The 57671-nt window shown below is 64.9% G+C and carries 55 protein-coding genes (1 of these 55 running past the window's edge); 24 read left to right on the top strand and 31 right to left on the bottom strand.

Going from position 1 to position 57671, the window contains the following annotated elements:
- Both ON44_RS47190 and ON44_RS32870 read right to left on the bottom strand, forming a co-directional pair.
- The coding region annotated (locus ON44_RS47190) for a type I polyketide synthase (RefSeq protein ID WP_157187376.1) crosses the window boundary (this coding region is incomplete at its 3' end): on the bottom strand, positions 1-1519 show 1519 of its 3293 nt. 1774 nt of the annotated region lie to the left of the window's left edge.
- Entirely contained in the window at positions 1516-1833 is a 318-nt protein-coding gene (locus ON44_RS32870) for an acyl carrier protein (RefSeq protein WP_083898270.1), read from the bottom strand. The genes ON44_RS32870 and ON44_RS47190, both read right to left, overlap by 4 nt.
- Positions 1834-2001: 168 nt before the next feature.
- Between ON44_RS32870 and ON44_RS32865 the strand changes: the two genes are divergently transcribed.
- The gene (locus ON44_RS32865) at positions 2002-2961 is read left to right on the top strand and encodes an MBL fold metallo-hydrolase (protein WP_245567432.1); all 960 of its coding nucleotides are present in this window, start codon (positions 2002-2004) and stop codon (positions 2959-2961) included.
- Between the two features lie 21 nt (positions 2962-2982).
- Here the strand turns inward: ON44_RS32865 and ON44_RS47185 are convergent, their stop codons facing one another.
- Together ON44_RS47185 and ON44_RS32855 are read right to left on the bottom strand one after the other, a co-directional pair.
- Positions 2983-3621: a Uma2 family endonuclease gene (locus ON44_RS47185; protein WP_157187375.1), complete on the bottom strand. Its 639-nt coding sequence runs from the start codon at positions 3619-3621 to the stop codon at positions 2983-2985.
- 153 nt (positions 3622-3774) lie between these two features.
- Entirely contained in the window at positions 3775-4749 is a 975-nt protein-coding gene (locus tag ON44_RS32855; RefSeq protein ID WP_040697548.1) for an NAD(P)H-dependent flavin oxidoreductase, read from the bottom strand.
- A gap of 336 nt (positions 4750-5085) precedes the next feature.
- On the opposite strand from ON44_RS32855, the gene fadD5 reads away from it, so the two are divergent.
- Together fadD5 and ON44_RS32845 are read left to right on the top strand one after the other, a co-directional pair.
- Complete coding sequence (gene fadD5 / locus ON44_RS32850) at positions 5086-6657, top strand: fatty-acid--CoA ligase FadD5 (protein ID WP_040697545.1); 1572 nt, start codon at positions 5086-5088, stop codon at positions 6655-6657.
- A gap of 50 nt (positions 6658-6707) precedes the next feature.
- Positions 6708-7316, top strand: a complete 609-nt coding sequence (locus ON44_RS32845) for a cysteine hydrolase family protein (protein WP_040697590.1) — start codon at positions 6708-6710, stop codon at positions 7314-7316.
- A gap of 37 nt (positions 7317-7353) precedes the next feature.
- Here the strand turns inward: ON44_RS32845 and ON44_RS47180 are convergent, their stop codons facing one another.
- Positions 7354-7962, bottom strand: a complete 609-nt coding sequence (locus tag ON44_RS47180) for a TetR/AcrR family transcriptional regulator (RefSeq protein ID WP_051182701.1) — start codon at positions 7960-7962, stop codon at positions 7354-7356.
- 120 nt (positions 7963-8082) lie between these two features.
- Between ON44_RS47180 and ON44_RS47175 the strand changes: the two genes are divergently transcribed.
- Positions 8083-8826, top strand: a complete 744-nt coding sequence (locus ON44_RS47175; RefSeq protein WP_063721661.1) for a methyltransferase domain-containing protein — start codon at positions 8083-8085, stop codon at positions 8824-8826.
- On the opposite strand, the gene ON44_RS32830 is transcribed toward ON44_RS47175, so the two are convergent.
- Positions 8789-11161, bottom strand: coding sequence for a lysylphosphatidylglycerol synthase transmembrane domain-containing protein (locus ON44_RS32830; RefSeq protein ID WP_040697543.1), 2373 nt, complete (start codon positions 11159-11161; stop codon positions 8789-8791). The two genes, ON44_RS47175 and ON44_RS32830, sit on opposite strands and share 38 nt — an antisense overlap.
- Positions 11162-11426: 265 nt before the next feature.
- Here ON44_RS32830 and ON44_RS32825 point away from each other — a divergent pair, with 265 nt between their 5' ends.
- Positions 11427-12263 (top strand): SDR family NAD(P)-dependent oxidoreductase, encoded by an 837-nt coding sequence (locus tag ON44_RS32825; RefSeq protein ID WP_040697539.1) that lies wholly within the window; start codon positions 11427-11429, stop codon positions 12261-12263.
- A gap of 1 nt (position 12264) precedes the next feature.
- Here the strand turns inward: ON44_RS32825 and ON44_RS32820 are convergent, their stop codons facing one another.
- Positions 12265-13032, bottom strand: a complete 768-nt coding sequence (locus ON44_RS32820; RefSeq protein ID WP_245567431.1) for an SDR family NAD(P)-dependent oxidoreductase — start codon at positions 13030-13032, stop codon at positions 12265-12267.
- Positions 13016-13795 carry a 2OG-Fe(II) oxygenase gene (locus tag ON44_RS32815; RefSeq protein WP_051182700.1) on the bottom strand — a complete coding sequence of 260 codons (780 nt, stop codon included), beginning with the start codon at positions 13793-13795 and terminating at the stop codon, positions 13016-13018. Before ON44_RS32815 ends, ON44_RS32820 begins: the two co-directional genes overlap by 17 nt.
- Before the next feature lie 107 nt (positions 13796-13902).
- On the opposite strand from ON44_RS32815, the gene ON44_RS32810 reads away from it, so the two are divergent.
- Positions 13903-14520, top strand: coding sequence for a GDSL-type esterase/lipase family protein (locus ON44_RS32810; protein ID WP_040697536.1), 618 nt, complete (start codon positions 13903-13905; stop codon positions 14518-14520).
- A gap of 58 nt (positions 14521-14578) precedes the next feature.
- Here ON44_RS32810 and ON44_RS32805 read toward each other — a convergent pair whose 3' ends face one another.
- Complete coding sequence (locus ON44_RS32805; RefSeq protein ID WP_083898269.1) at positions 14579-15994, bottom strand: ABC1 kinase family protein; 1416 nt, start codon at positions 15992-15994, stop codon at positions 14579-14581.
- Between the two features lie 178 nt (positions 15995-16172).
- On the opposite strand from ON44_RS32805, the gene ON44_RS32800 reads away from it, so the two are divergent.
- Both ON44_RS32800 and ON44_RS32795 read left to right on the top strand, forming a co-directional pair.
- Positions 16173-16952: a GntR family transcriptional regulator gene (locus ON44_RS32800; protein ID WP_040697534.1), complete on the top strand. Its 780-nt coding sequence runs from the start codon at positions 16173-16175 to the stop codon at positions 16950-16952.
- A gap of 401 nt (positions 16953-17353) precedes the next feature.
- Complete coding sequence (locus ON44_RS32795; RefSeq protein WP_245567430.1) at positions 17354-18310, top strand: oxidoreductase; 957 nt, start codon at positions 17354-17356, stop codon at positions 18308-18310.
- 15 nt (positions 18311-18325) lie between these two features.
- On the opposite strand, the gene ON44_RS50665 is transcribed toward ON44_RS32795, so the two are convergent.
- The 6 genes from ON44_RS50665 to ON44_RS32770 all read right to left on the bottom strand — a co-directional run bounded on the left by ON44_RS50665 (position 18326) and on the right by ON44_RS32770 (position 24061).
- Entirely contained in the window at positions 18326-18499 is a 174-nt protein-coding gene (locus tag ON44_RS50665) for a hypothetical protein (protein WP_157187374.1), read from the bottom strand.
- A 147-nt stretch (positions 18500-18646) separates the two neighbouring features.
- The gene (locus ON44_RS32790) at positions 18647-19771 is read right to left on the bottom strand and encodes an NAD(P)H-dependent flavin oxidoreductase (RefSeq protein WP_040697533.1); all 1125 of its coding nucleotides are present in this window, start codon (positions 19769-19771) and stop codon (positions 18647-18649) included.
- A gap of 181 nt (positions 19772-19952) precedes the next feature.
- A complete protein-coding gene (locus ON44_RS32785) occupies positions 19953-20729 on the bottom strand; it encodes a class I SAM-dependent methyltransferase (RefSeq protein ID WP_040697575.1) in 777 nt (258 codons plus the stop codon).
- 67 nt (positions 20730-20796) lie between these two features.
- Positions 20797-22152: a WS/DGAT/MGAT family O-acyltransferase gene (locus ON44_RS32780; protein ID WP_040697530.1), complete on the bottom strand. Its 1356-nt coding sequence runs from the start codon at positions 22150-22152 to the stop codon at positions 20797-20799.
- 144 nt (positions 22153-22296) lie between these two features.
- A complete protein-coding gene (locus ON44_RS32775) occupies positions 22297-22944 on the bottom strand; it encodes a class I SAM-dependent DNA methyltransferase (RefSeq protein WP_040697528.1) in 648 nt (215 codons plus the stop codon).
- A 187-nt stretch (positions 22945-23131) separates the two neighbouring features.
- Positions 23132-24061 carry a DMT family transporter gene (locus ON44_RS32770; RefSeq protein ID WP_040697526.1) on the bottom strand — a complete coding sequence of 310 codons (930 nt, stop codon included), beginning with the start codon at positions 24059-24061 and terminating at the stop codon, positions 23132-23134.
- A gap of 193 nt (positions 24062-24254) precedes the next feature.
- On the opposite strand from ON44_RS32770, the gene ON44_RS51705 reads away from it, so the two are divergent.
- The gene (locus ON44_RS51705) at positions 24255-24425 is read left to right on the top strand and encodes a hypothetical protein (protein ID WP_174415200.1); all 171 of its coding nucleotides are present in this window, start codon (positions 24255-24257) and stop codon (positions 24423-24425) included.
- A gap of 61 nt (positions 24426-24486) precedes the next feature.
- Here ON44_RS51705 and ON44_RS32765 read toward each other — a convergent pair whose 3' ends face one another.
- A complete protein-coding gene (locus tag ON44_RS32765) occupies positions 24487-26139 on the bottom strand; it encodes a cutinase family protein (RefSeq protein WP_040697524.1) in 1653 nt (550 codons plus the stop codon).
- A gap of 250 nt (positions 26140-26389) precedes the next feature.
- Between ON44_RS32765 and ON44_RS32760 the strand changes: the two genes are divergently transcribed.
- Genes ON44_RS32760 through ON44_RS32750 form a run of 3 tightly spaced genes read left to right on the top strand, consistent with a single transcriptional unit; the run spans position 26390 to position 29939 of the window.
- The gene (locus ON44_RS32760; protein WP_040697523.1) at positions 26390-27433 is read left to right on the top strand and encodes a GNAT family N-acetyltransferase; all 1044 of its coding nucleotides are present in this window, start codon (positions 26390-26392) and stop codon (positions 27431-27433) included.
- Positions 27421-28671, top strand: coding sequence for an MFS transporter (locus tag ON44_RS32755; protein WP_040697521.1), 1251 nt, complete (start codon positions 27421-27423; stop codon positions 28669-28671). Before ON44_RS32760 ends, ON44_RS32755 begins: the two co-directional genes overlap by 13 nt.
- Positions 28668-29939: a KamA family radical SAM protein gene (locus ON44_RS32750; RefSeq protein ID WP_051182693.1), complete on the top strand. Its 1272-nt coding sequence runs from the start codon at positions 28668-28670 to the stop codon at positions 29937-29939. The genes ON44_RS32755 and ON44_RS32750 overlap by 4 nt, the downstream gene beginning before the upstream one ends.
- Before the next feature lie 13 nt (positions 29940-29952).
- Here the strand turns inward: ON44_RS32750 and ON44_RS32745 are convergent, their stop codons facing one another.
- From ON44_RS32745 to ON44_RS32735, 3 genes are all read right to left on the bottom strand, one after another.
- Complete coding sequence (locus tag ON44_RS32745; RefSeq protein WP_040697519.1) at positions 29953-31764, bottom strand: alpha/beta fold hydrolase; 1812 nt, start codon at positions 31762-31764, stop codon at positions 29953-29955.
- Positions 31764-32354 carry a TetR/AcrR family transcriptional regulator gene (locus tag ON44_RS32740; RefSeq protein ID WP_040697518.1) on the bottom strand — a complete coding sequence of 197 codons (591 nt, stop codon included), beginning with the start codon at positions 32352-32354 and terminating at the stop codon, positions 31764-31766. Before ON44_RS32740 ends, ON44_RS32745 begins: the two co-directional genes overlap by 1 nt.
- A gap of 120 nt (positions 32355-32474) precedes the next feature.
- Positions 32475-33740 carry an MFS transporter gene (locus ON44_RS32735; protein ID WP_040697571.1) on the bottom strand — a complete coding sequence of 422 codons (1266 nt, stop codon included), beginning with the start codon at positions 33738-33740 and terminating at the stop codon, positions 32475-32477.
- Positions 33741-33852: 112 nt separating this feature from the next.
- Here ON44_RS32735 and ON44_RS32730 point away from each other — a divergent pair, with 112 nt between their 5' ends.
- Positions 33853-34800 carry a LysR family transcriptional regulator gene (locus tag ON44_RS32730; RefSeq protein ID WP_040697516.1) on the top strand — a complete coding sequence of 316 codons (948 nt, stop codon included), beginning with the start codon at positions 33853-33855 and terminating at the stop codon, positions 34798-34800.
- On the opposite strand, the gene ON44_RS32725 is transcribed toward ON44_RS32730, so the two are convergent.
- Positions 34776-35660, bottom strand: a complete 885-nt coding sequence (locus ON44_RS32725; RefSeq protein ID WP_040697514.1) for an alpha/beta fold hydrolase — start codon at positions 35658-35660, stop codon at positions 34776-34778. The two genes, ON44_RS32730 and ON44_RS32725, sit on opposite strands and share 25 nt — an antisense overlap.
- Before the next feature lie 59 nt (positions 35661-35719).
- On the opposite strand from ON44_RS32725, the gene ON44_RS32720 reads away from it, so the two are divergent.
- Complete coding sequence (locus ON44_RS32720) at positions 35720-36286, top strand: CGNR zinc finger domain-containing protein (protein ID WP_245567429.1); 567 nt, start codon at positions 35720-35722, stop codon at positions 36284-36286.
- Between the two features lie 272 nt (positions 36287-36558).
- Here ON44_RS32720 and ON44_RS32715 read toward each other — a convergent pair whose 3' ends face one another.
- From ON44_RS32715 to rpsF, 5 genes are all read right to left on the bottom strand, one after another.
- A complete protein-coding gene (locus ON44_RS32715) occupies positions 36559-39654 on the bottom strand; it encodes a replicative DNA helicase (RefSeq protein ID WP_040697510.1) in 3096 nt (1031 codons plus the stop codon).
- A 707-nt stretch (positions 39655-40361) separates the two neighbouring features.
- Complete coding sequence (gene rplI, locus ON44_RS32710; protein WP_040697508.1) at positions 40362-40814, bottom strand: 50S ribosomal protein L9; 453 nt, start codon at positions 40812-40814, stop codon at positions 40362-40364.
- A gap of 16 nt (positions 40815-40830) precedes the next feature.
- The gene (gene rpsR / locus ON44_RS32705; protein WP_040697505.1) at positions 40831-41082 is read right to left on the bottom strand and encodes a 30S ribosomal protein S18; all 252 of its coding nucleotides are present in this window, start codon (positions 41080-41082) and stop codon (positions 40831-40833) included.
- An 89-nt stretch (positions 41083-41171) separates the two neighbouring features.
- A complete protein-coding gene (locus ON44_RS32700) occupies positions 41172-41708 on the bottom strand; it encodes a single-stranded DNA-binding protein (RefSeq protein WP_040697503.1) in 537 nt (178 codons plus the stop codon).
- 83 nt (positions 41709-41791) lie between these two features.
- The gene (gene rpsF / locus ON44_RS32695; RefSeq protein ID WP_040697500.1) at positions 41792-42079 is read right to left on the bottom strand and encodes a 30S ribosomal protein S6; all 288 of its coding nucleotides are present in this window, start codon (positions 42077-42079) and stop codon (positions 41792-41794) included.
- Positions 42080-42272: 193 nt separating this feature from the next.
- On the opposite strand from rpsF, the gene ON44_RS32690 reads away from it, so the two are divergent.
- A complete protein-coding gene (locus tag ON44_RS32690; RefSeq protein ID WP_051182692.1) occupies positions 42273-43664 on the top strand; it encodes a glycosyltransferase family protein in 1392 nt (463 codons plus the stop codon).
- Between the two features lie 12 nt (positions 43665-43676).
- Here the strand turns inward: ON44_RS32690 and ON44_RS32685 are convergent, their stop codons facing one another.
- On the bottom strand, positions 43677-44213 hold the full coding sequence (locus tag ON44_RS32685) for a CGNR zinc finger domain-containing protein (RefSeq protein ID WP_040697499.1): 537 nt from the start codon (positions 44211-44213) through the stop codon (positions 43677-43679).
- Between the two features lie 101 nt (positions 44214-44314).
- Between ON44_RS32685 and ON44_RS32680 the strand changes: the two genes are divergently transcribed.
- Positions 44315-45244, top strand: a complete 930-nt coding sequence (locus ON44_RS32680; RefSeq protein WP_245567428.1) for a DMT family transporter — start codon at positions 44315-44317, stop codon at positions 45242-45244.
- Positions 45245-45308: 64 nt separating this feature from the next.
- Here ON44_RS32680 and ON44_RS32675 read toward each other — a convergent pair whose 3' ends face one another.
- Positions 45309-46418, bottom strand: a complete 1110-nt coding sequence (locus tag ON44_RS32675) for a DUF475 domain-containing protein (protein WP_040697496.1) — start codon at positions 46416-46418, stop codon at positions 45309-45311.
- Positions 46419-46664: 246 nt separating this feature from the next.
- Complete coding sequence (locus ON44_RS32670; RefSeq protein ID WP_040697492.1) at positions 46665-47240, bottom strand: TerD family protein; 576 nt, start codon at positions 47238-47240, stop codon at positions 46665-46667.
- Positions 47241-47419: 179 nt separating this feature from the next.
- Here ON44_RS32670 and ON44_RS32665 point away from each other — a divergent pair, with 179 nt between their 5' ends.
- The 7 genes from ON44_RS32665 to ON44_RS32635 all read left to right on the top strand — a co-directional run bounded on the left by ON44_RS32665 (position 47420) and on the right by ON44_RS32635 (position 54573).
- Positions 47420-48637 (top strand): hypothetical protein, encoded by a 1218-nt coding sequence (locus ON44_RS32665; protein WP_040697487.1) that lies wholly within the window; start codon positions 47420-47422, stop codon positions 48635-48637.
- Positions 48638-48686: 49 nt separating this feature from the next.
- Positions 48687-49898, top strand: a complete 1212-nt coding sequence (locus ON44_RS32660; protein ID WP_083898266.1) for an HpcH/HpaI aldolase/citrate lyase family protein — start codon at positions 48687-48689, stop codon at positions 49896-49898.
- On the top strand, positions 49895-51289 hold the full coding sequence (locus tag ON44_RS32655) for a phosphoribosyltransferase family protein (RefSeq protein WP_083898265.1): 1395 nt from the start codon (positions 49895-49897) through the stop codon (positions 51287-51289). The genes ON44_RS32660 and ON44_RS32655 overlap by 4 nt, the downstream gene beginning before the upstream one ends.
- Positions 51286-52449, top strand: coding sequence for a cysteine protease StiP family protein (locus ON44_RS32650; RefSeq protein ID WP_051182690.1), 1164 nt, complete (start codon positions 51286-51288; stop codon positions 52447-52449). The genes ON44_RS32655 and ON44_RS32650 overlap by 4 nt, the downstream gene beginning before the upstream one ends.
- Before the next feature lie 56 nt (positions 52450-52505).
- Complete coding sequence (locus ON44_RS32645) at positions 52506-53291, top strand: HAD family hydrolase (protein WP_245567427.1); 786 nt, start codon at positions 52506-52508, stop codon at positions 53289-53291.
- Positions 53292-53356: 65 nt separating this feature from the next.
- Positions 53357-53713 (top strand): MerR family transcriptional regulator, encoded by a 357-nt coding sequence (locus ON44_RS32640; protein WP_040697481.1) that lies wholly within the window; start codon positions 53357-53359, stop codon positions 53711-53713.
- Entirely contained in the window at positions 53710-54573 is an 864-nt protein-coding gene (locus ON44_RS32635; protein ID WP_040697478.1) for an LLM class F420-dependent oxidoreductase, read from the top strand. Before ON44_RS32640 ends, ON44_RS32635 begins: the two co-directional genes overlap by 4 nt.
- Before the next feature lie 192 nt (positions 54574-54765).
- On the opposite strand, the gene ON44_RS32630 is transcribed toward ON44_RS32635, so the two are convergent.
- The 3 genes from ON44_RS32630 to ON44_RS32620 are packed head-to-tail and all read right to left on the bottom strand — an operon-like array spanning position 54766 to position 56870.
- Positions 54766-55533 carry an AIM24 family protein gene (locus ON44_RS32630; protein ID WP_040697475.1) on the bottom strand — a complete coding sequence of 256 codons (768 nt, stop codon included), beginning with the start codon at positions 55531-55533 and terminating at the stop codon, positions 54766-54768.
- Between the two features lie 3 nt (positions 55534-55536).
- Positions 55537-56235, bottom strand: a complete 699-nt coding sequence (locus ON44_RS32625; RefSeq protein WP_040697472.1) for an AIM24 family protein — start codon at positions 56233-56235, stop codon at positions 55537-55539.
- Positions 56236-56246: 11 nt separating this feature from the next.
- Positions 56247-56870: an AIM24 family protein gene (locus ON44_RS32620; protein WP_040697553.1), complete on the bottom strand. Its 624-nt coding sequence runs from the start codon at positions 56868-56870 to the stop codon at positions 56247-56249.
- A gap of 182 nt (positions 56871-57052) precedes the next feature.
- Here ON44_RS32620 and ON44_RS32615 point away from each other — a divergent pair.
- Positions 57053-57671 (top strand): TerD family protein (locus ON44_RS32615; protein ID WP_040697469.1); only part of this gene is annotated, 619 nt, incomplete at its 3' end.

The following is a 57671-nucleotide window of genomic DNA, read 5'->3' as shown; positions in this document are numbered from 1 at the left end:
GACCACCACTTACGCCCTCGCGCGGACCGCCACTAGCGCCCTCGCGCGGACCACCGCTTGTCCCCTCGCGTGAATCGTCGCTTGCGCCGTCGCCGGAACCGCCGCGCGTACCCTCGCGCGATCCGCTCGCGCCGACCCCTTCGAGAAACTCGGCCCACCGCAACGCGTGCGACCGCAGCTCCGCAATGTCGCGACCGGTGACCGGAAGCAGTACGGGCGGTTCAAAACTCCGGTGGCGCGCGGCCTCGAGACCGCGGAGCACCACGTGCGCATTCGTCCCGCCGAATCCGAATGAGCTGACTCCGGCACGTCGTGCACCCACTGGTGTATCGGTCCAGTCAATGGGCTCGGTCGGTACCCGCAGTCCGTGTTCGGTGAGCTTCAGCAGCGGGTTCTCGGTGTGGAAATTGATGGTCGGCGGGATTACACCGTGTCGAATGGACAGCGCCGCCTTGACCATTCCGGTGATTCCGGCGGCCGCCTCCAGATGTCCGATATTGGATTTGAGGGAGCCGATCCATGTTGGTTCGGCATCGCTTCCGACTACCGCCGCGAGCGCACCAACCTCCACCGCATCACCCAATGACGTTCCGGTGCCGTGGCATTCGACGTACCCGACATCATGTGGATCGAGTCCGGCCCGTACCCAGGCAGTACGAATAACCTCCTGCTGGGCCCGGCCGTTCGGTGCGTACAGCCCATTGGACCGCCCGTCCGAACCGACTGCCGTGCCGAGGATTTCCGCGTACACCCGATGCCCGTCGCGCAGCGCATCGGTGCTGCGCCGCAGCACTACCACGGTGCATCCGTCACCGCGGGCATATCCGTCGGCAGCGGCATCGAACGGTTTGCACCGCCCGTCGGGCGCGAGGAAACCTCCCTCGGCCAGGTACTCCGAGGTACGGGGCAGCAGCGTGAGATTCACCCCGCCGACGATCGCGAACGGCACCGCCTCATCGGCCAGCAGGCGCACCGCGAGATCCACCGCGGCCAGCGAGGACGAGCAGGCGCTGTCCACCACCAGACTCGGTCCGTGCAGGTCGAGGACATAGGACAGCCGGTTGGCGATGATGCTGAGCGCCGATCCGGTGACCGCGTACGGCGCATCGTGCCCGTCGCGGCCCAACACCGCGATGCCGTGATCGTAGGCGCACGCACCGAATACCACCGCCGCCCCGGAACCCCTGGTGCGATAGCCGATTCCGGCATCATCGAGCGCTTCGATCGCGACCTCGAGTGCCAGCCGCTGCTGCGGATCCATCAGCGCGGCCTCGCGACCGGAGATCGCGAACCAGTCGTTGTCGAACGCGTCGACATCAGTGAGATATCCGGCGTGGCGCGTGCCCGGTCGACCAGGCGGCGGTGCACCGGTGGCATCCCGGCCATCGCACAGCATCCGCCAGAACTGGGATACATTCGGCGCGCCGGGTACCCGGCAGCCGATGCCCACGATCGATACCGGCAAATTCGGCCGGACGGAGACGGCGTGGCCTTTTCTCTTGGTGGGCAAGGTGCTCATCGCATCGTGAGATGCTCGACAAGCTGCTCGATGTCCGGATGGTCGTAGAGGGTGGTGAGCGAAACCTCGACTCCCATGGCATCTTCCAGATGCGCCGTCAGCCGCGCCAGTTGCAGCGAGCTGAGGCCGAGATCGCTGAACGGCGCATTGGTCGAAACCTTTGCGGCATCGACATTCAGCAGGTCGGCGATGGCGGCGGTGGCAGCGCTCAGTAGCGCGGCACGTCGCGAACCGGTTCTGTTCGAAACACCGTCGGCGACTGTTCGCAGGTCGCTCGAGACAACACCCTGCCCGTCCGGAAGATCAGGCCCCATCCGTCCTCCTCCCGTCGCCGGAGGGCTGGTGCCCCCACGCCGGTACCCCCTGCGATTATGCCGTAGATATCGGCGCGATCAAGGTGTCCCTGAGGCGGGTGGATTGTCCGGAATTGTCCTGCTTACCCGGCTCTTTCGTCGTTTACCGTGATCGCCTACGGTGGCATCGTGCCCGAATCCGGAACCGAGCGGACGCCCACCCTGCCGACCGTGCTGCGTTGCTGTGCCGCACTGGTTGCTACGCCCGGTCGATTGCTGCGCCCGCGTCGCCCCGATACCGCGTTGCTGGCCGGTCTGGAGCCGGTCCCGCTACCGCAGACCAAGGCGACGGTCGGGCTCACCGTCATGATGCAGGCCCGCATGGCCGCGCCGACCACGATCGTCGCGGAGGGCGTGCGCAGCCTGCGCGAACTGCCGATGACCATGTCGGCCTATCTGATCGAACATCCCAAGGCGCGCTTCCTGGTCGATCCGGCCCTGTGCGCGGGTGCGCACGATCGGGTGCTGCCCGAGCTGCCGTTCCCGATTCCACTCCTGGTCGCGCCGGATAAGCCGGTGCTCGGGCTCTCGGACGCGCTGGCCGCCCGCGATATCGCCGTCGACGCGATCGATTTCGTCCTGCCGACCCACCTGCACTGGGATCACATCTCCGGCCTGCTGGAACTGCCCGACTCCGTGACCGTCCGACTACCCGCCGTCGAACGCGCCTGGGCACTCGACGGCCCGCACGCCCCGGTCGGCGTTGCCCGAGGCCCACTGCGCGGGCGCATCTTCGACACCTTCGAACTCGACGGCCCGCCGGTGCTCACCTTCCCGCGCAGCCTGGACCTGTTCGGTGACGGTTCGGTGTTGCTCGTCGACCTCGCCGGACATACCCCGGGCAGCATCGGCGTCCTGCTCGCGGTCGACGACGGCACCCGGGTACTGCTGGCGGGCGACGCGGTGTGGAACAAACTCCAGGTCGAGCTGATCCGCGAGAAGGCACCCATGCCCGGCCAACTCTTCGATGCCGACCGCGACGCCACCTTCGCCACCATCCACCGCCTACACGCCCTACCCGACGGCATCGAAATCGTCGCCGCCCACGATTACGCGGCCGTCGAGGCGCTGGCAGCGCGGAAGCGGTAACCGGCCGCGTCGAGTCGGAATTCAGTCGATGCCCTCGTCGAGCTGCTGCCACGTGGCGTGCATCTCGAACGGCACCAGCGAATCGATCGCACTGGCAGAACGGTCCGATCGGGTGTGATGCCCCGCCGAGACGTACTCTCCGGCAGAGTTGAGCATCAGCATTTCGATCGAAACCGCAGGACCGTCCTCATTGGCCATCCGGACGATCCAGTAGTGCTGGATCCCGAATCGGGCATACTCGGCACGTTTGTCGACCAGGTCGGCGGTGATCGTGGTCGGCGAGACAACCTCGACCACCAGCACGGTGTCCGCTGCTGTCGGCTTCATTCGCCACTTCGGCCGAGGCTCATCGATGCAGCGGTAGACGATGACGTCCGGCCGCTTGTAGTGGAAGGGGACCTCCGAGACCAACATGTCCACATCCCGGTTGACCCGCAAGCACGGCTCGGCCGAACCGCGTTTGGCATGGCCGTCCAGCAGTGCCCGTTCGATATTTCGGGCTATCGCATTGTGATTCGGCGAGGCCGACTCGCAGTGGATGATCATCCCGTCTTTGATCTCGACATTGCGTGCGATGTCCTCGGGCATGGACAGGTAATCGTCTATATCCACCGGCAGGATGTAAGTCTTCGGCAGAGACCAGTCGAACGCTTCCGACACGATGACCGTCCTCGGTTGGTAGTCGCCGTCATCGTATGTCAGCGTGCCGCAACTCTCGGTCGCAGTCACCCCTCGATGGACGGCGACAACCCTGTCCGAGTACAAGACGAGCGCCGAACGTTCGCAGCCCAGAGCTCGTCACGGGTTGCCGCGCTAGGCGACTACCTTTTCTGCGAGCCGCGCGGTGATGAGCTCCTCCGCCTCGGCGACCATCCGGCCGATCAGTTCGGCGCAGGACGGAATGTCGTGGATGAGACCCTGGGCCAGGCCTGCCGACCAGATGCCCGCGTCGAGATCGCCCTCTTCGAAGACGCGTCGTCCGCGCGCACCCGCGACCAGATCGCGGACATCGTCGAAAGTGCCGCCGGCCTTTTCGATTTCGACGACCTTGCGGCTGATCTCGTTATCCGCGACGCGCGCGGTATTGCGCATGGTCCGGAAGATCAGCTGGGTGTCGAGTTCGGAGTTGGCGACGATCTGTTCCTTGACCTTCTGGTCGATCGCCGACTCCTGCGTGCACAGGAAGCGGGTGCCCATGTTCACACCATCGGCACCGAGTGCGAGCGCGGCCACCAGACCGCGGGCATCGGCGATGCCGCCCGAAGCGACCATCGGAATGTCGAGCACCCGTGCGGCGGCCGGGATCAGGATCAGGCCGGGAATATCGTCCTCACCGGGGTGTCCCGCGCATTCGAATCCGTCGATGCTGACGCCGTCGACGCCGATCCGCTGTGCCTTCAAGGCATGCCGCACGCTGGTGCACTTGTGCAGCACCTTGATACCGGCCTCCCGGTAGTACGGCAGGAAGGGTTCCGGATTGCTGCCCGCGGTCTCGACGATCTTGATGCCGCTGTCGATGATCGCCTGCACGTATTCGGCGTACGGCGGCGGATTGATCGAGGGCAGGATCGTGACGTTCACGCCGAACGGCTTATCGGTCAACTCCCTGGTCCGCGCGATCTCCTTGCGCAGGTCGTCGGGGGTGGGCTGGGTCAGCGCGGTGATGAAGCCGAGCCCGCCCGCGTTGGCGACGGCCGCGACGAGACCGGCGCGGCCGACATGCATCATGCCGCCCTGCACGATCGGGTGTTCGACGCCGAATGTTTCGGTGAACCTGGTACGCAGCATTGCGCTACTCCTATGCGTTGCGGGGCGTGCCAGTGGCGCCCTTATTCAGTGATGGTGACATGGGGGCCGTCCGCTGTTCAACTCGTAAGTGAGCGGTGATTCGCATCGCATTCCCCTATGAACATGCGCCCAGATTCGAAGCAATATCCCAGACATTCAATGAACATGCAGCTAGAAGCCCTTTATTGTCCAAGATTGATTTGGTTAAGCGCTTAACAGCAAACTCCGCATCACGCCCTTGCTGCCGCAAGAAGTTAGTTGTTATTCTGCTCTCAGTTCAGCCCGTCGACGCCGTCGGATACACCGGCGCACGGTTGGCGGTTCGAGAGGAGTGGCATGACCACCGGTGCACAGGCGCTCGACGAGCCGATCAGGTCGCGGCGCAACCACTGGAACAACCAGATCGCATCGCACGCGCAAATGCGCCCGGACGCGGTCGCCGTGCGGTTCCGTGGTGTGGACACCACCTGGCGGCAGTTGCACGAGCGTTCGCTGAAGTTCGCCGACGCGCTCGCCCGCCGCGGCATCGGCTTCGGCGACCGGGTGCTGATCCTGGCGCTGAACTATCCCGAATACCTCGAGGCCGTCTTCGGTATCAACGCACTCGGCGCCATCGCGGTCCCGGTGAACTTCCGGCTCACGCCGCCCGAGGTCGCCTATATCGTCAGCGATTCCGGCGCCAAGGCGATCGTCACCGATGCCATGTTGCAGCCGTTGGCCACCGCCGTACAGGGCCAGGCGCCCGAGTTGGCGACCTGCGTCGTGATCGGCGGCCAGACCACCGATTCGGTACTCGGCTATGACGATGTGCTGGCCGAGGGCGGCGAACCGCATACACCGCTGGACATTCCCGAGGACACCCCCGCGCTGATCATGTACACCTCGGGCACCACCGGCAGCCCGAAGGGCGCGGTGCTTTCCCACGCGAATATGAATGCCCAAGCGGTGACCAGTATTCGGGCCACGGATATCGGTCCCGATTCGGTCGGCTTCTGCACCTCACCGCTGTTCCATATCGCCGGACTCGGCAGTCTCGCACCGTATTTCATGCTCGGCGGCAAGATCGTGCTGCATCCGCTCGGCGCCTTCGATCCCACCGAATTCCTCGATGCCGTCGAGCGCGAGCAGGCCACCACCGCCTTCTGTGTGCCCGCGCAGTGGCAGCTGATCTGCGAGGAGCCGACGGTCAAACAGCGCAAACTCGCGCTGAAGGTGCTCAGCTGGGGTGCGGCTCCGGCCTCCGATTCCGTGCTGCGGGCCATGGCCGACTGCTTCCCGGACGCGGTCAATGTCGCGGTCTTCGGCCAGACCGAGATGTCGCCGATCACCTGTGTGCTCGAGGGTAAGGACGCGATCCGCAAGCTCGGTTCCGTCGGCAAGCCCATCCCGACCATCCAGGCCCGCGTCGTAGACGATGAGATGAACGATGTCGCGCCCGGTGAGATCGGCGAAATCGTCTATCGCGGACCGAATCTCATGCAGGGCTACTGGAACAAACCGGAGGCGACCGCCGACGCCTTCGCCGGTGGCTGGTTCCACTCCGGTGACCTGGTCCGCGCCGACGAGGAGGGCTTCCTCTGGGTGGTCGACCGCAAGAAGGACATGATCATTTCCGGCGGTGAGAACATCTACTGCGCCGAGGTGGAGAATGTGCTCTTCGCACATCCGAAGATCCGCGAGGCCGCGGTGGTCGGCCGGGCGCACGAGAAGTGGGGTGAGGTGCCGGTTGCCGTTGTCGCCCTGGCCGATCCGGACGCCGAGCTCACCCTCGACGAGCTGGCGCCGTTCCTCAACGAGAACCTGGCGCGCTACAAGCACCCCAAGGATCTGGTGATCGTGGCCGAGCTGCCGCGCAATGCCAGCGGCAAGGTCGTGAAAGTGCAGCTGCGCAAGGACTATTCGTCCTGAGCTTTTCCGGAATCGAAGACATCGGCGGCGCGATGCGTCACGATCACCGCATGGCGATCCCACGCATCCGCGCCGCCGTGTTGGCGGTGCACTGGCAGGTGAATGTCATTCGGCCCGAGGGGTTCTTCGGGCCGATGCTGGCCGCTCCGGTCGCGGCGAGCGGGGTGGTGCCGCGGGCCGTGCGCTTTCACGACGCGGTGGCACGATCCGGATTGCCGATTGTCTTCGTGCGGTTCGTCATTCCGGTCGGTGAGGGCGGGTTGGTCGGCAATACCGGATTCATGCGCTCGGTGGCCGCGGCGCAGACCGAATTCCGGCCTGAAGCGCCTGGTTCCAGGCTGATTCCGGAGATGGTCGAACAGCCGACCGTGGTGTTCGACAATCAGAAGCTCTCCGCGCTCGCGGGCTGTGCCTTGTCCGAGTGGTTCGACGGGCAGGGCGTCGATACCTTGTTCATCACCGGTGTCGCGACCAATCTGGCGGTCGAGCAAACCGCCAGGAACGGAACGGATCTCGGCTTCACCGTGTATCCGATCGCGGACTGCGTCACCGCGGCCGACCCGCAAGCCCACGCTGCCTCGCTGGCGAATCTCGAACTGACCACGGCAGGCTGCCGTACCGCCGCGCAGGCACTCGAGCTGATCGGCACGTCGGTGTGAAAGGTGTGCCCGCAGGCCGACCCGATCTCCCGGATGATCATCGGCCTGCGCGGCTGATCCGTTCGGTGTGCGACACCCGGCTCGTCAGACCGGGCCCGACCAGAACTTCGAGCCGACGGTAGGTTTCGGCCGCCGGCAGCGGCGGCTCCGCGTCCGCGATCGAGCCGAGCAGGCCGACGACGCCCCAGGACAGAAACGTCATCGTCACCGCGAATTCGTCGTCGTCCATATCCAGGCGACCCGAAAGTTGTTCGGTGAGAATCTCTTCCACCATGCGCCGGGTCGAGCGCAACAGCACTCCGGTCGCCCTGCGACCCAGCAGCGCCCGGTAGACCTCAGGATTCGCCGATGCCAGCCGGAACAGCGCGTACAGCGGTGCGAGCGGTTCCGAATGTTCCGGTGCATCAGGGTCATTCGCGGCCGATTCGACATCGGCGACGGCCGCGCGCAGGTACTCGGTACTGCTTACCAGTAGCAGATCGTCCTTGTCGCGGAAGTGCGCGTAGAAGGTGGAGCGTCCGACATCGGCGCGATTCAGAATGTCCTGCAATGTGATCCGGTCATAGCCGCATTCGATCATCAGCTCGATCAACGCACGGTGCAGCAGGCTCTTGGTGCGCCGCACCCGGCGATCGGTGCTGGTCATCGACATCCTCCGAACGCGAATACGGCGTTTCCGTACAGATAGTGCGAATCCGTTCGAAATGGCACGATATCCGCACTTTTGCTTCTGGTCGATCCGGTTATCCGGTCCGATTATGAACTCATGACCGATAACGCACAACAGTCCACTAACGCACATGCTGACCGGAACACCGAGATCGGCATTCTCATCACCAAACCGCGCGGCTACCTCGTCGTGAAATCGGCCTTCTTGCTCGGCCGGGTCGGCAGCCTGAACACTCGACTCGTCGAGCTGACCGGCGCGGCTGCGGGCGATCACGTCGTCGATATCGGTTGCGGCCCTGGCCAACTCGTCCGGGCATTCGCCGATCGAGTCGGATCGGCCGGTCGAGTGATCGGTATCGACCCGTCCCGGGCGATGATCGACTACGCGACCGGCCGCGCCGCCACCAACTGCCGTTTCGAAGTCGGCGCCGCCCAGTCGCTGACCCTGCCCGACGCGTCGGTCGATGTGGTCACCTCGACCTTCGTCATGCATCACATTCCGGAGGAACAGCGCACAGCGGCCCTGGGACAAATGTTCCGGGTGCTCCGCCCCGGCGGGAGATTGCTGCTCGCCGATACCCACCCGACCGGAAGGGTTCTACCCGCGGCGGTTCGCATCATGTCCCGGTTCGCCGCGCGCCGCACCGACGACCCGCATTCGCCAGGTCACCACAAGGACCCATTGGCGGCCATCGATATTCGCCGCTATCGAGAAGCGTTGCGGGCAGCGGGATTCGGGACGGTGGACTTCACCACGATCCCTCCGACGACCGGCGTGCTGGTGGCTACCAAGGACGCTCGAGTCAGATCATGTCCTTCGATGTCATCCAGCGCATGGTGAACCAGCCGCAGAACACCGGCAGCCAGCAGGTGAGCACGCGGTAGAGCAGTACCGACGGCACGGCGATGGTCGCGGGCAGGCCGAAGGCGGCGAGACCACCGATCAGCGCGGCCTCGACCGCCCCGACGCCACCGGGTGTCGGCGCGGCCGAGGCCAGCGTGCCGCCGATCATGGTGACGATGGTGACGGTGATGAACGACGCGCCACCGCCGAACGCCTCGACGCTGGCCCACAATGCAAGCGCCTGGCCGATCGTGATGGCGCCACAGCCGAGCACGATCACCAGGAAGCGCTTCGGATCCCGGGCCAGCTCGCCGAGCTCGCCGAGCACCTCCTGCAACTGCGGGCGTACCGAATTGTTCAGCCAGCGACGCAGTTTCGGCACGAACATAAAGGTGCCGATGATGCCGACACCCACACCGGCGGCCAGATAGAGCACGCTGGCGTCGGGTACGAAATGCGAAAGATTCGCCGAGGTGCCCGCCGCCACGCTGAACAGGATCAACAGGCTGATGTGGGTGATCACCTGCACGGCCTGCTGCAATGCGACGGCGGCGGTGGCGCGCACCGCGCCGAGACCGCCCTTCTGCAGGAAGCGCACACTCAAGGCCAGTCCGCCGACCCGTGCCGGGGTGGTCGTGGCGGCGAAGGTATTGGCGATCTGCATGATCACCAGATTGCGGAAGCTGACCAGGCGCGTGGCGCAGGCCCAGAGTGCCGCCGCCGCACCGACATACGTCAGCACCGAGACCGCCAGCCCCAGCAGCGCCCACCACCAGTTGGCGGTCCGCAGCTGTGAGAAGAAGGTCGGCACCGCGCTGATGAACGGATAGGCGACATAGACCAACCCGATCAGCAGCACCAGCTGGATGAGCTGATTGCGGCTGAACCGGGTGATCTGCTCGGCCTCGATCTTGTCCTGTCCGGTCTGCTTGCGCACCTCGTCGCGGGCCGCGGCGACCACCTCGCCCCAGTCCGGAATCGACTTCTTGATGCCGGCGGGCATGGCGGACTTGGTGAGTCGGCTCGCCGCGGTCAGTACCGTCTGCTCGCCGAGCGTTTCGATGGCGGTGCGCACCGCGGCTTCCTTGCCGAAGACCGCGGTGGTCGAGACCAGCAACTGCGCGACATCGGACTGTCGCTGCTTATCGGACGCGCCGAATTCCGCATTGATGAATCCGCTGAACAGCGTGGCGCCGTTCTCGATTCGGATCTCGGCGGGCCGCAGATCACCGTGCGAGATCTGGCCGCAGTGCAGTGCGCCGAGCGATTTCCATACGCCGGCAAGGTCGTCATCGGAGGTTTCGTCGAGCGGCTTACCCCGAGGCATGGTGTGCGCGTACAGCATCCAGCCGCGTTCCAGCGCCGCGACGGCGACCTGCTGCACGGCGGCCAGACCCATTTCGCCGACGGCGATGGCCACCAGCGCTCGGTGCTCGACGGCGCGGTGCATGGAGCCGTGCAGTGCCGCGGTTTCGCTGCTGCGGAAGGTGAGCCAGCGCCACAGCTGGCGCAGTGCACCGAAGCTGCGCTGATTCTTGCCGAACAGCTCGATGGTCAACTCGCGCTCCGGACCGTCGATGGCCGCGGCGAGCACCAGCGGACCGCGTCCGGCGGGATGCACCACGGTGAACGCGGTGACGGTATGTCCGCGCCTGGCCAGCACCCGCACCGCCGCATCCAGCGGCACTTCCAGCGCCGGTGTGCCGACCACCAGCACGATCACCGCGCCGACCAACCAGCCGACCGCGAGCCCGAACATGGCCCGCGCGGGCACCACCGTGCTGACCACCAGGTGGATCGGTGCGAAGGCCAGCAACAGGAACCACAGCCAGCGCCGCGGCCGGGTCGGCAGCCACGGACTGGATACGGTCAGCACCGCAGCCAGCATGGCGATCCAGCGCGGATCATCCAGGAACTGCGACAGGAAGGTATCGAGCCGATCAGGTACCTGCAGATGCCATTGCGGCGCGGACAATCCCGTGCCGGTGATCGATAGCAGCAGGCCCGCGACCAATCCCGCGGCCGCGTAGCCCGCGAGCAGCTTCCACTGCCTGCTGATGATCAATTCGATGAGGATCGCGAACGGCAGTGCCAGAATCGCCATGCCGTAGACCAGGTACACCAGATTGGACTGGTCCGGATTGAGGAAGCCGACGATATTCGAGACCGAACGTTCCAGCGCCAGCCACTCCGGCCGGGTGATCAGCGAGGCGGCGACGACCACGCCGACCCATAGTGCCGCGAGGACGACTCGGATGATGTCACTGGTCCGCCGGATCAGCGGTTGTAGCAGGCTCCCCGTGACCGGGATATCCCGCCCATCAACTCGCATCTCGTGGCCCTCCGCTCCTCCGCCTCCCCGGGCCTTTCGCCGGTCGTAGGTGGTTCCTAACGTACCGTCGCGGGCCGGCGGATCCCGGAGTGGCCGAGTTCTGGGCGTCCCGACGAGTTACCCGTGTTCGTACTAGATCAACTGTTGCGTTGGCAGCACGATACACAGCAGTCGGTTCACGCCGACCTACCGGTCAGTAGGCGGTCTTGCCGAATCTGTCCCGGCCGATGAGGATCAGGACGAATCAGCTGACGGAAGGCAGGACATGGCAGCACAGGATCTAACCGGGAAGACGGTGGTGGTGACCGGCGCCAGCTCCGGCATCGGCGCCGAGGCGGCGGCGAAGCTGGTGGCGCGCGGCGCGAGCGTCGCGGTGGTCGGGCGCTCGCCGGAGCGCACCGCCGAGGTGGCGGCGCGGGTCGGCGCGGAGCCGTTCATCGCCGATTTCGCCCGCTTCGACGAGGTGCGCAAACTCGCCGATCAGCTCCTCGATCGCTATCCGCGCATCGATGTGCTCGCCAATAACGCCGGTGGCGCGTGGGCGAAACGCACCGTCACCGATGACGGCAATGAGCTGACCTTCCAGGTCAATCACCTGTCGCCGTTCCTGCTGACCGCCCTGCTGCTGGATCGGCTGGTGCAGTCGCAGGCCAGGGTGGTCAATACCGCGAGCATGACCTACCGGATGGCGAAGCTGGACATCGACACCGTCAACGCTTCGACCGGCTCGTTCAACCAACTGGGCGTCTACGGCACCTCCAAGCTCGCCAACATCATCTTCACCAGGGAACTGGCCCGCCGCACCGAGGGCACCGGGCTGGTCACCGCCGCATTCCATCCGGGCGCGGTCGCCACTCACGTCTACGACAATGCTCCACTCGGGCTCGGCGCGTTCATCCGCTCGCCGCTGTCGCGGCCCTTCTTCATCAGGGCAGATAAAGGCGCGGATCCGTTGGTGCACTTGGCGACAACGCCCGACGAGATCAACGGCAAGTACTTCCACCGGTTCAAGGTGGAGGAGCCGCGGAACAGGCAGGCGGTGGATGCCGAACTCGCACAACGGCTCTGGACGATGTCCGAAGAGATCACCGGAACGGCATAGGTCAGTGGGCGTCCGCGCCCAGTGCGTGACGCCCACCCTCGGCCGCCACTCCGACGGTGAACACTTCGCCGCTCATCGCGCCTCGATCGAGTTCGACAATGGCCCGCACCACCTGTTCGGTGGACACCGTCGCGGGAAAATCGTCGGGCGCGATGGCATTGGCCCGCACCCCGAACTCCTCGAATTCGGCCGCGATATGCCGGGTCAGGTGGTTGAGCGCCGCCTTGGATGCCGCGTAGAGCGCCTGTCCGCCGGGGTACACCCGCGAGCCGGCAATGCTGGAGACATTCACGATATTGCGATTGCGGGCCCGATTCTCGTCCCCGGCGTGCACCCAGCTCCGCTGCGCCAGGCGCGCCGACAATCGCAGCGGCACACCGACATTGACCGCGAAGTGCGGATCGAATTCGTCGAGCGCGGCATCGCCGTCGACGATGCCACGCGGCTGGAATCGGCTGTGCGCGGCATTGTTGACCAGCAGATCGATCTGTCCGAACCGGGCAAGTGCGATATCGACGACGCGTTCGACTTCACCCGCTTCGGTCAGGTCGGCCTTGATCACGAAGATCCGCGAATCGTTCTCCGGCACCGGCATTTCCGGTTCGAAGGGATCGACGAACCATTCGAGCTGTGACGGTGCGGCCGGGGTGCGATTGCGGCAGACCGCGATGATGTCGTAGCCGGTGTACAGACCCCGGCAGAAGGTGTCACCGAGGACACCTCCGGCACCGGTGAGCAGACATACCCGGCGTTCAGTGCCACTGCGCAATGCTGTCTCCTCCCCAGCGTCGCACCACATCTTCCTTCGGCCGGTGCAGCCACATCACCACGCAATTGCGCGCGGCGGCGTTGTTGCCGACGAACGTGTGCCATGAGCGCGGTGTGCACTCGAACAGCAGCAGCGAATTGTCCAGCGGCGGAATCATCAGTGCGGGAACCGGATTCGCGCCGATATGCGCATACAGGGCGGTCTCGCCGCCGTCGCCCGGCTGCCAGTCCGGATTGCCGAAATAGAACAGCACCGCGACGGCGCGCACCGTCTCCCGCGCGAAGACCTCGGGCGTCCGCGGGCCGGACTTCAGATCCACTTCCGGATCCACGGTCCTGACCTCGCCCGGTCCGGGCACCGAACCCTTGAACCAGGCCGGATTCAGATCATTGTGCGGTGACCCCGACGGACTACCCGGCGGATGATGATGCACGGACCCCTCGACATCACCGGTCGTTGCCACCCCCGCGACCCGGGCGATCAGGTCATGCCATTCCCGCGAGAGGAACAACGCCAACGGACCGTCCCGCAGCCCCGCCAGCGAGGCCCCGACCGCACCGTAATCCGCCGCCACCGCTCCGAAGGCCTCCGGCCGGTCCCGGCGCACCCGCGTCAGCTCATCGGCCAGGCGCCCGTAGAACTCTGGCACGAACACATCCCTGGCATAGATATGCGGAAACGGTTCGACCCGGCGAATCCAGCGCCGATGCGCGAATAAATCCGTGAACCACGGCGGTGCCGCGGATTCGGCTACCCCTGTCAACTTCAATCCCTCCCGAATGACCACAGCGATCCTAACGGCACGATCGGAATTCGTGCCCCGGCGGTAGCCGGGCGCTGATCCACGGCGAGCGGTGCGAAGATCGCCGGGTGTGGAACGACCTACGTGTGTGCTTCATCGGTGATTCCTTTGTCGCGGGTGTCGGCGACCCGCAGTGCCTCGGCTGGGTCGGCCGCCTGGCCGCCCACTCCTACGCGAACGGTCAGCCGCTCACCGCGTACAACCTGGGTGTGCGGATGCAGACCTCGACCGAGATCCTCGGCCGCTGGCAGACCGAATGCGCGCCACGATTTCCGGACGGCTCCGATGCTCGTTTGGTCGTCTCGTTCGGCGTCAACGACACCACGTTCATCGACGGACGCCCCCGAGTCGCACCCGAGCAATCGGCGGCCAATCTGTCCGAACTGCTCACACAGGCCGCCGAACTTCCGGTCCTGGTCGTCGCGTCGCCGCCCATCGATGACGCAGAGCAGAATGCCAGGACCGCCGCGCTGGACGAACATTTCGCCGAAATCTGCGCTGCCGCAGCGGTCCCCTATGTGCGTGTCCATCAATCGCTGCGCGACAACGCGGTATGGATGCGCGAGGTGCGCGCGGGTGACGGCGCACATCCCGGCGCGGCCGGTTACGACGAATTGGCCGCGCTCATCCAACCGTATTGGCGAGAGTGGTTGGCGCGGCCCGCGAGCCACGGCCAAACTGTCTGAGACGTGATGTCTCGGGTAGTTCCATCTGCGATGTCCGAGCAGGTCAGCACGGTTGTACTCAGCCGACAGACATCCGGCGCGCATCCGCTTCGGCACGCTTGTGCCGGGCCGCCGCCAGATCGACCGGCACCGCGCCCTCCTCGACGGGCCGAGTCACCAACTCGTGCAGCGTCGGATGCCAGCGCCCGACCTCGTCGCGGAACGAACCCTCGGTCTCCAACTGACCGATCGCACCGATCAGCGTCAGCATCGATCGCGCGAACGGTGTGAAGCGTGCGGGCATGGTGCCCTGACGCAGGGCATTCGACAGCCGCGGATTCGTCACTCGCAGTACCTGTTTGCGCAGCCAGCGCATGGTGAACCGGTAATTCGCGTGCCGGAAGGGTTCGACGCACGGCGCGACCACATGGAACAGATCCTCGGCATCGAGTACCCGGCCCGGTTCGCAGAAGCCGTGCCTGCGTGCCGCCGCCTCCAATTCCGCGGGGCCGCCGTTGAACAGCGCATCGCAGTAGTCGAAGGCGAATTCCTCGAAACCCTCGGTCGGCCACGGTGTGCAGGCCCCGAAGTCGACAACACCGAGTCGCCCATCCGGCAGCACCCGGAAATTGCCCGGATGCGGATCGCCGTAGAGCAGACCGCTGCGGATCCAACTGGAGGCCATGAAGCGAACCAGCTGCATGCCGACCCGATCCCGTTCGGCACGCGAACCGGCGGCGATGACGCGCGGCAGCGGCGTACCGTCCAACCATTCGGTGACGAGCACATCGCCGCGCTGTTCGATCACCCGCGGAATGTAGAAATCCGGATCGTCGGCATAGGCCGCCGCGAAGATCCGCTGAGATTCCGCCTCGGCCGCATAGTCGAGTTCGTCGAGCACACAGGCGCAGATCGCCTCGGTCACGCCTTTGACGTCCGCACCGGGCACGAAAACCGTTGCCAGCATGGAGATCCGGCGCAGCTGATCCAGCTCGTTCGCGACCGCCTGCCTACCGCCGGGGTACATCACCTTCACCGCGACGGGCGTACCGTCGCGCCATACCGCGCGATGTACCTGGCCGAGCGAGGCCGCGGCGGCGCGCCGATCGTCGAATTCCCGGAAATACCAACGCCAGTTCTCCCCCATGCTGACGGCCATCGCCGCGTGCACCGAGCGCGGGAGCATCGCGGGCGCGGAATCCTGTAGCCGACTCAGCGCGATCTTGTACGGCTCGGCGAGATCCGGCGGAAGTGCGAGTTCGTAAATGGCAAGCAGCTGACCGAGTTTGGCGGCACAGCCCTTCAGCTCGCCGAGTACCTCGAAGATGTGCTGTGCGGTGCGCATCTGGATTTCGCGATTGACCTCACCGGCCGGTCGGCCCAGCGCGCGCTTACCCACGCCCGCGGCCTGACGGCCCGCGAAGGCGACCGGCAGCGCCGCTAATTTCGCATTGCGAACCGCCGTGCGAACTGGAGGTTTACCGTTCGACCTCATCGCGAAAAGGCGTACACGTCTAGTTGCCGGACTCTCGGCTGATCGACCCTCGCCACGCGGAATTGTCATGACTCACCTCACACTGCACGCGGACCAGTGTTACACAGGTGCAGTCTCGCACAGGAGGGCATAGACTGTCTGGGACGTATTCGGAACCGAGTCGAAAGGTGGCATCTCGATGGGATCCCAAACGGTAGTCGCCGACGTTGCCGATGAGCTGGCACGCCGGGTTGCCGCGGGGGAATATCAGCCGGGGGATTTGATGCCGTCGGTCCGTCAGGTCGCGGAGGAGTTCGAAATGAACCGCGCGACCGCGCAGTTGACGCTCGGTCGGCTGGAATCGTACGGATTCGTCGAGGCGCGGCGCGGCAAGGGGTTCACGATCCGCGATGTCCGTGAGGCGGGCGGCATCGATGTGTATCGGCACCTGTTCCGGTTCTCGGTTCCGATGCCGGATGTGGCCATCGAGATGTTCCACGACATCGTCGAGGTGGAGCGCGGCATCGTCATGGAGGCGCTGCTCGCCTACACCAGCAGCGAGCAGGAGATCGACCCGGCCGAACTCAAGGCCGAAATCGATGAACTGGAATCGCTTGCCCGACAGGATGTTCCCGACTTCCAGCAGATCCTCGCCATCGAGATCGGCCTGGTCCGCCGACTGCTCACCGCACTCGGGCTGAGCATGCAGCGCGCGATCATGAACTCCATCGGCGAGATGGTGCTCGAGGTCCCCGAGGCCGTCGAGGCCTTCTTCGCGGGCGCGGCGGATCTGCATGTTCTGGTATGGCGTGCGCTGGTCGCGGTGTGGGATTCCGGTTCCGGCCCGTCCGATGCGCAGCTCGCGCTGTTCGAGGATCTGTTCGGGCTGTATCACGACAAGGTGATCGCCCGGTTCGAGGAATTGCTCGATGTCGGGGCCGATGGCCATGAGGATGCGGAGCACGCGGCGACCGCCTGATCGCCCGCGGTTCCTCGGAATCCACTGTCTGAGTCATTCATGCGCCGGTGTCGCTCAATGTCGTTTGAAGAGTGGAGTTTGCGGCCGTCGACCAAGATCGCGTGGATCGAGTCGCCGACTGAGACGGCTGGTCTACGGAACTGCTCAGCGGGCGCGCTGCACCGAATCCGACGATATGCGGGTGGCCGTGACAAGCATCGCTCGAGCGCCGCGGGATGCACTGCGGCGGAAGGCGTTCGATACTCCCAGAGCTGGCTATGCTCGGCAGAGTCTGCGGTGGCATCGTCGAGGTCTGCGCCCAGCTCGATACGGAAGTCCGTTCGTTTTGAATCGGCGATGGCCGCCGGGCTTCGCGCGCGATGACGAAGCGGTCCACGCCGCTGATCAACCAGGAGTTCTCTGTGCCCTCGGTACCAATCCTGCCGCGCCGCTGGACAATCGCGGATATCGCGGATCAATCCGGCAAGACAGCCGTGGTGACCGGCGCCAATAGCGGTCTGGGCCTGCGCACCGCGGAGGCGCTGGCGAGCAAGGGCGCGCACGTGCTGCTGGCCTGCCGCAATCCGCAGAAGGCGGCCGCGGCACTGGATGCGGTCACCGCGGTGGCCAACGGGCCGAAACCCGAAGTGCTGCAGCTGGATCTGGCCGATCTCGCCTCGGTCCGGCGGGCCGCCGAGCAGATCGACGACACTGTCGGCCGGATCGATCTGCTGATCAATAATGCGGGTGTGATGGCGGTGCCGCGCTCGCGCACCGCCGACGGATTCGATACCCAATTCGGAACTAATCACCTCGGGCACTTCGCATTCACCGGCGCCATACTGCCCGCACTCCTGCGCGCCGAACAGCCGCGAGTGGTGACCGTATCGTCGGTGGCCGCGTGGGTCGGCGTGATCAACTGGTTCGACCCGAATTGGCAGCGGGTCTATCTGCGCTGGCTCGCCTACAGCCAGTCCAAACTGGCGAATCTGCTGTTCACCGCCGAACTCGAGCGTCGGGCCCGCGCGGCAGGGTCGCAGCTGCGCGCGGTGGCCGCGCATCCCGGAGTCTCCGCGACACATCTTTACGACCGCGACGGTGAGAAGGGTCTGGGCGGTGTTCTGGCGGCAATCCCGCAGGCGATCCTGTTCGCGCTGGCCCAGTCCGATCACATGGGCGCGTTGCCGCAGCTGTATGCCGCCACCGTGCCGGATGTGCCCGGAAACTCTTATGTGGGACCGGGTTTCGAGGTCGCCGGATATCCACGGCGGGCGCTGCGCAATCCGCTTGCCTACCGCCGCGCGACCGCGCGCAAACTGTGGCAGCTCAGCGAGCGGCTGACCGGTGTGCGCTACGACTTCTCGGTGGACGATTCCTAGGCGGGGACACCGATATCAATGCGGTGCCGCGGCGAAGGCGGCGAGCACGAGCGAGCTGACGATCGTGACGGCAAGTACGGCCAGCACCACCAGATTTCGCCGTTGCGGCAGATCGGCATGTACCAGATTCGGACACTCCGGCTCATTATGTCCGCGACTTCCGCACCGAGGGTTGGTGCAGGGATACATGCCGACCTCCCAAAACTGACGCGAGCGCTCGCACCATAACGGTGCGAATCATCTGTATACCGCGTGTGCCGCTGGACGGCTACCCAGCCACGAGAGGCCGACGACGCCGCCCCGACGATCTGCTGGGGCGGCGTCGACGAGAGGACGTCAAAGGGCGCTGTTGAGCTTGTTCAGGCGGTCGCACGCCTCCACGTACTCGTTGATCAGCCGGGCGATCACATCGGCGGAGCGCTCCACCTTGTTCATCATGCCGACGACCTGACCGACCGGATTGAAGTTCACATCCTTGGCGGCTTCCGGATAGCGGTGCCCGCGCTTGACGCCGTCCAGGGCCACCATCATCTGCAGCGGCATGGGCAGCGGATCCGGATTCTCCGGCGCCTCCCAGGCCTCGGTCCAGTCATTCTTCAGCATGCGGCACGGCTTACCGGTCCAGGACCGCGAGCGCACGGTGTCCTGGCTGGTTGCTTCGATGTAGGTCTGCATCTGCGCGGGCGGCACATTCGCCTCCTCGACGGTCAGCCACAGCGAGCCGGTCCACGCACCCGCCGCGCCCATCGCCATGGCCGCGGCGACCTGCCGACCGTTGCCGATACCGCCGGCAGCCAGCAGCGGCATATCGCCGATGGCATCGACCACCTGCGGCCACAGCACCATCGAGGAGATCTCACCGCAGTGCCCGCCGCCTTCGGTGCCTTGGCAGACAACGAAATCCAGGCCCGCACGCTTGTGGTTGAGCGCATGCTTCACCGAACCGCACAGCGCGCCGATGAGCCGTCCGGAGCCCTGGATCTGCTCGACCACATCCGGCGGCGGTGTGCCGAGGGCATTGGCGACCAGCTTGGCCTTGGGATGGCGCAGGATCACCTCGATCTGCGGTGCGACAGTGGTCGCGGTCCAGCCGAGAAGTTGGTTGTGGCGCTCACCGTCGGGCAGATGCGGGACATTGTGGTCGTTGAGGAGCTTCTCCGCGAAGTCCCGGTGCCCCTGCGGAACCAGTTCCGCCAGTTTGGCTTCCAGCTGTTCGGGGGTCAGGTCATCGATTCCCTTGCCCTCGTACTTCGACGGAATGACGAGGTCGACGCCGTACACACCGTGCACATGGTCGTCGAGCCAGGCCAGTTCGACCTCCAATTCCTCAGCGGTGAAGCCCACCGCACCGAGCACGCCGAGTCCGCCGGCATTGCTGACCGCGGCCGCCACATCGCGGCAATGGGTGAAGGCGAAGATGGGGAATTCGATCCCCAGCCGGTCGCAGATTTCGGTACGCATGGCGTGCTGGTCTCCCTACTTGCTCAGCAGCCGGATCACAACGGCTGACGAGTGCTGGAACGGGTTGCATATTTGGTCACCCGCCCGCGCTGCCGATTCGGCCGACTGCCGCAGATATCGCCATGATGCGGCGGTAGCTTGGTCGACAGGCGCGGACGCCTGACTTCGAATGTAACACGTTCTAGTTTTCTCGGGGTAGCCGTTTCAGCCGACTGGATCGGAGTTCCGCCGTGACGAGCCGGTAGCCCAGGTCGAGGTGGGATTTGTCGAGCAGCTCGGCATGCCGGGTGGACCATGCGTCAGTGGCGAGATCGTCTCGGAGTCGGTTCAGTCCGTCCTGCAGTAGTGCCGCCGGTGTCATCGCCAGCATCGACATTCCCGCGCGCACGGTTTCGTCCAGGTACGCCTCGGGTCGCCGCCAGTACGCGCCGCCGAAGCCGTCGACGCAATCGTGCGGGACCAGGATCGGGGTGATCGATACGTCGCCGAGTAGGGCGGTGAGGCGCGGGAGGGGGACGGCCAGGCGCGCATCAGTTACGGCCGCGGCGGGCAGATAGTCACGGACCAGCCAGAATTCGCGGTAGATGGTGTGGTCCCAGGTGAGGATGACGATGCGGCGGCGGGCGATCCGTTTCAGTTCGGCGATGCCGCGATCGAGGTCGGTCCAGTGGTGCACGGTCAGGATGGCCAGGGCGGCATCGACGGCATCGGTATGGATCGGCAGCTGCTCGGCGACCGCCTGTACCGCGGGGGCGGCGGCGGGTGGACGTTGCGCGATCATCACCTCGCTCGGCTCGACCGCGATCACGGTGCCGGTCGGCTCGTAGGATCCGCCCCCTGCGCCGATATTGGCGACGGAGTCCATACCGCACACCGCGTCATCGATGACCGCGGCGATGCGCGGATCCGGTTGCCTGGTCCGGGCGTACGTCTGTCCGGTGTGGTCGTAAAGAGCCATCGTGTCGCCCACCCGTCGCCAGTCGATCGTCTCAGCTTATCGACCGGCGGGCGGGCTATTCGCCAGGTCAGCCGGCGGACTGCTCCAACTCGGCCAGCGAATCTTCCAGACGGTCGAGCAGGCTGTGCAGTCGCGGCACGCTGCGGCGGCAGCCCACGATCCCGAAGTCCAGACTGTCGACGTTGGTGGTGAGGGTGATGTTGACGGCCTGCCCGTCGAACGGAATCGACATCGGGTAAGAGGCGTCCAGGCGCGCGCCGTTCCAGTACTGCGGTTCCTTGGGGCCGGGGACATTCGAGATGACGATATTGAACGGCGGGTTCGTGAACGACAGCATGCCGGGCAGCAGGGTCAGGGCAAGCGGGCTGAGCATCAACCCGGATAGCGCCATGGTCTGGATGGGCGAGAGCGAGTTGTAGACCTCTTTGCTGCGGCGCATCGATTCGCTCACCACGCGCAGCCGTTCGATCGGATCGGCGATATCGGTGCCGAGATTGCACAGGATCGCGCCGACCTTGACGCCACTGGCCTCGGCATCGTCCTCATCGGCCCGCAGCGAGACCGGGACCATGGCGATCAACGGCTTATCGGGCAATGCATTCTGTTCGATCAGATAAGCGCGCAACGCACCCGCCGACATCGCGAGCACCACATCGTTGACGGTCGTGCCGGTCGCCTTCTTGACCTGCTTGACCCGCTCCAGCGGCCAGGACCGGACCGCGCACCGGCGGGCGCCGCCGATCGGCACATTGAACATCGAGCGCGGCGCCTCGAAGGGCATGGTCAACTGTTGCTGCACCAATGCGGCGCGCGCGACCCGCAGCGCGGTGGGCCCGGAATTGGCAGCCGACAAGAGATTTCGCGCGATCCCGCCCAGCAGCGAGCCCGACGGCTCGGTCTTGCGCTTCGACCGAGGCAGGTTCCACGGCACGCGTGTTTCGGTCGCCGTGGGATCGTTGGTGAGCGTTCGCTGCAGCACTCGCTGCGCGGTGACGCCATCGATCAGCGCGTGATGCATCTTCGAGTAGAGCGCGAAGCGGCCGTCGTTCAGGCCCTCCACCACGTGGATCTCCCATAGCGGGCGGTGCCGGTCGAGCAGGGCGCTGTGCAGGTCGGAGGCGAGTTCGAGCAGTTGATCGAAGCTGCCGGGACTCGGCAGCGCCGATCGGCGCAGGTGATAGCCGAGTTCGACGTCCTCGGCCTGAGTCCACGCCAACTGCGGTGCGCCGAGCCAGGTTGCCGGGCGCTTGCGGAAGGTGGGGTGGAATTCGTTGTCCGTCAACAACTTCTCGTGGGTCAGCCGCGCGAAATCGGGCCCGGCGTCCTCCGGTGCCTCGAATAGTTGTAGCGAACCGACGTGCATCGGATGCTCGCGGGATTCGGCGAGTAGAAAAACGGCATCGATCGGAGAAATGAGCTCCATGGTCTGTCGCCCCCTGACGACGGTGTGGTGCTGAGGTTTTTGGTGAAAGGAAAACGACCACGATGTCGATAAGGGCCCGCACAGCCATGTCCCCTGTGCGCTGTCCTCAACCCTACTGAAAGGCGCGGATTCGCGTTCGCCGAATCAGCGATCCTTGACCAGGAGCAGGTACGCCTGGCGGCCCCGCTCGCCGGGATCCGGTTCTCGGACCAACCGGGCGGTCGGCGTGAAACCGGCCTGTTCGGCCAGCGTGGCGAGCCGATCCGGTGACCATCGGTAGGCGGTTATCACCTTGTGGTCGAACGGTTCCGCGTCCTGGACATCTGGTGCATGGAAGAACGCGAGCAGTGCGTGCCCTCCTGCCTCGAGTACCCGATGAAACTCTGCCAACACAGCGGGCATTCGTTCGGGCGGCAGATGGATGAACGAGTACCACACGAGAATTCCCGCGAGAGTGGCGTCGCCGATATCGAGGTGCTCGAGCGAGCCCTCCTCGAAGTCGAGTGTCGGATACTGAGCCCGCGCCGATTCGAGCAGCCGCGGTGACAGGTCGATCCCGAAGATATCCAGGCCGAGCTCGGACAGGTGCGCGGTCAATCGGCCTTCACCGCACCCGATGTCGGCCACTCGACCGCCGTGCACCAGCTCCGCGAATATGCCGAGCATGGCGCGGTCGAACGGCTGTGTGGCCAGGTGATCTTTGACGAATTCGGTGTAGCGGATGGCGATATCGTCGTAGGCGGCGCGGGTGTGCGCCACGTCCGCGGGATCGGTTCGACTGTTCGCTGTCACTCCGACATCATTCCACTGCGAAGCCCCGCGACAGGTATGCGGCGCAACGGTTTTTCGAGGTGCAGGGCCGCATCGCAGGTTGCCGAGAAGCGCGGCGCCGCCCGCCACGACAAAGGACGCCGTAGGAACACATTTCGTCGAACCCCACCGACGCGGCGCCGGTCTGACCTTCAGCGCGTGAGGGTGCTCAGGACTGGGTGACCGGCGTCGCTGCCGGTTCCTCGGCGGCGCGGGCGCGGGCGGTGCCGAGGATCGAGCCGAGAATGACCAGCGGGAAGCCGATGCCCATGCCGACGGTCAGCGGTTCGTCCAGCAGGGTCACGCCGAGCAGGATGGCCACCGCCGGATTGATGTAGGTGATGACCGTGGCGCGGGCCGGGCCGACCTCGCTGATCAGTGCGAAGAACACCAGGAACGCTGCGGCTGTGCAGATTGCGGCCAGCCCGAGCACCGACCACGACGCGTCGGCGGTGAAATGTGTTGGCCTGCGCAATACGGCGAACGGTGTGTAAATCACCGCGGCCAGAATCAGTGATCCGGTGACGACACCGAGCGGCGGTAGATCGGCGAGTGCGCGGTTGATGATGATCGGGCCGACGGCGTAACCGATGGTGGTCAGCCCGATGGCGCCGATGGCGGCGGGCTGGGTCAGATCGATATCGAAGCCGACCAGCACAGCGACCCCCGCGAATCCGATGATCAAGCCGATGGTCCGGCGTGCGTCGAAGCGATCGTGTGCGAAGGAGTACTTGGGCCACACTTTTGCACCGACACCCTGAATGGGTTTGGACAGGATCACCACTCCGACCAGCGGAACGGCGGCGATCAGTAGCCCGACGGTCGAGCTGTTCAGTGTGGTCTCCGCGTACCCGATCAGAAACCACGGTCCGGTGATCTCGACCAGCGTGTACAGCAGCAGCGGCCGCCAGTGCGCGAGCACCGGGGCGAGTGTCTTGGTGTAGAGCGTGATCGGCAGCAGGATCAGCGCGCCGAGGAAGGTTCGGCCGAATGCCACCACGATCGGGTCGAAATCCTCGACCGCGATCCGGATCATCGCGTAGGGCACGCCCCAGATGACGCCCATCGCCAAGAACAGCACCCACCCGCGCTGCGTCATCGCTTCACCATCTCGCCCCGCTCGCTTCCGATCGAATCGGAGCTTATACGAATACATCCCATCACGGGATGGCTGGCAGCGCGATGAATTCGGCGATCGACTGGTTCCGCTACTTCGTCGGCGCCGTCGAACCGGCCGGTGCGATCGGCCTGGTCATCCCGCGGGACTGGCCGCCATCGGCCTGAGCCTCACGATGATCGGCGCCGACTACACCAACGCCTTCGTCGTCGACGGCTGCTGGCCGGTCTACACCCCGCTGATCCCTGCTGGTGCTGTTCGGGGGCGTCGGGATGAGACCAAGCGGCTGTTCGGCCGACACGCCCAGCGCTATTGGCCGGCACCCATCCGACGTCTCGACCGCTGAAAAGGATATCGGCGCAGGCCCGCGACGGTGGCGGCCGTGCGGACCTGCGCTACCGGCCGGGTCAGGGGTGACTCGACCCGCTGGTGGTGGTCGGTGCCGCGGATTGTGTTGTCGTGGTGGCGGACTCGGTGGTGGTCGGCTTCGGGGGCTGAGTGGTCGTGGTCGTGGTGGTGGTGGCCGGTGGTGTCGTCACTGCCGGTGTGCTCGGCGGCGGCGGCGTGGTGGTCGTCGGCTGACTGCTGACTTCCGTCTTCGCGGGCGCGGCTGTGGTGGTCGTCGGTGACGTGGTCGTGGTCTTACTCGGCTCGGGCGTCTTGGTCGTCGAGGTCGCTGCCTGGTAGGCGGCGGCGAGATCGGCCGACTCCGGCTTGGCTGTCTTGTCGACCGGCTGACCCGCCTGGGCCTGCTTCGCCAGATGGGTGAGCCAGGCGGCCGCGTACTCGGCGGATGTCAGCGGCTTACCGTTGTCCGGGTCGGCATCGCGCCAGTAGTCGAAGTGGTGACCGGTCGCATTGGGACCGAGTGTCTGCTGGTAGGGGTCGCTCATGATCACCGGGATGGTGTTCTGGTTCGTCACGATGAGACCGATGATTTCGTTGAACACCTTCTGCGGCAGATAGGCCAGCGGCGACATCTGATTGGTCGAGATCGCTTCCGCATTGGCCGGAGTCTGCGGTGTCTGTCCCGGCTTGTATTCCGGATCCGAAACCCTCAGCAGCACTTGGAGAAACGTCTCATCGCTCTGCATCCAGTTCGGCTGCGACTGGATATCCGCGAATGCCGCCATCGCGATTCGGCCGAGGGTAACGGCTACGTCCTGCCCGGTCGCCGGGGTGAGCCCGTCGCGTTCCAGTGCATCGACATTCAACTGCCGACCCACATTCACCACCAACTGCAGCAGTGAAATGTTCTGCGGCGCCGAGCAGGTGAGGTCGCCATCGGAGCAGAACGACGCGATCTTGCCGTTCAGTGCACCGAAGTCACCGCTGGTGCCGGGCAGTGCGCCCTGGCCCGACGTGGCTTTCGTGCCGTTCTGATACTTCTGGTCGAAGCCGTCGGGGTTGCTGTACGGATCCTTCGAACCCGGGAACGGACCCTCGCCCGCCGAACGTCCGGCGTCGGCCAGGATGACGACACCGACGACGTCGGCCGGATCGACAATGCCGTAGCCGCCGTCCTGATCGGCGGTCTGATGTCCGATCGTCATCGCGACGCGGCGCACCACGTCGGCGCCCTCGCTGTAGCCGACGATCGAGAACTTGGTGTCCGGGCAGGCCTGCGCGATTTCCCGCATCACCTGTTCGGTATTCGCGACACCCGTGTTGACGGCATCCTCGTAGCTGTCCATATTCGCCGGATACGCGATGTAGACCGCGGCATACGAGCCGGGATCGACATCGTCGGCCGGTGCGTTGACGACCGGATCGACCCATTCGCTGCTGTGATCACCGGACAGCGCCGCGGGCAACGCGTTGCCATTGGCATCGACCAGCATCTTCGTGGTCGCGGCGTCCGGCGTATCCCGACGTCCGGCGACCGAAATGGTCACCATGTCGTGACACTCCGTGACGGACGCCCGCAGGCGCGTATCGACGGTTTCGTGCGTCGATGTGATCGCCATGGACGCGGCGACAATAGCCACCACTCCCAGTGACGCGGGCGCGACGATGGCCGAAGCCATTCGATGGCGCGCGAAGAACTCCCGAAGAGCCATGTCCCGTTCCCCAATCCAAAACCGACAAGTGGACGGACAGGCCCCCCGACAGGCCGTGTGTCACGAAGGACGTCGGGCTCGAGGGCCGAATCGTTACGCGGGCGGAAAAATGGTTACGCTCGAGCGGAGTTATATATCACTATTTAACGGCACGCTTGATATAGTTACGTCAGTTAACGGCATGGTCGATGTGGTGGTTCCGCGGTGTCAGCGCCGATCCGCTCACTCATCGGGAAACTGCAGGTGAGCGATGCGTGTGGAACTCAGGGGGCCCGGGAACTGTCCGCCGGAATGGGCGACGCTGGCGGACGCGACCACAGATTTCGCAGTGACCGGCCGATGGCTGGAGACCATGGGGCCATTGCTGCCGGGGCAGCCACGCTGGCTGATCGGCAGTGTCGACGGCAGCCCGCAGGTCGGGTTGCATGCCCGATTGCTGGAAACCGCACCCGCGGAACCTCGCTACGACATCGGCGCCGTGCTGCGCGGTGAAATCCCGGTGTTCGAGCCGCGATCGGTACCACTTTCGGCATTCGAACCAGAGACGTTGTACCCGGCCCTGCTTTTCGTATTGCCCGGCTACACCTGTGTGCCCGCCGGGCCGGGTGCCGCCGACCCGGCGGTAATGGCCCGCACAGTGCAGGCCATCCACGACTGGGCGGGGCGGCACGGCGTCCGGTCTGTGTCGTTCCTGTATGTCCCTGAGCGACAACGCATTCTGCGGCAGGCGCTCGCCGAGTTCGGGGCGCGGCCGGTTCAGTTGTATCCGACCTGCGTCCGGGCGGTGGATTTCGCCGATATGGACGGATATCTGGCGCAGCTGTCCAGGCAACGCCGCCAGGACCTGCGGCGACTGTTGCGCCGGGGCGGTGAGAGCGGAATCACCTTCGGTGAGGAAGACCTGAGCGAGGTCCGCGACGAGGTACTGGAATTGCGCATGGGGTCGCTGCGCAAATATCACTCCAGCGACGACCGGCCGGCCCAGACCGCGACGCTCGACCGAATGATCCAGCATTATCCGGCCGAGGATCGGGTGGTTACCACGGCACGGCGCGACGGCCGAATCGTCGGTTTCGTCTTGTCGCTGCGCCACGGTGACTCATTGCGGGGATTGTGGTCCGGCAAGCACGGCGATGCCTACGGCACCTACTTCGTGCTGGCGTTCCACGAACTGGTGGCGGCAGCGTTGCGGCGCGGCGTCACCGAGATCGACTACGGCACGCTGAAGTGGCCGGAAAAGATCTCGTTCGGATGTCGGCTGGAACAGTTGACGGGCTACACATGGACACTCTGAACCGTCCAGGGGGTAGTCGGCTGTTCATTCCAGGTCAGATCGTTTCGCTGTTCGGCGACGGACTGGCCGTGCTGGCAATTCCACTGCTGGTGGTGCATCTCACCGACAATCCGACGGCCATGGCGCTGGCCGCCGCGCCCCGCATGGTCGGCTACTTGATCGCCGGGTTTCCCGCCGGTCCGCTGGTCGACCGGACCAACCCATGGCATGTGCTCATCGTGGCCGATGCCGTGCGGGCCGGGATTTTCATCGCTATTTTCGGCTTTACGCTGACCGGAACCGGTTCGGTCGGTGTGGTGCTCGTGCTCGCATTCGCGGCGGGAATTGCCGGGGTGTTCTTCGAGACCGCGCTGACTGTCGCGGTGCGCGATGTCTACCGTGATCGAGAATTGGTGCGCACCAATTCACGGCTCGAAACGGCAAGCCAAGCATCGCTACTGATCGGTCCCGCGATTGTCGGATTGCTTTCCGCTGCAGTGGGTCTGAGGGCAGCCCTACTGATCGATGCGGCGACGTTCGTAGTGTCCATGGTGACACTATGGAGAACCTACCGGCGCATGCCGCGGTCGACCGCTGGTGCTGACCGGATCTCGTGGCGCCGGATCGGGGCCGAATTCCATGCTGGGCTGCGCTATCTCGGCACTTCTCCGATCATGAGCTCGTTGGCGGTGCTGCAGGTGGTTACCAATCTCTGCCTGGCAGCCACGACACTGATCGTCTTCTTCGCTCACGATTACTTCGGTGCATCGCCGGGCCTCGTCGGCGTGGTGGTGGCGGCCGGCGGTATCGGCGGAATCCTCGGTGCGGCAACTGCTCCCGCCGTCATCGCCCGGTATCGCCCGGTGTCGGTGTGCGTGGCGGGAGTGCTGTTGATCGGTATTGCCTTGGCGGCCGCGAGTTTCGCGCCCGACATCTGGTGGCTCGCGGTGAGCAATGCCGTACTGGTGTGGGCCGATGTGCTCGCGAGCATTGTGATTCGCACGCTCCGGCAACAGGTCGTGCCGCGCGAACTGCTCGGCCGGGTCACCGGTACGACCCGTTCGCTGGTGTTCGCGGCCGGGCCGGTGGGCGTGGTCCTGGCCGGACTGATCACCCAGCTCGACGGCAATAATCCGCGTCCGGTCTTCCTTGCGGCCGCGGTGGTCATCGGGGTATCGGCACCGGTCGTCTGGGCCACCGGTCTGCGCCGCCACCGCGACATTCCACTCCACCGCGACGAAGAAATGGTGACCGCATGAAGCTCTACACCGGCGAGCGGCTGGCCGAATTGGCAGGTGCCCGTGGCCTTTCCGACGACTACCTGCGTGAGCTGCGGATCGTCTCGGTGGTACTGCCGTTTCGCGTCAACGACTATGTCGAGCGAGAATTGATCAATTGGGCTGCGGCGCCGGACGATCCGATCTTCCGGCTCACTTTTCCGCATCGGGAAATGCTGCCGCCCGAAGTCTTTTCCGGCGTCGCCGAACTTTACGACGCGGGCGCCACCCGGGAGGTGCTCGCCAAGGCGGGCGCGCAAGCCCGTCGCCTGCTCAACCCGCATCCCGGCGGCCAGATCGAGGCCAATGTCCCTGTGCTGCACGGTAAACCGGTGCTCGGCCTGCAACACAAGTATCGCGAGACGGTGCTGGTGTTCCCGTCCCAGGGGCAGACGTGTCATGCCTACTGCGGCTACTGTTTCCGTTGGGCCCAGTTCGTCGGCTCGGAAACCCGCCAGGCGCTGTCGGATCCGGCGACCATGCTCGCCTATCTGGGTGCGCATCCGGAGGTCACCGATGTGCTGTTCACCGGTGGTGACCCGCTGATCATGAAGACGGCCGTCCTACGTCGGTGGGTCGATCGGATTCTGGAACCGGGGCTGGACCATATCCGCACACTGCGTTTCGGTACCAAGGCGCTGTCGTACTGGCCCGCGCGGTTCACCGAAGACGACGACGCCGACGATCTACTGCGCCTGTTCGAGCAGTGCGTGGCCGCCGGTCGGCACGTTGCCGTAATGGCGCACTTCTCGCATCCACGGGAGTTGTCGACCACCATGGTGCGGCAGGCCATCTCCCGGATTCGGCGCACCGGTGCGGTGATCCGGGCGCAGGCGCCGCTGGTCGCCCATGTCAACGACGACGCCCGGGTCTGGGCGGAGATGTGGCAGCAGTTGGTCGAGCTCGGGGTGATCCCGTACTACATGTTCGTCGAGCGAGATACCGGTGCCCGCAACTACTTCGAAGTGCCTTTGGCCCGAGCCCACGACATCTACACCGATGCCATTCGCGGCGTGTCGGGCTTGGCGCGCAGTGCCCGCGGTCCGGTCATGTCCGCCCGTCCCGGCAAGGTCCTCATCGATGGCATCACAACTGTCCTGGGCGTCAAGGTTTTCGTCCTACGCCTACTGCAAGCGCGAAACCCGGCCGATGTGGGCCGCCAATTCTTCGCCCGCTACGACCCGACTGCCCGTTGGTTCGACGACCTGACTCCGGCGCTGGGTTCGCACTTTCCGGGCACCGTGCACTAGAGGTTCTGATCGCTCATCGCGTGAGACGGGCGGCCTCGCTCGATACGGCTCCGGCGATGATATCCGCCAATTCATCGGGGTGTGTCAGTTGCGGGTGATGGGCGGCTCCGTTGATGGTACTGAATTCGGTTCGTGGCGAAAGTGATTCGACCTGGGCGGGAGTGAGCGGGTCCGCGCTTCCGTTGATCACGTGGACGGGACCGGGATATTGCGCGAGCTTGGTGGTGAGTTCGCTGCGCCAGCCCGCGTTCGTCGTTGCGGCGAATAGTGTGGCGACGTTGGCCGCGACCTTCGCGCGACGCAGATCCTGGACGCTCGATTGCAGCACCGCCGCATGGTCGGGCGAGCCGGTGAGCTTGTCGGACAACGTGTTCGGATGCTGTCGACGCAGATACCAGCGAGTCAGGGGTGTGACCCGTGCCGAAATTCCGGCACTCGGCTGGAGAAAGAACGGAGCGACCAGCGTGATCGACCCGACCCTGTCGGGATGCGCGGCCGCGGCCTCGACCACCGCGGCGGCGCCGATGGAGTGACCGACCAAGTGCGCGCCGGGTGTTCGTTCGAGCAGTGCCTCGAGCCATGCGTGCCAGTCACCTCGACCGCCCGCCGACATACCGAGCCCGGGTAGGTCCAGAACCTGGACGTGGCCGATGGCCGCCGCGACCGGAGCCCAGGTGTCGGCATTGACCGGCAGGCCGGGCAGCAGCACCGTGGGCGCGTCCGGTTCGCCGATCCGGAACGTTCGCACACCGGCGTATTCGTCGAAAGCCCTTGCGGCACTATCGGTTGGCGCAGTACCGAACCGGTGCGCGGCGAGGTGGTCGGCCCATCGCAGGATGCTGCGTGTGGTGTCGGGCAGGTCCAGACCGTGCTTGCGGGCGAGTTCGTGCGCCGAGTCCGTGGGATACCGGTCGGTGGACAGGAAGGTCAGGGTCTCCGGATCGGCCTTCGTCAACCACTGCGGAAGGCGCTGCACCAGCGCGACCGGAATGCGCGTGCGCGGCACCGGCACTCGATAGTGTCGACCGACTTGTGACAGCAGGGTCGGCAGTGCGGGCGTAGCGTCGTCGAGCACCCAGTACGCCGCACCGGCGGTGGCCGGATCGGTTGGGAGCAGGGTCATGAAGCGGGTCAGATAGTCGACCGGGATCACCGGCACGAAGGTGCGGGAGTTGCCCGGCAATGCCGCCACCGTGCCTTGCCAAATCTCTTTCACGCTCGCCGCGAGACCCAGTTGCTGATCGGATTCGCCGGTGTCGCTCGGCCCGATGACGGTGGGCGGGTTGACGATCGACCACGGCACACCGAGTTCATCGGCGGCGGCCTGGAATACCGCATCGCTCTCCACCTTCGACGCCTCATAAGCGCCCAGACGACGATGGGTTCGTTCCACCCGCTCCGGGCTCCACGGAACGGTGGTCGGGTCCTGACCGCCGACTCGGTAGCCGGAGACGTATACGAGCCGGGACAGATGTGGCAGCCGCGCGGCGAAGGACGCCACCGAGCGGACGCTGTCGACATTGCCGTGCCGCGCCTCGTCCTTCGTCATCCCGAATCGGTAAGCGCCGGCGCAGTTGTAGATCTCGGTGACATCCGCCCACGCCGAATCCTCGCCCTGAACAAAGGGATCGGCGTCGAAGTCGACAATCAGCTCGGCCGGAGCCGTTCCGCAGCCGTGATCGGCCAACCACGCTGCCAGCCGCGTGAACGATTCACGGCTCCGTACCGCGGCGGTGACGTGGATCCCGGCCTGGTCCAAGGTGCGGATCAAATTGCGGCCGACAAAGCCGGTGGCGCCGAATACGAGTGCGTGGCGGGTGGCCATCACGCCACCGCCGCTGGCTGGTCGAGCAGGGCCGCCAGCAGCTGTGCCGTGCTGTGCAATGGCTCCACATCGCGTTTGGCGCGTGCCACGATCACCGCACCCTCGACCGCACTGACCGTCGCCGTCGCCAGCGTGCGCGCCGCCGCCTCCGAATGCCCTGCCGCGACCAGGTATTCACGCACCGGCCCGATCCACGATTCGAACGCCGCCGCACACGCGGCCCGCAGTCGTTCGCTGTGCGCGCCCATCTCCAACGTGACCACCGAAACCGGGCAACCGAGCTGAAAATCGCTGTCCGCGACCAACCCGGCCAGCACCTCCACAACCCGCCGGATCACCTCCCCCGGCGACGCCCCCGCCCGCGCCGTCTCGTCCAGCAAGCTCCGAAACCGCTCGGCCGCCAACTCGATCGCCTTCTCCCCGAGCTGCTCCTTCCCCTCCGGAAAGTGGAAGTACAACGACCCTTTCGGCGCCCCCGCATGGTCCACGACCGTGTTCAACCCCGTACCGCTATACCCCCGAGCCTGGATCAACTCCAGCATCGACTCCACCAACTGCCCACTCGTCTGAGCACCTTTGGACGTAACCATGAATCTCAGAATAGACCGGTCTATAGATTTTGCAAGCGGGCTTCCGCCTCGCCAACCGCAGCGGCGATGTCATCACGAGCCCTGAAGCGGCCGTCCAGTTTCCCGGACCACGTTGTCGGGTCATGCTCGCGCGCTGTCGTTGGAGAGAACCGGCTCTTCATGCGGCGGAATCGGCTCGGGCGTGGCGGCTTGCCGCGGCAGCAGGAAGGGCGTGGCGAGCAGGAGAACTCCAGCCAGCGCGATTGCCGCACGCGGGCTGGTGAGTTGTGCCAGCAGACCCCATGTCACGGTGATTGCCGCGATGCTGATGCTGCTGGTGATCGACCACGCGGCGAGGACCCGGGCGTGGCGATCGGTTTCGGTGTTGTTCAACCGATAAGCGGCGAAGACGGCGTTGAAAATGCTGATGCAGACGATGAGCCCGAACTCGGTGACCATCACGATCACCAGCCCGGCCAGGCCCGGCCGGATGAACGCCAGCCCGAGGGGCCAGCAGGCACGTAGCGTGCCGAAGACCCGCAGTACCGTCTGTTCGCCCCAGCGGGAAGCGATGCGACGAGCGAGTCGTGACCCGATCAGGCCACCGATACACGGAACAGCGAAGGCCAGCCCGTACTCCCAGACCGGGAACTGTAGGTGGGCGAGCATCAGCACCGACAACAGTGGCTCCCCGGCCATGATCAGCCCGTTGACCAGCATGGTGTTGACGAAGAACCGACGCAGCGTGTGGTGGGCGAGGATGTAGCGCCACCCCTCGGCGATGTCGCTCCACCGGCGCGTTCGGGTCTTCCGCAGCGGCGGTGGCTGCTCGGGTTCCCTGATCGCGGTGATGCCGAGCGCCGAGAGTAGGTAGCTCATCGCATCGATAACAACGGTGGTCACCGGCCCCAGCAGCCCGATAGCCGCGCCACCCACCGGCGGTCCGATGACCGTGGCCGACCAAGTAGTGGACTCGAAACGACTGGTGGCGACCAGCAGTCCGGCGGCAGGGACGACGGTCTTGAGGTATGCGCCACTGGCCGCGGTGAACGCGATCTTCGCTGCCGCAGTGACGATGGAGACCACCAAGAGCTGCGCGAAGGACAACCCACCCAGGCAGTAGGCGAGCGGTATTGATGCCAGCGCTGCGAAGCGGATCAGGTCCGTGGCGATCATGACCGGCCGCTTGGCACGAAATTCCATCCACGGCCCGAGCGGAACCGCAAGCAGCGCCCCGATCGCGAGCCCGGATGCCGACAAGGCCGCCACTTCCGCCGAACTGGCGTTCAGGACGGTGATGGCGACAACTGAAAATGCCCCGAATCCGAGTCCGGTCCCGTAGGCGCTGACCGCGTAGGCGGCCCACAACCACCCGAACGCCCGACCCGGTTTCGCGCTCCGCCACATATTCGGCACTCCCTCTGTTGTCAGGAGATTGAAGCCGGTCGATGGGTGCTTTCACCAACAACGAATCGAGCGGAGTGTCACAACTTTTCGTTGTGGGAGTAGGTTTTCGCTCGTGGATCTCGATGCGGTTCGTACCTTCGTCGCGGTTGCCGAGACCGGCCAGTTCCAAGCCGCAGCCGACGATCTGGGAATCACTCAGCAGGCCGCGTCGAAACGAGTAGCCACACTGGAGCGAGAACTCGGGGTTCAGCTTTTCGCGCGAATCGCCAGGGGTGTGCGGCCGACCGTCGACGGGCAGGCATTGCTACCGCATGCCCGTGAACTGCTCCGTGCCGCCGAACGCGTCACTGCGGCCGTGACACCTGGACGCAGGGCCCTGCGGATCGACGTCGTGGCCCGCCGGATCGCACCCTCCACCCTCCTTCATGCCTTCTACCAGCAACACCCCGATATCGAGCTCGATGTCGTCACCCTGATCAACTTCGACGCCGAGTCGGCGCTGGCCGAGATCGGTGCGGGCACTGTTGATGCCACCTTCAGATCCCTACGTGGCCGCAAAGTTCCGAACGGACTACGGTCCGCGCGAGTGATCGACGACCGGCACGAACTGCTGGTCGGCCCACGACACCCATTGGCGAAGGCCAAGACCGTGACGTTGGCCGAACTCACCGATCACCCCATCTGGATGCCCGGCATGTCCGACGCCGAACCGATCGGCTACTACGACGATCTGGCGACCGCATTCGGACTCACCATCGATACGATCGGCCCGAGCTTCGGCATCGAAGCGCTCCTCGCCGAACTCGCGGATTCCACCCAACTCGCCACCTTCGTCGGCGAAGGTTCCCGATACCTCTGGCCGGAAAGCTACGACCTCCGCCGCATCCCCGTCGTCGACCCGACCCCGGTCTACCCACTTTCCGTGATCTGGCGAGCAGACAATGCACATCCCGTCCTCGCAAACTTCCTCGAGTACCTACACACCAGATACAAGACGACTTACCGCGACGACGTGTGGACCCCGGACTGGGCGCCCTATCCGAAGAAGTCGCACAGGTGAGCTGCGACCAGATCGGGCTGTTCCTCGGCGAGATAGTGGCCGCTGTCTGGGATTTCGATGGCGAGTACGTCGGTTGCTCGGTCGGCGAGACTGTCGAGGATGTCGGTGTGGCCCGGAAAGTGCAGTGCGGCAACGGGGATCGTCAGTTTCGCATACGTCCGGCCGTCCTCGATGTCCTGGGTGAAACTCTGATACCAGCCGTTGGCGGCGCGGATCGACTCGGGACGGGAATAGGCGCGTGCGTACACCGCGCGGGACTGTTCGTCGATGGCGTTGGGATTGCGCAGATTTCGATGGCATAGGTAGTCGACGAGGTGCCTGCCCCGCCCGGCCAGGAGCTGTTCGGGTAGTTCGGCGACCTGATTGAAGGCGAACCACCACCGCTGCCGGGCCCGTTCCGCGGGACCGGGGAGCAGGCGGAAGTCGTAGAGCCGATCATCGGGATGCGGCTCCTCCAGCAGCGCCAGCCTGCGCACGGTCTCCGGGTGGTTGGCCGCCAGGCTGAAGGCCACCATCGAGCCGATGTCGTGCCCGGCGACGTCGACCGTCGAGTAGCCGAGATGTCGGACCAGTTGGTGGATATCCTCGGCCATCGTCTTCTTGTCGTAACCGTGGTCCGGAGTATCCGAGGAGCCCATACCGCGGAGGTCGACGGCGATGACCCGGTGACGACGCGCGAGCAGCGGCATGATCTTGCGGGCCTGCCACCAGGTTTGGGGCCATCCCGGCAGAAGTATCACCGGCGAGCCCGTCCCGCCCGCGACGTAGTGCAGCCGAATGCCGTTGGTCTGGGCATGGTGGCTGCGGAAGTCTCCCGAGAGTGACTGTGCGAGTTGCGCATCCGTTACTGCGTCGATCATGTGAACCACTTTAACCGGTTCCGTTCGAACCGGTTGAAGTGGTTCCATACACTGGGATCGTGCGTCAATTTCGTGAAGGATCCGGTCGAATCTGCCTCGATTACGTGCGGACGTTGCGCCACCGCGGCTCGCCCGCCGCGGTCGAGGAGTTGACCGATCCGGCGGCGCTGACGGCATGGGCTGTGCAATTCGGGCCCTGGGACCGGGTCGCCGCGGCACCTGATATTCGCGCCGTCGAGTCCGCGCGAACGTTGCGGGAGGCCATCTTTCGGGTGGTCGACCTGGCCCGCACGACTCAGGGCCCGGTACATCCGTCCGACCGGGACCGCGCCGTCATCAATAAGGCGGCGGGCCGGCCTATCCCGATCCCGAGTCTCGATCGGCGCGGGGAGTTGCAGTGGACCGCGCCCGACCCGATCGCGGCGGTCCTGGCGACAGTCGCCCGGGATGCGCTGGATCTGGTCACCTCGCCGACCGCCGCGCGAATACGGCGATGCGCGGGCGACAGCTGCCAGGCCTACTTCGTCGATCTGTCTCGCCCGGGAAACCGACGCTGGTGCTCGATGGATACCTGCGGCAATCGTGCCAAGAAGCGAAACCTACGGGCCAAGGAGATGTCGGCGTAGCAGCGGCACCGCTCGAGTCGCTCGTCGCATGGTGGCGCGCCTGTCATCGATATCGGCGACGCAGTACATTGCGCCGACCGGGCGGAGGTGCTCGGGGCTTCGACCGCGTCGGACCGCCGCAGCAAAGCGATCGGGAAGTAGCCGATCGACAGGGCGACCGCCGGTGCGGCGAGCACCGCACAGGAGAACGCCGCCTCAATCAGGGGCTCGCCCGAGAGAGCCTCGGCTGCTCAGCGACAACTCATTGCGACAGAAATCTGGCGTATATGGTTTCAACCACGGGCCATGTCGACAAACCGAGACAGATGCAACTGGTGCGCAACGGTAATGGTCGCTGTCGGACCATTACGGTGCTTACCGACAATCAAATCCGCCTCACCGCCGCGCGGGTCGTCTCGTTCGAATGCATCGGGTCGATGGAGGAGGATAACCATGTCGGCATCTTGTTCCAAACTATTGTGCACGTTTATTCCATTGGCCACGAAATTATGTGTGCCAAGTACAGTTCCGTCGTACACGTCTTGTTCGCCGAGGCTTGAAATACTGATGATCTTGTCCCAGAAGACATCATTTGTTGCCAGCATGTCTATCTCGGCATCGTCGAGAACTGCCGCGACGCGTGCCAGTTTGGCCCGACCAGGCGCGTGCTTCCACAGGGTTTCCCAGTATCGTGAACCGATAGCATCGGCAAATTCCTGATGTGTCATGTCCTTTGAGGCCAATAGTTGCCGTACCTTGGACCAGACTTCTTTTGGAACTGTGTCGGAGCCAGGGCGGGATACGATGGATTCGAGTCGAGTGAGTAGCGCGCGCGCAGCTTCTCCACGTGCGCCATTGACACCGACATCGCGAAGGAAAGGAATCTGATTCTCGACACGATCAATCGAAAGGTGCCAGCAGTCCCGGTAGCCCGACTTCCTGATGCGGCTGATACGTGAGGTTATACCGAGCCGAAGAAGCAACTGTGCGACGTCATCGACCAAGCGTCGACTGGTAGATGCGTAGTACACCCGGCCCATATGTGCCTTTGCGTCCCAGCGCACCGATCCGTCTGTAGCCCACAGATGCTTCAGGAACAGCGCGATCTGATCATTGGGCAATGAGAACACTTGCTGGGGAACGAATTTCTCATAACTGCGCAAGCCAAACAGGCCGAGGTCATCGAGCCAGGCCGCTATTGGGTTGCGCTTGCCGTGTGTGAGTCTGTCGGGGGCTCGCAGCCGCAGCGTAGTGCAGCGCGCAGCTGCGTACTCGTCGCGAACAGCGGTGACGCCGAAATGGCGTGCTGCGGTCGTCACGGCCGCGAGGTTCTCCTCGTCGATGCTGGCGTAGCGGATCGGTTGGCGTTTGACGCACGAGCCGTCCCCGATCATGTGCGCCAACAGCACGATCTCGGCATCTGCCATTGGAGTTGTCTGTACGGGTTCCGGGACGCGACGTGGGCTCGCAATCCGGTCGCCAGCTGCTAGTTCCTCCAGCGGAATCCAGCCATCGACGGTCAAGAACGGATGGTTGCCAGTGGCATCCACTTGTCGCCCGGACGCCAGCCGCAGTCGGAACACTTCCTTACGGCCGCTCGGGAACACTTTCACCATGGACCGCGCAACCATCCGCATGCGCTTGTCCAATGACCATACTTTCGGCTTCTCGCCGCTGGAGAGAAGGTCGCCAAGGGTGGTCTCACAACCATTGTCCGCACGCAGGATTCGGGTCGAGGCAGGGAGGCAGCCCGATTCACGGAGGTCGGACACCATGGGGCGCTTATCAGTTCGCTGTTCCGGACCACGGTTCAGCTGGCTGATCGCGATTACCGGGACCTCGAGTTCCTTGGCGAGGAGCTTCAGATTTCGCGAGAAATCCGAGACTTCCTGCTGTCGGGATTCGACCTTTTTACCCGAGGTCATCAGCTGGAGGTAGTCCACCACAACGAGTTTCAGGTCGTGGCGCTGTTTGAGCCGACGTGCTTTCGCGCGGATCTCCATCATGGTCAGGTTCGGCGAGTCGTCGACGAACAGCGGCGCCTCGCTGATCTCGCTCATACGGCGAGCCAGTTTGGTCCAGTCGTCGTCGCTCATGCGGCCCGAACGCATATCGCCCAACTTGATTTTCGCCTCTGCGGAGAGCAGGCGCATCACGATTTCCGTGCGGCTCATCTCCAGCGAGAAGATGACGCTCGCCAGACCGTGTTTGATCGAGCAGCTGCGCATGAAGTCCATGCCGAGCGTCGAGTTGTGCGTCGGCACCATCGACTCGCCGGCGAGGTACAGATGGTCGGCGTTGTCCACCTCGACGCATCGCACGGGGACGGTGTCGATCTTTCGCACGTCCACGATGTGCCTGGCGGCCGAACGAGCGGTGGTCGGCACGAGATGGTTCGGGCTGTCGTCGGCGAGATGCACGCTGTGGACGATTTCGCCAGTTGTGCGAACGGCGGCGACCCGAGCACCCGCTGCCCCGGCAATGGTGAGCCACTGATGTTGCTCGTCGGCGACGATCACTGTGCCGTCGGAGAATTCGACCTCGTAGCACGGCCGTTCGGTCAGTACCTCGGTCGCGGCGAGGACGCGGGTGGGGCGGCCCTCGGCGTCGAGAAGTTCGTCGCCGACGCGGATCTCGCCCATGGTGGTCCAGCCGGTGGGGGTGGGCAGGGGCGTGTCCAGGGCCAGGGCCTTGCCGACACCGGGGCGCGCCGCGACGATGATCATTTGGCCGGGGTGCAGGCCGTTGGTGAGTTCGTCGAGTTCGGTGAAGCCGGTGGGGACGCCGAGGGAGATGCCGCCGCGGGAGGCGATGGAGTCGATTTCGTCCATCGTCGGCTGCAGGAGTTCCTCGAGGGGGAGAAAGTCTTCGGTGGTGCGGCGTTCGGTGACCTCGTAGACCTCGGCCTGGGCGCGGTCGACGACCTCGGCGATGTCCTGGCCGTCGGCGCCCGCGTAGCCGTATTGGACGATGCGAGTGCCTGCCTCGACGAGACGGCGCAGAATCGCCTTCTCGGCAACGATTTCGGCGTAGTAGCCCGCATTGGCCGCGGTGGGGACGGTCTGGGTGAGAGTGACCAGATACGGCGGGCCGCCGATGCGCTTGAGTTCGCCGCGGCGGTCCAGACCCGCGGAGACGGTGACCGGGTCGGCGGGTTCGCCGCGGCCGTAGAGATCGAGAATGGTGTCGTAGACCGCTTGGTGGGCGGGGCGGTAGAAGTCGCCGGGGCGTAGCACCTCGACGACGTCGGCGATCGCGTCCTTGCTCAGCAGCATGCCGCCGAGTACGGACTGCTCGGCCGCCATATCGTGCGGGGGCTGCCTGCCGAAGTCCTCACCGGGCGGTTCGGGCGGATAGTCCGTCTGCCCGCGGTCATCGGTGGTGGTCACCAGACTCGACCGTCCTCTCTCGCCACTTGCAGGCCGCTCGAAAACGCCTACCCGCCTACCCTATTGATCACTCGTTGTACTCCCGGGCTCCGACACATTCGGCAGCGCACTGCGGTTCGACTGACCTCATTAGAGGGTCTCACCTGCGGTTCCAGCAAACCGCCGCGGCAGGTGCCGAATCATGCCGTTCCGGGTGGTGCGTGCATGATGTTGCGACGAACCTAGGCGACCCAGTGGGCAGTCGCCAAACCGCAATGTGCACACACCTGTGGATAAGTTGGGGACTGTTTACCTGGCGTTGTGCACCCCCTGTGTACAACTTGGGGAAAACCCAGGTCGCGCCATTCAAACACGCTGATAGATATCGATTTCTTGATCTATCCACGTGTGGATGAATCAAGTGCGGCGTGTCGGTCTAGTTGAACAGCCGGGCGTGTTGTAGGTAAACAGCGTGTTCCACGGCTATGGCTTAGATCACATTGCGTCCGGTTGGTTTTCTCGGCGATCCACAAGCTGAATAACCGGTGGTAGAGCCGATAGCAGCGGGTTGCCGAGAATGGTCCAGATCACCGTTCCGGCCTTTTCGCAAACAATTGGCTATTTCACCGAAGGGCATAGTTCACCCAGGCCACGACCACCATGGGATCGATGCCGCACAGTCGAAAGCCACCCTTGTGCCGAAACACAAGAGTGGCCTTCGAATGAACTCAGTTCGCCGCGACCTGCAGGTCGAACTTCGCGACCACATCGGGGTGCAGGTGCACCACGACGTTGTGCTTGCCGACCGTCTTGATGTGCGACTTCGGCAGCTCGATGCTGCGCTTGTCGACGACCGGACCACCGGCCGACTTGATGGCGGCGGCGACGTCCGACTGGGTGACCGAACCGAACAGCTTGCCGGTGCCTGCGGTCTTGACCGACAGCGAAACCGCCGCCAGGCCCTCGATGGCCTGCTTCAGCTCGTTGGCGTGATCCAGGTCGCGCACCTTGCGCGCGTCCTGCGCCCGACGGATGCCCTCGACCTGCTTCTGCGCGCCACGGGTGGCCACGATCGCCAGGCCGCGGGGCAGCAGGTAGTTGCGGCCGTAGCCGTCCTTGACCTCCACGGTGTCACCGGGAGCACCGAGGTTGTCCACATCAGCAGTAAGAATCAACTTCATTGCGATGCCTCCCTTCTCAGCGAGCCGTCGACACGTAGGGCAGCAGGGCCACCTCACGCGAGTTCTTCACGGCAACGGCGACGTCGCGCTGGTGCTGCACGCAGTTGCCGGTGACCCGGCGAGCGCGGATCTTGCCGCGATCACTGACGTACTTCCGCAGCAGGGCGGTGTCCTTGTAATCGATATTGACGGTGCCGGACTTGGCTTCCTTGCAGAAGGTGCAAGCCTTCTTCTTCAGCACCTTTTCGCGCGCGGGCGCTTTAGGCATGGTTACTCCGTAATCAATGATGGGCTGATCGTTTCGAGCGACCTGCAAGCAGTCGCCACCGAATCAATTCAGGCCGATGTGAGCCGTTCTCAGAACGGCGGTTCGTCGTCTACGCGGCCGCCCCCGAAGGAGCCCGCCGCGGGTGCGCTGCCCCACGGGTCGTCGTCGGCGCCGCCGGAACGGCTGCCGCCACCACCACCGGCCGGAGCGAAGTTGCCCCCGCCGCCACCGGAACCGAAGCCGCCGCCACCCCCGCCGCCGCGACTGGCCTTGGCGACCTTCGCGGTGGCGTAGCGCAGCGAGGGACCTACCTCGTCGACCTCGAGCTCGACGACCGTGCGCTTCTCACCCTCGCGGGTTTCGTAGGAGCGCTGCTTCAGTCGTCCGCTCACGATCACACGGGCGCCTCGGGTCAGGCTTTCGGCGACATTCTCCGCAGCTTCACGCCAGATGTTGCAGCGCAGGAAAAGCGCTTCGCCGTCTTTCCATTCATTCGAATTACGGTCGAACACGCGGGGAGTCGATGCGACGGTGAAATTCGCCACCGCCGCGCCCGCGGGCGTGAATCGAAGTTCGGGATCGGCCGTCAAGTTTCCGATGACGGTGATGACCGTGTCGCCTGCCATGTGGTTCCTCCTGCTCGGTATGCAGTCCGCAGTGCACTCGCTTTGCGCTAGAGCCTAGAGACAGGCACCGACGCAATCGAGGGTCACTTGCCGTGGCGCAGAACCTTGGTGCGCAGCACCGACTCGTTGAGACCCAGCTGGCGGTCGAGCTCGCTCACCGTGGCGGGCTCGGCGGTCAGATCGACCACGGCGTAGATGCCTTCGGCCTGCTTGGCGATCTCGTAGGCGAGCCGGCGGCGGCCCCAGATGTCGACCTTGTCGACCTTGCCGCCATCGGTCTTGACGACGCTCAGCATGTTGTCCAGCGACGGACCAACAGTGCGCTCGTCCAGGCTCGGATCGAGGATGACCATCACTTCGTAATGACGCACGGACCAATCACCTCCTGTGGACTAGGAAACGGCCACGGACGGTCCGTGGCAGGAGGGTCGTTGCGTCAGCAACCCGACAAGGCTACATGAACGCCCGTTGAGCAGCGAAATCGATGCCCGAGGCAGTGCCCGTATGGTCATTGGTGGGGGGAAGCACGGGCGTCGTCGCACGGTGCGGCCTAGGGTGGTGCCCATGCCGACCGGACTCGCCACCCGCGACAGGATCGTCGGGGGAGTGACGCGCAGCGCGGCCTTGGCCGCGGTGGTGGTGTTGCTGTGCGGGCTCACGTTGGCGCTCGCGTATGCGAACAAGGCGCGGTGCGCGGGTGCGCCGTTCGCTGAGAACGGTCGCAGTGCGGTCTTCGATGTGATCAAGGATTCGGACGTCTGTTATTCCGATATCCAATTCCTGTGGCTCGGTCGCGATATTGATCAGCATGTCTTTCCGTATATCGATGGCGGCATCACCAAAGACGGCGCGCTGACCGGTGGCGCGGTCGAATATCCGGTGCTCAGCGGCGTGCTGATGTGGCTCGGTGCGGTCGGTGCCGATAACGACGCGGAATTCCTGTTGCATTCGGCATTGCTGTTGGCGCCGTTCGCCTTGTTGACCGCCTGGCTGCTGGTCCGGCTGGCCGGGCGGGCGGCGCTGCTGTGGGCGGCCGGCCCGCCGCTGGTGCTCTACGCATTCCACAACTGGGAGCTACCGGTGGTCTGCATGGCGGTCGCCGCGGTGTACGTGGTGACCGCGCTGACCCGATATTCGTTGCGTACCAGGGGAATTCTGGCCGCAGTGCTGCTCGGTATCGGGTTCTGTCTCAAGCTGTATCCGGGCATCTTCGTGCTGCCGTTGCTGGCTTATGTGCTCACCGGCGGTCAGCGCGATATGGATGATCCGACGCCGACTCGATTCGATGTGCGCGGTGCGCTGCTGACCGCCGCCGCGGCCGTCGGCACGGTGGTTGTGGTGAATCTGCCATTCGCGATTGCCGGTTACGAAGGCTGGCGCGCATCTATCACCTTCCAGCAATTGCGCCAGGCCGATATCACCACGAATTCCATTTGGTACTGGGGACTTCGGCAGCTGTTCGGCCAGGATGCCGATGGCGAGAGCGCATTTCAGCACGCGGTCTCGATCGCCTCGCCGACGCTGGTACTGACCTCCTTCGCGCTGGCGATGTGGTTGGGCTGGAAGCGATTCACGATGACCGGCACCTTCCCCTGGATCGGCGTCAGCGGCGCGATGCTGTGCGGATTCCTGCTGTTCCACAAGGTGCACTCGCCGCAGTACACGCTGTGGTTGGTGCCGTTCATGGTTCTGCTCGAGGTGCCGTGGGCGGCGATCGGCGCGTATCTGGTCGCCGATGCCGCGATCGGAATCGGCGTATTCCGGTATTTCTATTCGATCGGATCCGGCAATTCGGTGGATTCGATGGAGAACGTCGTGCAATTCGGCGTCTGGGGGCGTGCCGCCTTGCTCGTGGTGTTCTTCTTCCTGTTCGTACGTGCGATACCGCGCGGATTCCGACCCGAACCGCCGCAGATACCGCGATTCGAACCCGGCAGCCTGGTACCGGTGGGCTAGTACGAACCGGTGTCAGTCGGTGTGTCGGGCGCGGAAGGCGGCGCTTTTGGCGCGGTTGCCGCAGATGGTCATATCGCACCAGCGGCGTGATTTTCCGCGTGAGGTATCGAGATACAGCCGCGTGCATTCGTCGCGCCCGCACTCCTTGATCAACCTCCGCTCCGGCCCGCCGAGCATTTCGACCACGGAGCGGGCGATCGCGGCGAGTGCGGCGTCCGGATCGCCGTGGCGGGTGATCGTCGCATCGGATCGCAAAGTGAGCCTGGGGAGTCGGCCCCCGGCGAGCTCGTTGACGATCTTGCGGTCCGCGTCCGCGAACGGCTCGTCGCGGGCCGCGGCCAGGGCCAGTCGGTAGCCTGCCTCGCGCAGTCCCACGGCCCGGTCGAGGGTCGTCGCATCGCAGTGCGGGGTGGTGTCGAGCAGGTCGGCGGCGAGCAGCCACTCGTCGAGGTCCGCCGGGGTGGTGAGGAAGTCGTCGAACGTCGTGGCACGGGCCTTGACCGTGCCTGCGAAGTCCAGGGCGAGGTTACCGCTCACGAAGGCGAACACCTCTTCATAGTAACCGCCTTGACAGGTTACGTGTGAGGATGCGACCTTAGTAACCGACTTAGGTGGTTATCTGGCCTGTCGTGCTGGATCGAGGAGGGCACATGCAGACGCAGCTCTTGGACCCGCTGTTCCGAGCGACCGGCAAGCCATCCCTTGCGGCGGGCATGCAGCCACTGTTCGTCGTGCTGTGGAGCAGCGCCTTCATCGCCGGAGTCGTCGGTGTCGGCGCGGCACCGCCGATGATGGTGCTGTTCGCGCGCTTCGCCATCGCCGCGGTCCTGCTCGCGGTGTACGCCACCGTGATTCGCGCGAGTTGGCCGAGCGCCGGCCAGCTCAAACATGTCGTCATCGCGGGTCTGCTGATGCAGATCGTGCAGTTCGGCGGGTTTTACACGGCGATGAGCCTGCATGTTTCGGCCGCCATCATCGCCCTTGTGCAGGGACTCAATCCGGTCGTCATCGCATTGCTGGCCGGATTCATCGGCGAAACCGTCACGGCGCGACAGTGGTTCGGCTTCGGCATCGGTGGTGTCGGCGTCGGCTTGGCCGTACTCGACCAGTCGAGCATGTCACTGGTCGGTCTGCTGCTGTGCGTGATCGGCTTGCTCGGCCTCAGCGTCGGCACGATCTACCAGAAACGCTTTGTGCCGCAGGTCGATTCGCGCGCCACCACCGCTATTCACATGGCCGCGAGCGCGCCGATTGCGGGCGTATTGGCTTGGAGCACCGGCCAATTGCACATCTGGGATGCGACGCGCTTCGCGGAATCGCTCACCTGGATGGTGCTGGTCAATTCGATGGTCGCATTCCTACTGCTGAACGCGATGCTGAAGCGTTGGGAGGCGACGCGAGTCGGGCGTCTGTTCTTCGCGACGCCCGCAGTCACGGCCGTGCTGGCCTGGCTGTTCATCGATCAGCCGCTGCGGCCCCTCGCCGCGGCCGGACTCGGCGTCGGACTGATCGGCATGGTGTTCGCCTCGCGTCGCCCGACGCCCGTGGTCGGGCCGCGGCAGCCGGTTCCCGTCCGCTGAAAAGAAAAGCGGCAGCGGCTGGAAAAGCCGCTGCCGCTCGAATTCTTCGGCTACTCGCCGGAATTCAGGCCACCGGGGTGACCTCTCGTTCGCTCTCCACTTCGTCGGCGTCATCGCGCCGATTCCGAATGATGCTGGTGATGAACGCCGCGCCGATGAACGCCACGCCGACGAGACCGGTGACGATCTCGTTGATGTGCACGCCGATCGAGACGAACAGGATGACCGCCAGCGCGCCGATCGCCCAGTGCGCGCCGTGCTCCAGGTACACGTACTCCGAGAGCGTGCCCTTGCGCACCAGGTACACGGTGATCGAACGGACGAACATGGCGCCGATCAGACCGAGGCCGAGCGCGATGATGATCGGGTCGGAGGTGATGGCGAAGGCACCGATGACGCCGTCGAAGGAGAACGACGCGTCGAGCACCTCGAGGTACAGGAACAGGAAGAATGCCGCCTTACCCGCGGCCTTGACCAGCTGGGACGGACCGCCGTCCGCGGATTCCTCGAACTCCTCGGTGTGGAACAGCGAACCGAGGCCGTCGACCACGATGTAGGTGATCATGCCGAGCAGACCGGCGACCAGGACGGTGGCGCGCTCCTCGTCGGTCGCGATCAATTCCGCGGTGAGCACCAGGCCGACGCTCGCGACGACCACCGAGAGCATATCGAGCTTGCCGAGCTGGGCCAGCGGCTTCTCCAGCCAGGACAGCCAGGTGGTTTCGCGTTCCTCGAAGATGAAGTTCAGGAACAGCAGCAGCAGGAACATGCCACCGAATGCGGCGATCTGCGGATGTGCGTCGGTGAGCAACTTCTCGTAGCTCGGGCTGCCGTCCGGGAAGGTCAGCGCGTCACCTTCGGGCGGGTTCAGCGCCAGGTCGAACGCCTTCACCGGGGTCAGGCCCGCGGTGATCCAGACGATCGCCAACGGGAAGACCAACCGCATGCCGAAGACGGCGATGACCACGCCGACGGTGAGGAAGATCCGCTGCCAGAACTCGTTCATCCGCTCGAGCACGGTGGCATTGATGACCGCGTTGTCGAACGACAGCGAGACCTCGAGGACGCCGAGGATGGCGGCCAGCGCCAGCGCTGTCGGCCCGCCGTACAGGAATGCCACGATGAGTGATATCACCGTGACAACGATGGACATGCCGAATATGCGCAGGACCACGCGGAGACCCTTTCCGTGCGGCGGTCGAATGTCTGTCCGAGCGCGCCTTTGCCGATGTAATCCGAGGGCCGTACCAACCCGCGGTCGCGATGATGGTTCCAGCGTGGGCGCGGAACCGTCGATTGTCCAACGGAGCGGCGAGGCAAATCGTTCCGTGGACACGCGAGCAGGGGGCCCGTCGCCGAGCCCCCTGCATTGTGGCCCTTTCGAGCGACCTGCAAGCAGTCGCTACGGAGTCAGTACGTCTTAGACGTTCACGCCGTAGTCACGGGCGATACCCGCCAGACCCGAGGCGTAGCCCTGCCCGATGGCGCGGAACTTCCACTCGGCACCGTTGCGGTACAGCTCGCCGAAGACCATGGCCGTCTCGGTCGAGGCGTCCTCGGACAGGTCGTAGCGGGCCAGCTCGGTGCCGTTGGCCTGGTCGACAACGCGGATGTAGGCGTTGCGCACCTGGCCGAAGGACTGCTGCCGGGTGTCCGCGTCGTAGATCGAGACCGGGAAGAAGATGCTCTCGATGGTCGGCGGGGTGTTGGCCAGGTCGACCTTGATGACCTCGTCGTCGCCCTCGCCCTCACCGGTCAGGTTGTCGCCGAGGTGCTCGATGGAGCCCTCCGGCGACTTGAGGTTGTTGAAGAAGATGAAGTGCTTGTCGGACACGACCTTCTTGTCCGCACCGGTCGCGATCGCACTGGCATCCAGATCGAAGTCGGTGCCGGTGGTCGTACGAATATCCCACCCGAGCCCGACGGAGACAGCGGTAAGGTTCGGCGCTGCCTTCGTCAACGAGACATTGCCGCCCTTGGACAAACTGACACCCATGCGGGGTTCCCTTTCAATAGACGTCTGTGGTTCCCAGCACTGTCCGAATCGCCGGGTACGTCCTACGACAGTAGTAGGTTTCGGCAATCTTGCGTAGGAACTGGTGCATCCCCCGGGGAACTGGAACATCTCCTTCGCTTGGGCCGAGCTGAGGCGAGTACACCGCCTAACATCGGGGCGTGGCAGGCCGTAGGCGTGGATGGTTCCGGTCGTCCGGGAACAATGAATGGATTGCACAGGCCCGGTCGACGCTGGCGGCCGCGTTCCTGGATATGGATCGGCGGCAGAGCGCCGCCGAGGCGGCGGTGCACGCCAGTGAACAGGTGTTCCCGGAGCGACGGATGAGCGCGAAATGGGAACCCGCGCGCAGCAGATGCTATGACGCCGCGGGCGCATATCTGACGTTCACCGAGGAACTGGAGAATGCCGAGCGCGACGACACGCCGATACCGCAGGGGCAGGCGCGGGCGGACACCCTGGTGCGGCAGCTGACCGACGCGGCTCGGGCCGTCGACGAGTTCTATCGCGGTAATCAGTCCCAGCTCGAGAACGCCGTCGCGGTGCTCGGCACGGTGCCGCAATTCGCGCAGCAAGTGAAGATCGCCGCGGCGGGTGTGCGCAGGCAGGCCGCCGAATCCGAATACGCTGGCTACCCCTCGGTGCGGCAGCACGCGGCGGCGGTGGATGAGTCGCTGCTCACACTCGAGGCGCTCGGTTCCGAGGTACCCGCCGCGAGTGTCCGGGAGGCCGCCAACCGCCTGGAATCGGCGACGAAATTGCTGGCAGAAGCATTGGCGCAGGCACCATCTCGGGCCGCTGCGGCGGCCAACGCCATTACCTCGGTGGCCACCAGATCGGCCGCGGTACGCACCCGTGGCGAACGGGTGGCGCCGGCTTACTCGGAGTTGCTCCGCGAGTTCAATGCTGCGAGTTCGGCGGATCTGGCTAACAATGGGCAGGAAAGCAAAAAGGCCATCGATGCCGCGGATGCCGCCCTGGTGCGGGCGCGTGCGGCGGCAGCCGAAAACAATCCGGAGTCCGCACTTGATCTGACCACATCCGCACGGGGGTACCTCACCGAGGCCGAACACTTGATCGACGCCGTCACCAAACGGCTGACATTGCTGCGCGAAGTCCGTGAGAATCCGCAAGAGAAGGCCAAGGCCGTACGATTTCGGCTGCGGGACGCACAAATGCTCGCGGTGAGCCGCGGGCTCGTCGGCGAATGGGGATCTGTGCTCGATGCACAGGTAGACCGGATCGATCGAATCACCGAAAATCTGTCGGGGCGCCATCCCGACTACTGGGCCTATGTGGCCGAATTGGATACCGTCGCGGAGTTCGTAGCCGGGGTAGTGGATCGAATGAGAAAACAAGCAGGACCACGACGAGAATGAGGCCAGGGGTTATGCGGCCACCGCAATTAGGGATGAGGACAGCGAAGCGATGACCGCGGGCATCGTCGTCCAGCAACAGGTCTCCCTGCGAAAGCAATTGCCGCTGCGCCATTTTCGCCAGCTGCACGGCCCGGAGGCGCGGCACCTGTTCCATCGACAACCGGAACCGTTCGGCGATGACGCCGACCGGGAAATTCTGGCGTTCGCGCTCGGCGCCACGCTGTATGCGCCGGCGACCCGCGCCGACCTCGCCTCGACGATCAGTAAGCGGGCCGCGCGCGGCGTGTGTTCGATGGTCATCGATCTCGAGGACGCCGTCGCCGATCACGAAGTGGAATTCGCCAAACGACAGACCGTCGCGACGCTGAATCTGCTTGCCGACAGCGAGGATCCGAATCCGCTGCTGTTCGTCCGGGTCCGCGATGCCGATACCGTGACCGAAATCGTCGAACAACTCGGCACCGGGGCGGTGGCACTGACCGGCTTCGTCTTTCCGAAATTCGACCGTGCGAGCGGTCCGAAATATCTCGCCGCGCTCGAGGCGGCCGCCGAGCGGTTGGGCAGGCCCGTGTACGGCATGCCGGTGCTCGAATCGCCCGCGCTGGTGCATCGCGAGACCCGGGATCAGGAGCTGACCCAGATCGCGGCGCTGTTGGCCGAGTACCGGGAGCGGATACTCGCGGTGCGTATCGGTGCGACGGATATGTGCTCGACCTTCGGCATTCGGCGGGACCGGGATCTGACCATCTACGACGTGCGGGTGGTCGCAGATGTCATCGCCGATATCGTGAACTACCTGGGACGTTCGGACGGCACGGGTTTCGTGATCACCGGACCGGTCTGGGAATACTTCGCCGACCACGAGCGGATGTTTCGGCCGCTGCTGCGGACCGCGCCGTTCGAGGAATCCGATGCGGTGCCGTTCCGGCGCTATCTGGTCAGTCGCGATCTGGACGGGCTACTACGCGAGATCACACTCGACCGGGCCAATGGGATCCAGGGCAAAACGGTGATCCATCCGTCGCATGTCGCGGCCGTGCACGCGCTATCGGTGGTGACGCACGAGGAGTATTCGGATGCGCTGGACATTCTGCAGGTCGATGTAGGTGGGGTGGCGGCCTCCGGATATCGGAACAAGATGAACGAGATGCGGCCGCATCGCAGTTGGGCGCGTCAGACGCTGCTGCGGGCTCGTGTTTTCGGTGTCGCGAATAAGGGTGTTTCGTTCGTGGATCTATTGACGGCGTTGGTGACCGAGTGAGCATTGATCCTTGGGCAACAACGAATTTGGGTATCGAGTTGCGGCACGAGCGGTCGCACGGCGGCGGATCAGTGGATGTGCTGCCCGCCGAATTGCCCATCGCCACATTGATTCAGCCGGGGTTGCGGCGTAATCCACGTCGTGCGCACCTACTGGTTTCGACGGTGCTCGGCAAGCATCTGCCGACGGATCCGCGGGTGGTTCTCGGTGCGGGCAATCGGCTGGGCGATCTGGTGCGTGACGTACTGGGGGATCGTGAGGCCGTGGTACTCGGATTCGCCGAGACCGCAACGGGTTTGGGGCATTGCGTGGCGGCGCGGATCGGAGCCGGATGCTATCTGCATTCGACCCGTCGCGAGGTGCCCGACGCAACCACCTTGACCGGCTTCGAGGAAGGCCATTCGCACGCGACCTCGCATCTGCTGCAACCCGCACCCGCGGATATCTTCGTCAACGATCTGCCGCTGGTGCTCGTAGACGATGAAATCTCCACTGGTGACACGGCAATCGATGCGGTTCGGGCATTGCACGCGTTTTCGCCACGTGCGCATTATGTGCTGGCGTCGCTGGTGGACATGCGGACCGAGGACGATCGGGCGCGGTTCCAGGCGGCGGCCGAGTCGTTGGGGGCGCGGATCGACACCGTGTGTCTGGCGGCCGGGCGCACCTTGCTGCCCGATGACCTGGTCGCGACGGTGTCGTCGATGCCTGATCCGGTATTGAATCCGACCGCGGCGCAGCGTGGTTCGTTCGATCGAGTCGAGTTGCCGTGGCCTGCTTCGGTTCCCGAGGGCGGTCGGCACGGGATTCTGCGCTCCGATACCGATGCGTTCGAGGCCGCGCTCGCGAAGGCCGCCGAGGCGCTGCGGGTACGGCTCGCCGATGATTTCGCCGGACGGCCCGCGATTGTGCTCGGGCACGAAGAGCTGATGTATCTGCCGCTGCGGTTGGCGTCCGAGCTCGCCGACGCCGGGATTGCGACCCGATTCCAGACGACGACCCGGTCGCCCGCGTATGTGCTGGATGAGCCGGGTTATCCGTTGCGGCGCGGGTTTCGGTTCATCGCACCCGAACCTGGTGAGGTGCAGCCGCGGTATCTGTACAACGCGCACTGGATCGAGGATGCGCTGTCCGAACTCGCGGCGCTGGGTGCTGGCGCGGACTCGGGTGAGGACACGGCGTTCGGCGTCGAGCCAGTTCTGGTCGTTGTCATCGATGCACCGGCCGATACCGATGAACTGCTGGTCGAGGGCGGTCTGATCGATGTGCTGACCGCATCTGGTGACGATGTCGTATTGGCAGTCCTGCCGGGTGCGGATCCGCGGTTGTTGCATGCAGAACGGACGGATGTCCGGTCGTCCGCCGTAGGGTCCGAACCGAGGGTGTTATGAGGTCGAACGCTGTGCCGGAATCGAATATCTCTCCGCAGTCGGCCTTGGAACTTCCCGTTCCACTGCACGGCCCCGCATTCGGATCGTATGCGGCCGAGGAGGTTTCCTGGCTGCTGAAGGATCTGTCCGATGTCGACCTCGAGGCCGATGTGGCCGAGCGGGAACGCCGGATCCAGTCCGGTGCCGCGCATTACGCGGAATCGCTGCCGATCGAATATCAGCCCGATGCCGCATATCGCTCGCTGTTCGACGAGGTGTTGGCCGAGAGTGCCGAGCGGCTCGCGCTCGCCGTGGCGACCGTATCCGAACTCGTTGTCGCCGAACGCGGTACCGATATCGTGCTGGTTTCACTGGCGCGGGCGGGTACGCCGATCGGGGTTCTCATGCGGCGCTGGTTGCGGTCTCGAAGTCTCGATGTGCCGCACTATGCGGTCTCGATCGTGCGTGATCGCGGTATCGATGCCGTCGCACTGGATTATCTCGCTCGCAACCATGATCCGGCCTCGGTCGTGTTCGTCGACGGCTGGACCGGCAAGGGTGCCATCACTCGCGAACTCACCGAAGCGCTGGACGCCTATCACGCCGCGGGCGGTGCCCGATTCAATGATGAGCTCGCCGTGCTCGCCGACCCGGGACATTGCGTGCGCACCTACGGCACCCGAGACGACTTCCTGATTGCCTCGGCCTGCCTGAATTCGACAGTCTCCGGACTGATTTCGCGCACCGTACTCAATGACACGCTGATCGGACCCGGCGATTTCCACGGCGCGAAGTTCTATCGCGAACTGGCACCCGACGATGTCTCCGCTCGCCTGCTCGACACCGTGACCACCGCCTTCGACGCGGTCCGGGATCGCGTGCCCGCCGAACTGGCCGCCCTGCGCGCCGACGACCGGACACCGACCTGGACCGGCTGGGCCTCGGTCGACAAGGTGCGCGAGCAATACGGCGTGGCCAGTGTGAATTTCGTGAAACCGGGTGTCGGTGAGACGACCCGGGTGTTGCTGCGGCGGCTGCCGTGGCGGGTGCTGGTGCGTGAGGCGGACGCACCGGAACACGCGCATATCCGTCTGCTCGCCGTGGCCCGCGGTGTTCCGGTCGAGATCGTACCCGACCTGGCCTATTCGTGCATGGGATTGATCAAGGACGTACAGCAGTAATGCATCTGAGAAAACTACGAAGACAGGCTCTGATCGCTACCGATCTCGACCGAACGATGATCTACTCGCGCAACGCTTTCCACGCCACCACCGAGGTGCCGACGGTTTGTGTGGAACACCTCGAGGGCGCGCCACTGTCGTTCATGACAACCACCGCCGCCCTGCGCATGCAGACCCTGACCGAACCCGCCGCCGTCATTCCGACCACCACGCGAACCATCAAGCAGTTCGAACGTATCCAATTACCTGGCGCTCCTTGGCGATACGCGATTACCAGCAATGGCGGGAACATCCTGGTCGACGGCGTGCCGGATATGCGCTGGCGCATCGATATCGACGCGCAGGTGCGGGCAGGCGGCGCGACGCTGTCGGAGGTGAATACCGAACTGCGTGCGCGGATCGACGATTCCTGGGTCACCAAATTCCGGGTCGCCGACCATCTGTTCACCTACCTGGTGGTGAAGCCCAAGGAAGTGCCCGACGGCTTCCTCGCCGAATGGGATGCCTGGTGCCGCCCGCGCGGCTGGTCCGTCTCCCAGCAGGGCCGCAAGATCTACACGATGCCGCTGGCCGTCTGTAAGAGTCATGCGGTACGTGAAGTCCGTCGCCGTCTGGTCGAAAACGGTGAACTCACCGCTGCGGCGATGACCCTCGCCGCAGGTGACGGCGCTCTCGACGCCGAAATGCTGCGTACCGCGGACTCCGCCATCCGTCCGCGCCACGGCGAACTCGAACAACTCAACTGGACCCACCCCAACCTCACCATCACCCGCGCCTCCGGAATTCTCGCGGGCGAGGAGATCATCAACTGGTTTATCAAGGCCGCACCGGACGCCACGTAACCGACTTTGCCTTGACACCGGCGACAAGGTTTAGCGTTGCCCCGACGGGTCGTGAAGGAGGTCGAATGCTGATCGGTGAGCTGGCCGAGCGCGTCGGGACGAGTACCAGGACGCTGCGCTACTACGAGGAGCACGGCTTGGTGCGGGCGCGGCGCTCGAACAACGGGTATCGCGTCTACGACGAGTCGGAGCTGCAAGTTGTGCACAAGATCCGGCGGCTGCTCGACGTCGGCTTCGATCTCGACGATATCCGGCCGTTCGTCGCCTGCATCCGTGCCGGAAATACCTCAGGGGATGTCTGCCCGGATTCGGTGGCGACATTGCGGCGCAAACTCGACGAAGTCGAGGCGGCCATCGATCGGTTGCATGCGGTGCGATCGCAACTGCGCGACCAGCTCGACGCGGCGGCGGTATCGCGATGAAATTCGGAATCAATTACAGCACACCGTATTACGGTACGGATCCGGACCGGCTGATGGCGTTCGCGCAACATGCCGAAGCGTGCGGTTTCGAGTCGATCCTCTTGCCGGATCATATTGCGCTCTATCCGGGTGCGGCGATCGGAGCGTACGAAATGCCACCGACAACGCCGTTTCCCGATCCGCTCGATTGCTTGAGCTTCGTCGCAGCGGCCACGGAGCGGATTCTGTTGGGCACCGGTGTGCTGCTGCTGCCGTATCGGCATCCGGTGGTGCTCGCCAAGCGGCTCGCTACCATCGACCTGCTGTCCAAGGGCCGAATGCGGCTGCTGACAGTGGGACTCGGCGCCTTGCCGGGTGAGGCCGCTGCGGTCGGGGTGGACTTCGCATCCCGTGGCCGTCGGGCCGATGAGGCGATCGATGTAATGCGCCTGCTGTGGGCCGGTGATGCGGATGGTGTCGACTACCACGGCGAGTTCTTCTCGTTCGACAAGCTGTGCCTATACCCGAAACCCCATGGGGGAGACCAGTTGCCGATCCATATCGGCGGATCGAGTCGGGCCGCGGCGCGTCGGGTGGGACGACGTGGCGATGGGTATTTCGCGGGCGGGATGCTGATGCCCGCCGAACGTGCGGAGCAGTGGGATCTCGCCAGGTCCACCGCCGACGAGGCGGGCCGAGATTCGGGCGCGCTGGAATACACCCGCTGGGGGTCGATGGATATGCCGCAGGATCGGGTAGACGGATTCGCCGCACAAGGCGTGACCCGGATCATTGTCGGCGCTACCGCCTCGGACCAGGCCGTGCAGCTCGACGAAATGTCGGCCTTCGCGGCGCGTTTCGGGCTGGCGTCGAAGTCCTGACAGCACTGAGCAATACAACCGAGGCCATCTGCTCAGGACGGTCTCGGTTGTATTGCTCGGTGTCGACGTCAGAGCGGCGGCCAGGCGTCGTGCCTCCGGACACGATGTCTGCTGTTGGGAAGGCTATTCGCCGGTCCCGGCGTGCCGAGCCGCCGAAGGTAGGACCTCGGGACGATCCTCAGGTCATCGGGTTCAGTATCCGGACTGCTGAGCGCCCAATTGCTGAGTAATGACACCGTGCAACCGCTGCAGGCCGCCTACGGTCATACCGCTCTGCAATTGCCCCTCGATGGTGCGGACCAGCGCGGAATCGCTGAGGATCTTCTCACTGGATTGAATGAGAACCGTTCCGGCGCCGGTGAAGTCGAACTGGCGCTCCTCACCGGAGTTCACTCCGAAGCGCGCCGCACCGGCGGCCAGGAAACTGGAGACCCAGCGCTGGTCGTAGTGGTGGCTCGGCGACGGGCAATCCGCCCAGCCGACAAGGGCTTCCGGATCGACGCGCAGCGGCGGTTCGGCGAACATGACCGGGCCATTGGAGGAGGCCAGGAACTTGCCGGTGCCGATGAGGGTGAGAAATCCGGGGACGATGGACTGATTCAGCGACAGTCCCGGCTCGAATGCGAGCAGGTTGGCGGCGCGGATGGTGAGGTTGCCGTTGTCCTCGAGGTCATAGGAATTGATGTCGTAACCGCGGTCGCCGATGATCAGCTTGCCGTGACCCTCGGCGATCACATAGTCGCCGGTGAACAGCGGTGCGGAGAACTGCTGCGAGACCATGTGCAGCAGTCCGCCCTGCAGTCCGTGGGTGAGCATCTGGAACCGCATATCGCCGTAGTAGGCGATCATCGCGCCCTTCCGCATGAACCACGGTTTGTTCAGGTCGATGCAGTAGGCGTAGCTATTGCCCGGAAGGTTGTCGCTCTCACCGAGATTCAGCGGATTCAAAATATCGGTCATGGTTCACAACTTCTCTTCCGAGGCCTGTACGTACACGACACCCTGTCCGACGCAATGCAATTGCATCGCCTCGCCGGAACCGCGACCGACCGCATCGCGCCAGCTCAACGCCGTCTTCAACTCGGTCTGCACATTGCCGTAGGCGGCGACGAAGGCCTGCGGATCCACCACGATCGGATTCGGCCCGCCCACCGGCAGTTCCAGGAATCCGCCGTGGGCGAGCAGCACCGCAGCGCCCTGTCCGGACAGCTGCGTGGTGAACATGCCCTGACCGGTCAGCGCACCGCTCGCGGCACCGCGCAACGCGCCCATCAGTCCGCCGCCACCACCGCCCCCTCCCGAACTCATCACGGACACAATCGAACTCTGCAGCGCGGCGGTATTGGCCAGCAGCCGCGAGGCCTCGACGCGCAGCACCGCGCCCGGCTGCATCTGCACCACATGCACTTCCAGCCCGGCGAATCCGTAGTGCACCTCGCCGTTACCGGAGGCCAGCATGGTGCGCTCGTGCTCACCGGCCATCATCCGGCCCGCCATCCGCATAATGCCGCCACCGCCCATACCGGGCGCGGCTCCCGGAATCTGATGTGGCGCAAAGGAAATATCGCCGGTGTAGAACAGCATCGCGCCGTTGCGCGCGACCACGCCGCCCGCCATCCCGACGTTGACCTTGACGACCTTGCCGTTGACCTTCTCGAACATCGCTGGCTCCCTTACCGTTCCGCCGGCTGGATCAACACCAGGCCCTGACCGTCGAAGCGCAGCGAGAACGCCTCCCCGGCATCCTGGCCGACGAAGGTGCGCCACGAAACATCGGTCACGAAGGACTGATTCAGATTGCCCCGGCAGGCCACGAAGGCATCCGGATCGACGACCAGCGGATACTGCGGTGAAACCTCCAGGTGGATCAGCGGCCCGCCCGCCGAGAGCAGTGCGACCTGACCCTGTCCGGTCACCGTGGTGGTGAACAGACCGGCACCCGACGACGCACCGCGTACACCGGCGAAACGCACGTCCGTGCGCAGATTTCCGGCGAAGCACAGCAGTTGCTGCGATTCGACCTGCAGCGTCTCGTTATTCAGATTCACCACGGTCACGTGCTGACCGTTGACCGCGAAGAAGACCCGGCCGTTGCCGCTGCATTCCATCAATGACAGTTTCTCGCCCGTGGCACGCCGCTTGAGCCCGGCGAGTACGCCGTCGCCGCCGCCGAAACCAGCCGACTTGAACTGCACATTTCCTTCGTAGGCGACCATCGAGCCGGAAATCGCCCGGATACTCGATCCGGCGAGGTGTGCCTCGATCACCTTTTTCGACTGCTCGAACAGTTGCGCCATAAGAAGTTTGCCTGCTGTCTCGTAGGGGAACACGGGTTTATCGCCCGCCATTCCGACCGCGTTTCGCCACCCTAACCGATCTTGGAGTACCTGTATGGGCCACGGCGACGGTTACTTCGGATCGTGTTCGGCACGTTTCTCGTAGAGTGGCACCGTACGCACCGACAAGCGAAGGGTCGAACTTGTCCGCAACACTCGCCAAGGGTCAGAATGGCCCGCTGGCCACCAATGACGTGGTGATCTCCGTCCAGCTGACCGCGCCCGCGGATCTGTCCGCGCTAATGGTCACCGAGTCGGGGAAGGTCCGTTCCGACGCGGACTTCGTCTTCTTCAATCAGCCCAATGGCCCCGGGGTGAATCTGCAGCCCGCGCCGGCCGGGCAGCCCGCGTCGCTGGCAGTATCGCTGAATGCGGTGCCCGCGGATATCGCGCAGATCCGCGCGGTGATCACCCTGGACGACGCGACCAGCAATTTCGGCCGCTTTCCCGCGCCGACGGCGATCGTGTCGGATTCGGCGGGCAATCAGCTGTACGAGTACCGCATCGACGGTTTGAACACCGAGTCGATCGTGATCGCACTCGAGCTGTACCGGCGCCAGAGCGAGTGGAAGGTGCGCGCGGTCGGCCAGGGCTACGCCGGTGGTTTCGCAGCGCTGGTCACCGATCACGGCGTCACCGTCGACGAGTCTCCGGCCGCGACGCAGGTCCCGCCGCCACCGGCCTACCAGCCCGCCCAGCCTGCACAGCCTGGACCGGGCTACCCGCCGCCGCCACAGCCCGCGCCGCCGACGCAGCAGCAGC

Origin of the sequence: Nocardia vinacea NBRC 16497 (assembly GCF_000308835.1) — a bacterium.
GTDB lineage: Bacteria > Actinomycetota > Actinomycetes > Mycobacteriales > Mycobacteriaceae > Nocardia > Nocardia vinacea.
Note: the sequence above shows the minus strand (reverse complement) of the source record. Positions and strands in the feature narration are given on the sequence as shown.

Bases quoted from the DNA above. Each gene is read 5' to 3' on its own strand.
- ON44_RS32870 (WP_083898270.1), bottom strand. From the start codon at position 1,833: ATGGGGCCTGATCTTCCGGACGGGCAGGGTGTTGTCTCGAGCGACCTG.
- ON44_RS32855 (WP_040697548.1), bottom strand. From the start codon at position 4,749: ATGCTGCGTACCAGGTTCACCGAAACATTCGGCGTCGAACACCCGATC.
- fadD5 (WP_040697545.1), top strand. From the start codon at position 5,086: ATGACCACCGGTGCACAGGCGCTCGACGAGCCGATCAGGTCGCGGCGC.
- ON44_RS32845 (WP_040697590.1), top strand. From the start codon at position 6,708: ATGGCGATCCCACGCATCCGCGCCGCCGTGTTGGCGGTGCACTGGCAG.
- ON44_RS47180 (WP_051182701.1), bottom strand. From the start codon at position 7,962: ATGACCAGCACCGATCGCCGGGTGCGGCGCACCAAGAGCCTGCTGCAC.
- ON44_RS47175 (WP_063721661.1), top strand. From the start codon at position 8,083: ATGACCGATAACGCACAACAGTCCACTAACGCACATGCTGACCGGAAC.
- ON44_RS32830 (WP_040697543.1), bottom strand. From the start codon at position 11,161: ATGCGAGTTGATGGGCGGGATATCCCGGTCACGGGGAGCCTGCTACAA.
- ON44_RS32825 (WP_040697539.1), top strand. From the start codon at position 11,427: ATGGCAGCACAGGATCTAACCGGGAAGACGGTGGTGGTGACCGGCGCC.
- ON44_RS32805 (WP_083898269.1), bottom strand. From the start codon at position 15,994: ATGAGGTCGAACGGTAAACCTCCAGTTCGCACGGCGGTTCGCAATGCG.
- ON44_RS32800 (WP_040697534.1), top strand. From the start codon at position 16,173: ATGGGATCCCAAACGGTAGTCGCCGACGTTGCCGATGAGCTGGCACGC.
- ON44_RS50665 (WP_157187374.1), bottom strand. From the start codon at position 18,499: ATGTATCCCTGCACCAACCCTCGGTGCGGAAGTCGCGGACATAATGAG.
- ON44_RS32790 (WP_040697533.1), bottom strand. From the start codon at position 19,771: ATGCGTACCGAAATCTGCGACCGGCTGGGGATCGAATTCCCCATCTTC.
- ON44_RS32785 (WP_040697575.1), bottom strand. From the start codon at position 20,729: ATGGCTCTTTACGACCACACCGGACAGACGTACGCCCGGACCAGGCAA.
- ON44_RS32780 (WP_040697530.1), bottom strand. From the start codon at position 22,152: ATGGAGCTCATTTCTCCGATCGATGCCGTTTTTCTACTCGCCGAATCC.
- ON44_RS32770 (WP_040697526.1), bottom strand. From the start codon at position 24,061: ATGACGCAGCGCGGGTGGGTGCTGTTCTTGGCGATGGGCGTCATCTGG.
- ON44_RS51705 (WP_174415200.1), top strand. From the start codon at position 24,255: ATGATCGGCGCCGACTACACCAACGCCTTCGTCGTCGACGGCTGCTGG.
- ON44_RS32765 (WP_040697524.1), bottom strand. From the start codon at position 26,139: ATGGCTCTTCGGGAGTTCTTCGCGCGCCATCGAATGGCTTCGGCCATC.
- ON44_RS32760 (WP_040697523.1), top strand. From the start codon at position 26,390: ATGCGTGTGGAACTCAGGGGGCCCGGGAACTGTCCGCCGGAATGGGCG.
- ON44_RS32755 (WP_040697521.1), top strand. From the start codon at position 27,421: ATGGACACTCTGAACCGTCCAGGGGGTAGTCGGCTGTTCATTCCAGGT.
- ON44_RS32750 (WP_051182693.1), top strand. From the start codon at position 28,668: ATGAAGCTCTACACCGGCGAGCGGCTGGCCGAATTGGCAGGTGCCCGT.
- ON44_RS32745 (WP_040697519.1), bottom strand. From the start codon at position 31,764: ATGGCCACCCGCCACGCACTCGTATTCGGCGCCACCGGCTTTGTCGGC.
- ON44_RS32740 (WP_040697518.1), bottom strand. From the start codon at position 32,354: ATGGTTACGTCCAAAGGTGCTCAGACGAGTGGGCAGTTGGTGGAGTCG.
- ON44_RS32735 (WP_040697571.1), bottom strand. From the start codon at position 33,740: ATGTGGCGGAGCGCGAAACCGGGTCGGGCGTTCGGGTGGTTGTGGGCC.
- ON44_RS32725 (WP_040697514.1), bottom strand. From the start codon at position 35,660: ATGATCGACGCAGTAACGGATGCGCAACTCGCACAGTCACTCTCGGGA.
- rplI (WP_040697508.1), bottom strand. From the start codon at position 40,814: ATGAAGTTGATTCTTACTGCTGATGTGGACAACCTCGGTGCTCCCGGT.
- rpsR (WP_040697505.1), bottom strand. From the start codon at position 41,082: ATGCCTAAAGCGCCCGCGCGCGAAAAGGTGCTGAAGAAGAAGGCTTGC.
- ON44_RS32700 (WP_040697503.1), bottom strand. From the start codon at position 41,708: ATGGCAGGCGACACGGTCATCACCGTCATCGGAAACTTGACGGCCGAT.
- ON44_RS32690 (WP_051182692.1), top strand. From the start codon at position 42,273: ATGCCGACCGGACTCGCCACCCGCGACAGGATCGTCGGGGGAGTGACG.
- ON44_RS32680 (WP_245567428.1), top strand. From the start codon at position 44,315: ATGCAGACGCAGCTCTTGGACCCGCTGTTCCGAGCGACCGGCAAGCCA.
- ON44_RS32670 (WP_040697492.1), bottom strand. From the start codon at position 47,240: ATGGGTGTCAGTTTGTCCAAGGGCGGCAATGTCTCGTTGACGAAGGCA.
- ON44_RS32660 (WP_083898266.1), top strand. From the start codon at position 48,687: ATGACCGCGGGCATCGTCGTCCAGCAACAGGTCTCCCTGCGAAAGCAA.
- ON44_RS32650 (WP_051182690.1), top strand. From the start codon at position 51,286: ATGAGGTCGAACGCTGTGCCGGAATCGAATATCTCTCCGCAGTCGGCC.
- ON44_RS32645 (WP_245567427.1), top strand. From the start codon at position 52,506: ATGATCTACTCGCGCAACGCTTTCCACGCCACCACCGAGGTGCCGACG.
- ON44_RS32640 (WP_040697481.1), top strand. From the start codon at position 53,357: ATGCTGATCGGTGAGCTGGCCGAGCGCGTCGGGACGAGTACCAGGACG.
- ON44_RS32635 (WP_040697478.1), top strand. From the start codon at position 53,710: ATGAAATTCGGAATCAATTACAGCACACCGTATTACGGTACGGATCCG.
- ON44_RS32630 (WP_040697475.1), bottom strand. From the start codon at position 55,533: ATGACCGATATTTTGAATCCGCTGAATCTCGGTGAGAGCGACAACCTT.
- ON44_RS32625 (WP_040697472.1), bottom strand. From the start codon at position 56,235: ATGTTCGAGAAGGTCAACGGCAAGGTCGTCAAGGTCAACGTCGGGATG.
- ON44_RS32620 (WP_040697553.1), bottom strand. From the start codon at position 56,870: ATGGCGCAACTGTTCGAGCAGTCGAAAAAGGTGATCGAGGCACACCTC.